This window comes from Gluconobacter roseus NBRC 3990, from assembly GCF_006538885.1.
GTDB classification, from domain to species: domain Bacteria; phylum Pseudomonadota; class Alphaproteobacteria; order Acetobacterales; family Acetobacteraceae; genus Gluconobacter; species Gluconobacter roseus.
This window is the reverse complement of record NZ_BJLY01000003.1, coordinates 285,379-342,098: the sequence shown is the minus strand read 5'-3', so window position 1 is coordinate 342,098 and position 56,720 is coordinate 285,379. Positions and strand designations below refer to the sequence as shown.

The following is a 56,720-nucleotide window of genomic DNA, read 5'->3' as shown; positions in this document are numbered from 1 at the left end:
GACTGACCCACAGAAAAATCATCCGGATGCATTTTCCTCTTGAAGATATATCTTAAGATATTATATCGTTCGATATATCGAATAGGAGAACACAATGTTCAAACACAAGACTGACCGCTTCAATACAGACCGTCCGGATGCCGGACAGCGCCCCCATCGCGGCCATCGCCGTGCCCGCATGGGACGTCCTGTCGCAGAAGGCGAAAAGCGCGGTGGCCGTCATCGCGGCATGGATCGCGGCGAAGGCGAGTTCGGCCGTCGGCACGGCGGACGTGGTGGTCCGGGAGGCAGAATGGGGGGCGGGCGCTCCGGTGGCCGGTTCGGCAAGGGCTTTGGCGGCGATCTGGGGGGCGAAGGCTTCACACGCGGCCGCAAGCTGACTGCCGATGAACTTCAGCTCGTCATCCTTGCCCTGCTCGCAGAGGCCCCTGCCCATGGCTATGAGCTGATCCGGCGCCTCGAAGAGCATTCCGGCGGCTTCTACAAGCCCAGCCCCGGCGTGATCTACCCGTCCCTCACCTATCTGGAAGAAACCGGCCTCGCCGCCGTCACCCAGGAAGGCAACCGCAAGCTCTACAGCCTGACGGACGAGGGCAAGGCGCACCACGAGGCCAATAAAGAGGAGGCAGCCCGCATCCTCGACATCATGAGCCGGATCGGCGCCCGTATGGCCGATGTCCGCGACGCCTTCACCGGCATCAACGACCTCGACCCGACGCTGGGACAGGAATTCCATGACGCACGCTTTGCACTGAAGACCGCCCTGAAATCCCACCGCGGGGCGGATGCAGACGAACTGCGGCGGATCGTGGCCATCTTGCGCCGTGCCGCTGCGGAAATCAGTGGCACGGCTGCTGACGAGGCGTCTTCAAAAAATGCTCAGGCCGAATAAGGTCTGAGACACCGGAGCACCTCTCCCAACGGCAGGCACAATGCCGTAAAGGATGGTTCATGATCGTTCAGGACCATCCCCATTTCTGTAACATGCCCGAGGACATGCGGTATTACCGGCCGGAGCATTTCGGAGAAGGATTCATTGAGAAATCGATGGTCTTTCTTCTGCCTGAACGGTTGAAGAAGTTCCGGCGCAACCTGTGGCATGTGCGGCGCAACCCCGGGGACGATGCGGTCTACATGCCGCTGTTCCGGGTCAACTGCATCCTGCCGTCCGAACCCGCGCCTGCTGCACTTCAGGGCCCGTTCGACGTCTATCCCTTCTATACCCGCACCACGAAAACCCGCAGCCGCGAACTGGACTACTACGTCCTGTTCATTTTCCGCGACCGCATGTCCTGGATGCGCTGCAAGGCCCTGCTGGAAAAATCCTAGCCTTCACGCAGCTGTGCCGTTGCAGATCGGGCCCAGTGGCTCAATGATGACAGACCTTCATCAATACGAGGTTCCGCGTCATGGCCAAATCCCTTTACGCCACGCTCAAAGCCCTGCCCGGCAAGCGTGAGACGTTGCGCGATCTGCTGACAAAACTGGCTGGGGATGTTCGCGTCGAACCCGGCTGTGAACGTTTCATGGTCTATACGCTCGCCTCGGACCCCGACCTGTTTCATGTCGAAGAAACCTACCGGAACGATGCGGCCTTCAAGGCCCACATGGCGACCGAGCATGGCAAGGTGTTTAACCAGACGATTACGCCGCTGGTCGAAGGGGGCGGATCGGAAGTCGTCTTTCTTGACGCCGTGATCTGACGCTATTTCAGGTACAGATAAAACGGGATGATCCCGAACAGCGCCCAGGCGATCATGAAGATGAACGGGGCCTGATGGGCAAACAGGGCGCCACGCTGGGCGCGGCGCATCATGTCACGGGTCTCGTTCTCATTCGGGGCCAGAGTAAAATCGGTCAGGTCCGGACTGCTCTGATGCAGAACCCGCTGCTTGTCTTCCCATTTCCTGATTGCAGCATAAGCCGCCCGGATCCCCGGCAGCGCCATGACAGCGAGCACAAACCCCAACAGTGAGAACAGGGGCGGCAGCAGGAGCACCATGCTGTCGCCCCATCGTTTTGTGGAACCGGTCATTGCGGTCGCATAAGCGATAACCAGAAAGGCCTGCGACCCCAGAAGGGCCTGCAGGCGGCCATTTACGACTTCGGTCTCGAACCGGATTTCCGAACGATAAAAAGCAAGCAGCTCATTATCGGTCGGATGACCCCGGGTAATGATTTCGCTGGTATCGGGAGACGGCGACGCGGTTTCGACCATCAGGACCTTCTGCAAATCTGGAGACAGGCTAGCGCTCCAGATATCCTTCAGGTTCCGCAATAAAAGCCAAAAATCCGCTCAGATCAGGCCTTTTGCCCGGATCAGCGCAAAGGCGGCCAGCGACACCATGCATTTCAGTTCGCCGTTGCGGATCATGGTCTCGAAAGCGTCCAGCGTCATATCGTGGCAGGTGATGTCCTCTTCCGTCGCCTCAAGCGCCGTCTCACCGCGCGTGAGATTGCGGGCCAGAAAGACATGCCCTTTCTGGTTCGAATAGCCTGCCCCCTGATACATGCTGCCGACATGGATCATCTCGCCGGCGCGCAGCCCGGTCTCCTCCCGCAGTTCGCCCAGCGCGAGCTCGACCGGATCGACGTTCTCTTTCGTCTCCCACATTCCCATTGGCAGCTCCCACAGCCGCTCGCCCACGGGATAACGGAACTGCTGGATCAGCGTGACTTTCCCATCTGCGTGCAGTGGCAGAATCACAACGAACTCGCCACGTTCCACGATGCCATAAAGACCCTGCTTTCCGTTGGGATGGACGATGATATCCTCGCGCAGGGCGGTCCAGGGATTGCTATAGGCCAGCCGGGTCGAAAGCGTCTGGAAACCGGCGTCTTTGCGGGCGTCTTCGAGACTTTTCCCAGGGCTTTTATCGGAGCTCATGGACAGATCCTGATCTTGTTTCGTTCTTCCGAATCGGCGAAACTTGCATCATGGAGCAACGCCGGATCGTGCATATCGACATGGACGCATTTTACGCGTCTGTCGAACAGCGGGACGACCCCTCCCTGCGCGGCCGCCCGCTCGCGGTGGGACGGGGCGAGGCACGGGGCGTTGTGGCCGCCGCAAGCTATGAGGCCCGGCGCTTTGGTGTCCGCTCAGCCATGCCATCGGTCACAGCCAAGCGCCTCTGTCCGGAGCTTGTGTTCGTGCCGGCGCGGTTTGACGTCTATCGCAGCGTCTCGGCCCAGATCCATGACATCTTCTCGCGCTACACGCCCCTGATCCAGCCATTGTCGCTGGACGAAGCCTATCTGGACCTGACGGATCATCTCGGCGCTTACGGTTCGGCCACGCTGGTCGCAGACCGTATCCGCGCGGATATTCACGCTGAGACCGGACTAACCGCCTCGGCCGGCGTGTCCTACAACCGCTTCCTCGCCAAGCTGGCCTCCGATTACCGCAAGCCTGACGGGCTTTTCGTCATTACGCCGGCGATGGGACCGGATTTCGTATCCAGCCTGCCCGTCGATGCATTTCACGGCATCGGCCCGGCAACCGCCCGGAAAATGCGTGCGCTGGGCATCGAAACGGGCGCGGATCTGCGGGAGCGCGACATCGAGACGCTGACCCGGCATTTCGGCAAGGCAGCAGCGTTCTATCATGGGATCTCGCGCGGGATTGATCACCGGCCTGTCGTGGTGAACCGGGAGCGCAAATCCCTTGGAACCGAACAGACCTATCTTCAGGACCTGAAATCCGAAGCTGACGCGCATAAGGCCCTGGCGCAGATCGCGGCCAAGCTCTGGGCGGGTGCGGAGCGCCGGCAGCTTCAGGCGCGGACCGTGACCCTGAAGGTCAAATACGCCGATTTCCGCCAGATCACCCGGGCCCGGACCCTGTCTGCCCCGGTCCCGTCCGAAGAGGTTCTGCTGGAAACGGGTCAAAGCCTCATGGCGCCCCTGTTTCCATTCGTCCCCGGCGTGCGCCTGCTGGGTCTTACGCTTTCCGGCTTTCATGCAGCCGAAATCGTGTCCTGTGACCAGATGGAACTGCTCTTCTAGGATGCGTCCGGAAATGCCGGGCATAAATCATGGCATTCTTTCAGCCTTCTGATGCGTTGGGGATCAGCCTGTCCCGGAACGGGCTTTTTCTTCACCGCACGGACCACTGCTGTTCATGGCCGCATGCCTGCACCGACTGACGCTTTCTGCCCTGTTGATGGCGCCCCTCCTTCTATGTGGAGGCTGCGCGTCCAGAGCGCCCATGTCGCCCGGTTTTGAAAAAAACCTCTCACACAACCAGCAGGGGCGCCCGTTTTCCACGGCCCGCAATCCGGTGTCTTTTCTGGGCGAACCCGACCTGTCTTCGGCCAAACCCGCCAATCTCGCCGGGACGCTGCATTACTGTCTGCAGAACACCACCCTGACCGGCAGCGAAACCGCCCGTCCGTTGAGTCCCGATCAGAGAGACAGCGCCTATAATGCCGGAAGACAGGGGATTCTTCAGGCTCTCAGCCTCCGGACAGGGCAACCTGAGCAGTATGCCCTGCCCTCCATGCCCTCCCCCCTGCGCCAGACCGTCTGCACATCCATTTCAACCCTGCTGCGGCAACCGGTCTGAAGGCTTCATTCAGGACAATTCCACGCGGGATCGTGAAGTAAAGAAGAACGCGCCCCCGTGACGATATCCTTCATCTGGCTTATGCCATGGAGGATCGTTCAATATTCAAACTCTTGGGAGAACAGATTCCATGACCGCGCAAGACACGCCGGCGGGCTCACCGACGAAACGCGTTCTTGCTGTCGTCCTGTTCAATCTTCTCGTCTATATCGTGATCGGCCTGCCCAATGCCGTCCTGACGATTTTCGTCCATCAGGGACTGGGCTACAGCACGACCGTCGCAGGCATCACATTCTCCCTGCAGTATTTTGCGACCTTCGCGGCCCGTCCCTCCGCGGGGCGACTTGTGGACCGGATCGGCCCCAAACCGGTCGTCATAGGCGGGCTCGTCACCTGCCTGCTATCCGGTCTGCTGATTGCCGGGTCAGGGCTGCTGGCTGCCACACCACTCCTGTCTCTGGGTGTGCTGCTGCTTAGTCGCCTGCTGCTCGGCTGGGCGGAAAGCTGGGCCGCGACAGGGGTAATCGTCTGGAACATCCGGCGCGCTGGTGCGGAAAACACGGCCATCGCCATTTCCTGGAACGGCATCTGCTCCTATGGCGGGATTGCGCTCGGCGCGCCGATCGGGGCCAAGCTGTCCATGCTGGCCGCGCCTTATGGCGGGCTGGTTTCGGTCGGGATTCTCTCCGTGGCCCTGCCACTGTTCGGTCTTGCGATCATCGGTTTTTATCCGGCCGTCAAACCCATCCCCTCAACCAGCCAGCCCATTCCTTTCTCCCGTGCGCTCAGACTTGTCCTGCCGCATGGTTCGGCACTGGCTGCGGGGTCCATCGGCTTTGGGGCGATCTCATCGTTCCTTGCGCTGTATTATTCGGTCCTGCATTGGCAGGGTGCCGCCACGGCCCTGGCGGTCTTCGGCTTCACCTTTGTCGTCATCCGCTTTTTCTTCGCGTCACAGATCGCAAAGCGGGGTGGCGTGTTCGTGGCGATCGTCTCGCTGCTGGTGGAAGCCCTCGGACTCGCCACGCTCTGCGTGTTCCAGACCCCCTCCGCGGCCCTTCTGGGCGCTGCGCTGACGGGAGCCGGCTTCTCCCTGCTCTTCCCGGCACTGGGGGTTCTGGCCGTCAACAGTGCGGGACCGGAGAACCGCGGTGCTGCTCTGGGCGCCTATTCCATCTTCATTGACCTTGCCATCGCGTGCTCGGGGCTGTTTCTTGGACAGGTCATCGAGTTCGCCGGTTACAGGACAATGTTCGCCACCACCGCCATCTGCTGTCTGGTGGGTGTGCTGATCAGCCGTTCCCTGGGCCGCCGGACCGCATGATAGATCCTCTTCTCAACTAACACGGACCCGACATGACCATTCGTTCCTGCGCCGTCTTCTGTGGCTCCCGCTTTGGCAATTCCTCCGTCTATGCCGAAGGTGCAAAAGAGATCGGAACGGCCCTGGCGCGACACGGAATCACACTGGTTTATGGCGGTGGCCATGTCGGGCTGATGGGCACGGTAGCGGATGCGGCGCTTCAGGCGGGTGGCAAAGTCATCGGCGTCATTCCCGAATTCCTTCATGCCCGCGAAGTCATGCACAAGGGCGTCACGCAGCTTGAAGTCACGCCGGACATGCACACCCGCAAGGCCCGCATGTTCGAGCTGTCCGACGCCTATGCGATCATTCCCGGCGGCCTCGGCACGTTCGACGAGCTCATGGAAATCATGACCTGGAAGCAGCTCGGCCTGCATCAGGAGCCGATCTATATCGTCAATATCGGCGGCTGGGCCACGTCACTGGTCAGTACACTCAATGATGCGGTCGATCAGGGCTTTGCGGACCCGTCAGCCCGCAAGCTGTTCACGGTCGTCGAGGATGTCCCGGAACTGATGCAGCATCTCTCCGTCAACGTTCCGGCCTGACGCCGAAAAGAGCGGGGCAGTCCCCGCTCAGTTTTCCAGTGTTGCCACCAGCAGGCTGACCACCTCTTCCAGACGCGCGCGATCCAACTCGGAAAAGCGGTCCTTTATGGGGCTGTCGATGTCCAGCACGCCCACAAGCGCACCTTCAGCCACGACCGGCAGTACGATCTCCGATGCCGAAGCCGCATCGCAGGCAATATGTCCAGGAAAGGCATGCACGTCCGGGACCACCAGCGTCTCCCGGTTCTGCGCGACCGTGCCGCAGACGCCGCGCCCAAGCGGAATCCGCGTGCAGGCCAGACGGCCCTGGAACGGCCCGAGCACGAGCTGCCCGTCCGCCTCTTTCCACAGATAGAACCCGGCCCAGTTGATCTCGGGCAGGGCCTCGAACAGCAGGGCCGCGATATTGGCCATGTTGGCGATCATGTCCGTCTCGGTCTGAAGAACGGACCGGACCATCGGAACCAGCTCGTCTACGCTCAGACGATGGATGGGAGCACTCATGCAAAGACAGTCCTGCAAAAACGGGAATGGAGCCGTCGATCATACGGCAGTTCGGAAAAAACGGAAAAGGCCGCCATATTTTATGGAAAGTGTTCGTTTCCAGTAATGCTCGCGGTTCCGGGAGGATTATTAGAAATAATTCACAAAATACAAAAACGGTTTCCTCGAAGAGGGAGGCTTCTAAAAGAAGTCGGTCCCTTCGTCTGAAAGATCCATTCCATGATCCTGACTTCCCAGACTTTGTCCGACCTCCCTGAGTCCATCCTGACATCGCCCTATGACCGGGATGGCGTGACGGCTGGCATCGTCCATCTCAGCGTCGGCAATTTCCATCGCGCCCATCAGGCCGTCTATACGGACCGGGCCCTTGCGCTGCCGGGTCAGTCCGGCTGGGGTATTGTCGGGATGGGCCTGATGGACCATCCGGCGGAAGTGGCAAAGGCCGAGGCCCTGCACGCACAGGACGGGCTCTACACGCTGCGCGAATGTCCGCCGAACCGCCCCGATACGGTGCGGGTGGTGAAGTCGCTGGTCGAATACATGCATGCCCCGGCCGATCGTGACGCCGCGCTGAAGCGTCTGACGGATCCGGCCATCCGCATCGTGAGCATGACGGTCACCGAAGGTGGCTATTACATGGATGAAGCGGGCCGCTTCATGACCGAACATCCCGCCATTGCCGAAGACCTGCACCGCCCGGTGCCGCACACGGCGTTCGGCATGATGACCGAAGCGCTGCGTCAGCGCCGGGAAGCCGGGATCACGCCTTTCACCATCCTGTCCTGTGACAACGTCCCGTCCAACGGCGATGTCGCGCGCAATGCCGTGCTGTCCTTCGCACGCCTTCGGGACCCGGAACTGGCCACATGGATCGAGGCCAACGTCGCCTTCCCGTCCTGCATGGTTGACCGCATCACCCCGGCCGTCCATCCGGCCGATGTCGCGCGTCTGGATGCGCAGAGCGGCGTTGAGGATCGTGTGCCTGTGTTCTGCGAGGACTTCATCCAGTGGGTCGTGGAAGACAGCTTTCCTGCCGGACGTCCGGCCTGGGATCAGGCCGGTGTGCTGTTCACGAACGACGTCGAGCCTTACGAGCAGGTCAAGCTGCGGATGCTGAACGCGTCCCATTCCACGCTCGCCCTGCCGGGTGTGCTGATGGGATACCGGCTGGTCGATGAAGCCATGGGCGACGAACATCTGGCCGCCCTGCTGGAGCAGTTCCTGCGTCATGATGTCGAGCCGCAGCTCACCGCCCCGCCGGGCATCAGCCTGCCGGATTATGCCACGCAGCTTCTAGAGCGGTTCCGCAACCATGCCGTCAGCGACCAGCTTCTGCGTATCACATCTGACAGCACGTCCAAGCTGCCGGTCTTCCTGCGCGCCACGGCCGAAGACGTTCTGCAAAAGGCTCAGGACCCGCGCCGGATCGCCTTCGTGCTCGCCTGCTACTGTGCCTATCTGACCGGCCGCGATGACGTGGAAGCCACATTCGCCGTCACCGAACCACGCCTCAGCGCCGAAGACCGTGCTCTGGCGCTGGACCCCAACCCTGCAAAGGCTCTGGATATGAGCGTGTTTGCCGGATGGGGCCTTGAGAACTCCGCCGAGTTCCTCACGCGCTTCATCCAGACCCGCGAAGACCTGAAAACACGCGGCACAGCGGCCATCCTGAAGGATCTGGTCGCAAACGTATAAAAGTTTTTGGGTTCCGCCTTTTTTCAAAAAGGCGGAGAGACCTGAAGCTTTTTGGAAAAAGCTTCACCAAAAACTTTTATAAATTATTCAGGGCAGCCCGATCGCCGGGCGCCCTGTTCTGCCTGTTAGTCTGAAACGCGGGCGATGTCGGCACCGCAGGCGGCGAGCTTGCGGTCCACGCCTTCATAGCCGCGGTCCAGATGATAGATGCGGCTGAGCTGCGTCTCGCCTTCTGCTGCCAGCCCGGCGAGGATCAGCGAGAACGAGGCGCGTAGATCAGTCGCCATGACCGGCGCGCCCGACAGCTTCGGCACACCGCGGATGATGGCGGAACGGCCATGCACGTTGACGCGCGCACCCATGCGGTTGAGCTCCGGCACGTGCATGAAACGGTTCTCGAAGATCGTCTCGGTGATCATGGATGCACCTTCCGCCACCGACAGCATTGCCATGAACTGCGCCTGCATGTCCGTCGGGAAGCCGGGATACGGCTCGGTCATGATATCCACCCCCTGAAGCGTGCCGCTGCGGCGGACACGCAGGCCGCGCGTTTCTTCCACGACCTCGACGCCAGTTTCCTCAAGCGTGCGGATCACGGAGCCCAGATCATCGGCACGTCCCCCTACGAGCAGCAGATCGCCGCCCGTGATGCCGGCTGCGCAGGCATAGGTGCCGCACTCGATACGGTCCGGCATGACGGCGTAATGCGCGCCGTGCAGCTTCTCCACACCGTCGATGACCAGCGTGCCTGAGCCTTCGCCCGTAATCTGCGCGCCCATGGCGTTGAGGCAATGCACCAGATCACTGATTTCCGGCTCACGCGCGGCATTGACGATATGGGTGCGTCCCTTCGCCAGCGTCGCGGCCATCAGCAGGTTCTCGGTCGCGCCCACACTGGCAAACGGCAGGATGATCCGGTCGCCCTTCAGTCCGTCCGGAGCGGTCGCATTGATGTAACCGTTTTCGAGACGGATCACGGCGCCCAGCGTCTCAAGCCCCTTGAGATGCATGTCCACGGGGCGCGTTCCGATGGCGCAGCCGCCCGGTAGAGAGACTTTCGCCTCACGGGCGCGGGCCAGAAGCGGACCGAGAACCAGAATGGACGCGCGCATCTTGGAGACGATGTCATACGGCGCCTCGACGGAGCCGATCTCGCCCCCGATGGACAACGTGCGCGGCCCGGCGTCCTCAACCGTGATGCCCAGCCCCACCAGCAGGTCACGCATCGTCTTGATGTCAGCGATGGCCGGCACATTGGACAGCACAAGCCGCTCGGACGTCAGAAGGCCTGCGACCATGAGCTTGAGGCCGGAGTTCTTGGCCCCCCCGATCTCGATTTCGCCTGTCAGGCGGCGGCCACCGCGAATGATGAAACGGTCCATGGTGCGATCCTTGAGAAACAGGCCTTGAGAGCTGGGCTTTAGAGGCGGGGCGTGGTGACGCCGGACTGGCGCATGTATTTTCCAGCACGGTCGGCGTAGCTGACCTCACAGGGGCTGGCACCCTGGAAAAACAGGAACTGGCAGATGCCCTCGTTCGCATAGATTCGCGCGGGTAGCGGCGTGGTGTTGCTGATCTCGATCGTGACCTGGCCTTCCCATTCCGGCTCCAGCGGCGTGACGTTCACGATGATGCCGCAACGCGCATAAGTGGACTTGCCGAGGCACACCACCAGCGTGTCACGCGGGATACGGAAATATTCGACCGTATGCGCCAGCGCAAAGCTGTTTGGCGGGATGGTGATGTCGCCCGTACGGGTCACGAAGCTATTGGACGCGAAGTTCTTAGGATCGACGACGGCGCTGTCCACATCTGTAAAGATCTTGAATTCTTCAGCCACGCGCGCGTCATAGCCATAGGACGACAGGCCGTAGGAAATGACGCCTTCGCGCTTCTGGGCCTCCACGAACGGCTCGATCATGCCTTTTTCCCGGGCCATCTGGCGGATCCATGTGTCGGGCATGATGGGCATGAAGGCACTCCTGAACGAGGGCGACAAAAATTGCCCTGTGCGTCTAACCCACCTGCTCTAGCGAGCGATGCGCGATCACGCAATGTGTCGGATCAGTCATTTTTCGTGAGGGTCTGTGGTTCACGTCCCAGCAGGGCTTCCAGCCATTGCGGACGCAGTTCGCTGGTCAGCACGCCTCCTACGATCAGCGCAGCACCGAGAAGGGTCGCAGGAGGCAGATGATCACCCGCCAGCCACCCGACAAGGCCGCCCCAGACCGGCTCTCCGGCATAGATTACCGCCGCCTTGGTCGGCGAGACGGATTTCTGCGCCCAGTTCATCACGACCTGCACGAGGGCGCTCAGGCCACCCAGCGCCAGTGCGCAACTGAACCAGACCCATGAAAAAGCGGGAATGGCCTCCCCCGAAACCGGCATCATAAGCCCGGCGAAAAGGCTTCCGGCAAAGAGCTGCATGACCGTAACGCGCAGACTGTCCACGCCCCGAGCATAGAGACTGATGAGCACGATCTCGGCTGCGATGGCAATAGCGGCACACAGCGTCAGCAGATCCCCGCGCCCGAACGACAGCGACAGTGCCGCTGGTCCGGCCAGACAGACCAGTCCGGCAAACGCCAGCGCAATTCCGAGCCAACTCATCAGATGCGGCGCTTTGCGCAGGAACGCCCACTGGAAGATCGGCACAAGCGGCACATAGAGCGCGGTGATGAAAGCGGAGCGGCTGCTGGTGATGTCCCGCAGGCCCGCGCTCTGCAACACGTAGCCGGTCGCCAGCGCAACGCCGATCAGCGCACCCGCCCGCACTTCGCGCCAGTTGAAGTCCAGCAGTTTCCGTCCGGCCAGCAGCCCGACGAACACCGCCGCCATCATGAAGCGGACGAAAACGAAAAAGCGCGGCCCGCAATGCTGCATGGCGATATGCAGCACGAGAAATGTTCCGCCCCACAGCACCGTCACGCCTGTGAGCGCCAGTTCCTGCGGCGTGGGAAGCGGAAAATGCCGTTTCACAGGCACTCAGCGATCATCGGTGGATGATGGGCCGGTTTCATCCTGCGGGCGGGCACGCTGCTGCTGTTTGCGGCGCATCAGATTGGCCCGGAGCGCCTTGGCCTCACGGTTCTCCCGCTCTTCCTTCGCGGCCGCGGCGCGGTCACGGATGATCTGTTCTGTCGGTTTTGCATCCTTACTGGTCATGGCTGTATTCCTCGAATGTTTCCCGCAGACGGGTGCCCAGAAGTTCGTCATACACACCCAGCGTTCGGGCCTGCATCAGCGTCGTCGTATAATTGGCGATGGCATGGGCCCGGGCCTTTTCCGCCAGCCAGTCCAGCGCATCATCATCCGTTTCCAGAACGCTTTTCAGGGCGTCGGCCAGGGCTTCCGGATCATCGGGAGGCACAACCAGACCCGTCTCGCCGGGCAGGATCGTCTCCATCATGGCTCCCTGCGCCGTGCCGATCACGGGGCGGCCCATCATCTGCGCTTCCACCAGCGTGCGTCCGAACGGCTCGGGCCGGAGCGAGGGGGCCACGACGACGCTCGCCAGTTCGCAGGCCGCTGGCATGTCGGTGCAGGTTCCGGCGAAACGGACATGCTCTTCCAGGCCCAGTTCCCGCACGCGCTGTTGCAACCGGCGCGAGAATTTCCGGTCGTTCTCCGGGCCAGCCAGAACACAGATCCAGCCTGTTCCCATCCGCGAGCGCAGCAGACCCAGCGCCTCGACCAAAACCCCCTGCCCTTTCCATGCCGTCAGCCGCGCAGGCATAAGGATGATCCTCGCCTCGACAGGCACACGCCAGGCCTCGGCCAGTTTCTGCACGCGCTCGCCGGAGACCGTGCCGGGCGTGAACTCCCGAAGGTCTGCCCCGCGCGGAATGACCCGCAGGCGGCTCTCCGGCACGGCGTATTCGCTGCGCAGGCGGTGGGCGATGAACTCCGAAATCGCAATGACCCGGGTGCCGCGCGCCAGCACGGAATTATAGAGTTTCTTGGCCCGCCATTTCGCCTCATGCACGCCATGCCATGTCGTCACGAGCGGAATGTTTTCGCGGCGGCAGGCGATCCACGCCGCCCAGGCCGGAATCCGTGAGCGGGCATGGACCAGATCTACGCCCTCGCTGCGAATGATGGCCTGAAGATCCCGCGCCCGGCGCAGCACTGCGACAGGGGATTTTTTCTTCAGATCAAGTTCGATATGCCGCGCGCCGGCGTGACGGAGCTGCACCAGTAGCCGGCCGGGACGCGAGGCGACCAGTGCCGTGCCGCCCCCTTGGGTGATCGCCGCGGCAATCTCGACAGCCCCGCGCTCCAGCCCGCCGGTGCCCAGCGCCGGAAGAACCTGAAGGATGACGGGAGAGCGGTCAGTCATGACAGTCGGAGGTGGCCTGTTCCGGGAAGAACTCTGTGAACGAAAACAGCCTGTAGCCGGGTCTGGAAGCGCTTCCCACCCGAAAAATGGAAAAAACGGCTCCGGAAACGACAAAGGGGCGGTCTCCGTGCCATTTCCGGCACGAAAACCACCCCTTCCATCATCCGGAGGCCTCAGCCCCCGCTTTATCAGCCCTTGTGATCAGGCAGTGCGTAAACCACCAGCTGATCGCTGACCGGCGTCATCATGAAGTGATGACCACCTGCCATGATAGCAACGTACTGATGACCATTGGCTTCATAGGTCATCGGGTTGGCCTGACCACCGCCCGGCAGGACCGCGCTCCAGACCACCTTGCCGGTGTGTTCGTCGATGGCACGGATCTGATTATCCGTAGCCGCTGCGATGAACACCAGACCACCGGCCGTCACGACCGAACCACCATTGTTTGGTGTGCCGATTTCCCAGGGAAGACCGGTCGGCAGACCCCACGGACCGTTGGCACGGGCCGTTCCCAGCGGATGCTGCCACAGCACCTTCTGACCGTGCTTCATGTCGATGGCCGTGATCATGCCATAGGGCGGGCGGTTGCACATCATGCCGGTGTACTGATCCCAGAACGGGGTCACGACGATACCGTAAGGCGTGCCGTCCATGGCGCCGTTACCTTCGGCTCCGCCACCACCCGGCTTGTAGTTCGGATCGTCGACCGGCATCAGGCCAAGCTGGTCAGCCTTCTTGCGGGTCACGAGCTGGTCGTACATCGGAGTGATGTTCCAGTTCGCAATCAGAATGCCGCTCTGCGGGTCATAGGACATGGAGCCCCAGTCGCTACCGCCGTTATAGCCCGGATATTCGATCCAGGGCTTGTCGACGCTCGGCGGCGTGAACTCACCCACATAGTTCGCACGGCGGAACTTGATGCGGCAGAAGAGCTGGTCGATGGGGGACATGCCCCACATGTCCTTTTCCTTCAGGTCCGGCACGCGCAGGGCCGGGAAACCCGTGGACCAGGGCTGTGTCGGCGAACGCGGATCACCCGGGATCACCCCCGGTGACGGAGCAGGACGCTCCTCGACCGGCAAGATGGGCTTGCCGTCACGACGGTCGAGCACGAAGGTCTGGCCACGCTTGGTTGGCATGATGAGTGCAGGAACAGGCTGACCATCCGGGCCGGGCATGTCCATGAGCGTTGCCTGCGAGCCGATGTCATAGTCCCAGACGTCCTTATGGACGGTCTGGAAGACCCAGCGCGGAGAACCCGTCTTCACGTCAAGCGCGACGACTGCGGAGGAAACCTTGTTTTCCGCATCACTGCGCAGGGCGCTGTAATAGTCGGAAGCAGAGTTGCCGGTCGGGACGTAAACGAGACCCAGAGCATTGTCACCGGTCATGGCGGCCCAGGAGTTCGGCGTACCACGGCTGTAATGGTTGTTGCCGGTTGGCTGGCTGTGATCGTCGGGGCGGTTCACGTCCCAGGCCCACAGGAACTTGCCGCTTTCGGCGTCATAACCACGGATGACACCCGACGGAGCCCAGCGGCGCTGACCGTCCAGAACCTCATGGTTGACCACGACCACACCGTTTACGATCGGCGGCGGCGTCGTCATGGAAACGAAGCCTGGGACGGACTCGCCCATACCCTGCATCAGGTTGACCTGACCGCCATTACCGAAGTTCGGGCACAGATTGCCGGTCGCCGCATCAACGGCGATCAGACGCATATCGAGCGTGCCTTCGAGGATCCGGTTATGGCAGGGCTGGCCTTCCGGCACCTGCGACGACGTGAAGTACGTCACGCCCTTACACGCTGCGGTGTAGGGAATGGCTTCGTATTTCTCGTTGATGTTGTGGCGCCAGATCTCTTTGCCCGTGGTCGGGTCGAGCTTCATGATGTCGTTCTGCGCCGAACACATGTAGAGGCCGTCACCCACCTTGATCGGCGTGGTTTCAGCGGCCCATTTGTTCGTCTGGCCCGGACGGGGATGGCTGCCCGTGTGATAGACGAAAGCGACCTTGAGCTGATCGGCGTTCTGCGGCGTAATTTCAGACAGGGGCGAATAGCGCATCTGGCTATCGTCATGGCCGTAGGCCGCCCAGTCACCTGCTGCGGGGTTGGCACTCTGCTGCGGAACCATCTGCGGGACGTCGTTCGGATCCATGGATCCGATGTCAGGCAGGTTGGCGGCATTCACGCCCGGCGCCTGGGGCGCATAAGGCGAAGGGCCGGAAAAGCGGCTTTTCGCAGCCGGTGTGTTTTCGGTCGGCTCGAAGGAACTGCTGCTGCCATTGCCGGGGCCCGGCACGGTGGATGTCGGTGCACCACCACTCCCGGCGGGAGCAAACTGGGCATTGGCGACCAGCGGTGCCCAGGCCAGTGTGGCACAGGCAGCAGTGGCAAGAAGATGGGATCTGCGCATCAGACTGCTCCCCTCAGGGTACGGCGGGTTTCCATCCGGCGAAGAACCGGGATGGTGAGGGCGACAAGGATGCCAAGCAGCGTCGGGCCAAAATCACGCGGGAGAAGATCAACCGGGCTGAAGCCCACTTCCCACAGTGACCAGATCCATGTGTAGGCAAGCGCACCCAGATAAAGGAATGCGCCAAGAGTACGTCCCATAACCATGAAGACACCGCTGGCAACCAGCAGGATGCCACAGAGAACATAATAGACGGACCCGCCCAGCATCGCGAGGTCAGCCCCGCCGATTACGAAGAACAGCCCCACCAGAACGATAACAACCCCAAGGACCAGCGTAAGCCACTCCGTCAGGGTCCTGTTGCCATAAGTATTCGGCATTGGTGAAAGCTCCTGCACTGAAAGCCCGGACGGTAATTCCAGACTTTCAGGAAAGCTACGCTTCTTTTCCAATATTGCTGAATATTATTCTAACAAAACCGTGTGATAATACAGTTCCACTTGGATAAATTCAAATGTGCGTTATCTTTATTACCCAGCTGGAATTGTCACGACTGCACCACCCGTGTGATTTGTGGCCGCAAGAGCCGCAAGCACCTGCACCATGGTGAAGGCCAGTTTGCTCTGGAAATCCCGGTCGCTGATCCAGAACCAGGTGTTGTTGTAGCTGACCGCAGCATAACGCGCGTCGGGCTCTTCCTTGCCTGAATGGATCACGACTTCCGGGCGGTTCTCAATCCCGACCTGCCCGATTGTAGGCGGCGTACGGCCGGTCTTGATGTCGTCTTCCGGGACTTCGACCTCATAGGCCAGCTGCGTCAGCATCGCGAGCATGGAACGGGTGAGAATAGCGATCTGCTTGCCGGGATGCTTGGGATAGGGTCCGTAAACGATCTCGGCCTCTTCTGCGCCCGGATCGAGATGCAGCAGCCGGCGTACTTCCGCCTGAATCGCCAGCAGATTGCTGTCCGACGTGGAAGTCAGCACAAGATAGGAGCGTTCTGCGCCGCCGCCATTACCAGCATTGTTATTATCGGATTTGCCGCCGTTCTTTTTGGCGTCAGGGGCCGGAGTCCCTTCGTTGGTGATACGGATCGTCATGGCCCCGGCAATCTGGAGCTGTCGCAGATCGTGCAGCAGCAGATAGAACCTGACAGAACCGCCCCCGAACGGCCCCGCGCCAAGACCGCGCACATTGGACAGGCCATCAATGGACTGCGCCGTCAGACGCAGCAATGTGTCGATCGGCAGACCGCCAAGGCTGAGTGGCATGATAACGGTTGGCGAAATCGGCCGGACTACGTTCTCGGCATATTGCTGGCCGGTCACCGGCTGATAGGTGAAGGTCGGGTTTTCCCCGAGGGACATCGTTCCCGTGCCAAACAGGTAATTCCCGACCGCCGTTGCCGGATAGGCATAGAAACCGCCACTGACGCTCTTGGAAACGCTGTAGCCCGCAATCACCTGCGTTGTATCGAGAAATGTCGGGGGATCGGCATAGCGCAGCCGCACGATATTGAGCAGCATCTCGTGCTTCTGGGTATCGCCCAGGGCGCGGGAATATTCGAGCTGGTCATTCCGCAGCTTGCCCGGCCCCATCGGGCCACAGGCAGAGAGGCCGGTTGCGGAGAAGCAGGCCAGGGCAGCCAGCAGCGTGGCACGAAAGTAAGAATGATTCGGCATGGCTGTGTCGAGACTGTCCCATTGGCAGGCAAAGCGGAAGGCACAACCTTACTAGAGGGCGCAGGCCATATCTGAAACACTCATCTTCCCCTTCGGCATGCGGGAAGAGAACATTCTCGACGAAATGTGTCGTGCAAGTGCTTGAAACGCCTTGCGGCCTTGCCTAGATCAGTAGTCGGAACACAGCCCGTGAGGGTCTGGATACGTCAATAGGGTCCGATCCGGTGCCTCACAGGGCCGGGACGGACCGCTGAGAGGACAAGAACATATGAGCAAAGTCATTGGCATTGACCTTGGTACCACCAACTCCTGCGTTGCAGTGCGCGAGGGTGACGAAACCAAGGTCATCGAAAACAGCGAAGGCGCCCGCACGACGCCGTCCATGGTCGCTTTCACCGATAACGGTGAGCGTCTCGTCGGACAGGCCGCAAAACGTCAGGCTGTCACCAACCCGTCCAACACCCTGTATGCCGTCAAGCGTCTGATCGGCCGTCGTTACGACGACCCGACCGTCCAAAAGGACAAGGAGATGGTGCCGTACGCCATCGTCCGTGGCGACAACGGCGACGCATGGGTTGAAGCCCGCGGCGAGAAGTATGCCCCGTCGCAGATCGCAGCCTATGTTCTGGGCAAGATGAAGGAAACCGCCGAGAGTTATCTTGGCGAGACCGTCTCCCAGGCCGTCATCACGGTTCCGGCCTACTTCAACGATGCCCAGCGTCAGGCAACCCGTGATGCCGGCAAGATCGCCGGCCTCGAAGTCCTGCGTATCATCAACGAGCCGACCGCAGCAGCCCTCGCCTATGGCCTTGGCAAGCGCGATTCCGGTACGGTGGCCGTGTATGACCTTGGTGGTGGTACGTTCGACGTCTCCATCCTCGAGATCTCCGACGGCGTGATCGAAGTGAAGTCCACGAACGGTGACACGTTCCTGGGTGGTGAAGACTTCGACAACCGCATCATCGGCTTCCTGGCTGACGAGTTCAAAAAGGACCAGGGCATCGACCTGCGTGGTGACAAGCTCGCCCTGCAGCGCCTAAAGGAAGCCGCCGAGAAGGCCAAGATCGAGCTGTCCTCCTCCAAGGAAACCGAGATCAACCTGCCGTTCATCACGGCTGACGCTTCCGGTCCGAAGCACCTTGTCGTCAAGCTGTCCCGCGCCAAGCTGGAAAGCCTGGTTGAAGACCTGATCCAGCGCACGCTCGGCCCGTGCCGTGCAGCCATCAAGGATGCGTCCGTCTCCCCGAACGAGATCGATGAAGTCATCCTGGTCGGCGGCATGACCCGTATGCCGAAGGTCATCGAGACGGTTAAGGAATTCTTCGGCAAGGATCCGGCACGCAACGTCAACCCTGACGAAGTGGTTGCCATCGGTGCAGCCGTTCAGGGCGCTGTCCTGAAGGGTGACGTCAAGGACGTCCTGCTTCTCGACGTGACGCCGCTGTCGCTGGGTATCGAGACGCTGGGTGGCGTGTTCACCCGTCTGATCGACCGCAACACGACGATCCCGACCAAGAAAAGCCAGACCTTCTCCACGGCTGAAGACAACCAGAATGCCGTGACCATCAAGGTCTATCAGGGCGAGCGTGAGATGGCAGCTGACAACAAGCTGCTGGGCAACTTCGACCTGCAGGGCATTGCACCGGCGCCGCGTGGCGTGCCGCAGATCGAAGTCACCTTCGACATCGACGCCAACGGCATCGTGAATGTGTCCGCCAAGGACAAGGCCACGAACAAGGAACAGCAGATCAAGATCCAGGCTTCTGGCGGTCTGTCTGACTCCGACATCGACCGCATGGTCAAGGACGCGGAAGCCAATGCAACCGCTGACAAGGCCAAGCGTGAACTGGTCGAACTGCGCAACAGCACGGAAAGCCTCATCCACCAGACCGAGAAGTCCATCACCGAAGGTGGCGACAAGGTTCCGGCGGCTGACAAGTCCGAAGCTGAAGCTGCAATCGCCGAAGCCCGCGAAGCTCTGGGTGGCGAAAACCTCGACACCCTGAAAGCTGCCAGCGAGAAGCTGACGCAGGCTGCCATGAAGGTTGGTCAGGCTGTGTATCAGGCTGGCCAGGGCGCTGAAGGTGGCGCTGCACCGGAAGGCGAGAAGAAAGACGAAAACGTCGTTGATGCCGACTTCGAAGACCTCGAAGACGACAGCAAGAAGCACTGATCGGGTGACTTCCGCAGACGGGGCTGAACGCTCCGTCTGACCCTGTTTTCCGAGGGCGCCCGTTCCCGCAAGGGGGTGGGCGCCATTCTTGTTTTCCGGCCCTCGACAGGGACCGCCCTTCAGGACCGCCCCAAGGACCGAACATGGCCACCAGAATCGACTATTACGAATCCCTTGAAGTCTCCCGCACGGCCTCGCAGGACGAGCTGAAGAAAGCCTTCCGCAAACAGGCCATGCGCTACCATCCCGACCGTAATCCGGGTGACGATGCCGCCGAGCAGAAGTTCAAGGAAATCAATGAAGCCTATGACGTCCTGAAGGACGAGCAGAAGCGCGCGGCCTATGACCGCTACGGCCATGACGCCTTTGAAGGTGGCATGGGCGGAATGGGCGGCGGCTTCGGTGGTGGCTTTGCCGGTGCAGGCGGTCTGGGTGACATCTTCGACCAGATGTTCGGCGACATGATGGGGGGACGCCGCGGTGGTGGCCGCCGGACCGGGGCGGATGTCCAGGTTCAGGTCGAGATCACGCTGATGGAAGCCTTTAAGGGCGTGACGAAGGACGTCGAAGTCCGGACGCGCGTGACCTGTGAAGCCTGTCACGGCTCGGGTTCGGCCGATCCGAAGGCTGGCAGCAGCACCTGCCCGACCTGTCATGGTGCGGGCAAGGTCCGCGCACAGCAAGGCTTCTTCCTCGTCGAGCGTCCCTGCCCGACCTGTCATGGTTCGGGGCGCACGGTCGCCAATCCGTGCAAGGTCTGTCATGGCACGGGCACGGAAGCGAAGACGGAAACCATCAGCATCGACATCCCGGCCGGAGTCGAGGATGGCACCCGCATCCGCATGGCCGGCAAGGGCGAGGCCGGTAGCGAAGGCGTGCAGCCGGGCGACCTGTACGTTCACATCTCCGTCCTGTCGCACGACATCTTCCAGCGCGACGGATCGAACATCTACTGCCGCGTTCCGCTGCGCATGACGCAGGCGGCTCTGGGTACGGAAGTCGAGGTTCCGGTCGTGGATGGTGGCCGCAGCAAGGTCCGTATTCCTGCTGGGACGCAGACCGGCGAGACGTTCCGTCTGCGCGGCAGGGGTTTCTCGGTCCTGCGCTCCTCGGCCCGTGGGGACATGTACATCCAGGTCTCGGTCGAAACGCCGAGCCATCTGACGAAGCGGCAGCGCGAACTTCTTGAAGAGTTCGAGAAGGAAGCCGGGGACGACCACGCCAAGGGCAGCCCCGAAAACAGCGGCTTTTTCGCCAAGGTCCGTGACTTCTTCGAAGGCCGCTGATCTTCCAGATCTGCAAAAAACCCGGTGCTCTCTTCGGAGACGCCGGATTTTTTCATGTCAGGCCGCGCCGAAAATATCCTTCAGGGTCTGCTCCATAACGCCGGCATCCAGCGTTTTGCCCAGCCAATGCTCCACGCCAATCACGCCCTGATTGACCAGCATTCCGAGCCCGTCGAGCACGGTGCAGCCCCTACCTTCTGCTTCGTGCAGCAGGCGCGTTCTGGGCGGGTTCGGGATGACATCGGCGACAATCAGTCCTTTGCGCAGGGTTTCGACCTTCAGCGGCGGCATAGCGTCCGCATCGCCCAGACCAATGGAAGTCGCGTTGATCAGGATGTCCACGTCTTCCGGCGCACTGGCCTCGCCGTCCCATGCCTGAACGTCGGCTTTGGCGGATGTGTTGTCCCGCACCAGTGCGGCAATGGTTTCGGCTTTTTTGGGATCGCGGTTCATGACCGTGATATGGGCGGCGGACGCGAGCCCCAGTTCCACGGCAATAGCGCGCGCAGCCCCGCCCGCGCCCAGAAGCAGGACCTTTTTCCCTGACGGGTCCGCGACCTGTTTCAGAGACGCCAGAAAGCCCTTCCCGTCCGTATTGTCGCCGATCAGGCGCCCGTCCCGGATGGAGACGCAGTTCACCGCACCTATGATCCGGGCGGACTCCGCCAGTTCGTCCAGATGCTCGATCACCGCGACCTTGTGCGGCAGGGAACAGTTGAACCCGACCCATTCCATGGCCCGCGCACCCGCGACCGCGTCCTTCAGGTTCTCCGCTTTGACGTCGCAGTTAATGTAACGGGCATCGATGTCGTGGTGCCGGTACGCGGCCTCGATCATGGCGACGGTTGGGTTGTCATCGCAGGGCGTGGAGAACGATCCGGTCAGGATGCTGCGGAAGTTCTGCTGGCTCATGAGAGGCTCCTCGGATTTGTGGCGGTCTTTCGACATGACGCACTGGAGCGCGGAAGGTCCATTCACATTCCGGAAATCTCAGTTTTCGTGAGGCAGGCCCAGACCAAAAAGTGCAGCCTCGCGACCTGTCAGCAGATCGGCGAGCGTATAGCGGTCCAGCACCGCCAGAAACGCGCCCAGCGCATCGCCCAGCACGCCGCGCAGCACGCAGGCCGGAGACAGGACGCAGGGTCGGCCGTCCGTGCTGTTGCGGCCCTCGCAATCCACCAGCGTCATGTCGTCTTCGGTAAAGCGGACGACCGCGCCCACGTTGATTTCTGAAGCCGGACGCGCGAGCTCAAGTCCACCACCGCGCCCGCGGACGGTCGTGACGAAACCGCCCTGCCCCAGACGGTGCACGACCTTCACCAGATGGTTCTCGGAAATGCGATAGGCCTGCGCGATCTCGCGGATGGAGACGCGGCGTGACGTGTGAGACCCAAGGTGGATCAGCACGCGCAGGGCGTAATCGGTGTGCAATGTCAGGCGCATGACGACTCCTCTGCCAGATTGACAGGCTCAGGTCACGTTTCTAAAGGTGTATATCAGATATATCTTTAAGGGGACCGCTCATGTCCACTTCCGCCGACCGCAGCCTCACGCCCGAGACCATCGCCATCATCAAGGCGACCATCCCGGCGCTCGAAGCCCATGGCGTCACGATCACGTCCGAAATGTACCGCCGCCTGCTGGCCGATCCCGCGATTGCGGAAATGTTCGACCCGACGCACCAGTCCAACGGCACGCAGCCCCGGGCGCTGGCCATGGCCGTTCTGGCTTATGCAAAGAACATCGACAATCTGGGTGTGATGGGCGGTGCGGTCGAACGGATCGCGCAGAAACATACGAGCCTCGAAATCCAGCCGGAACATTATCCGCATGTCGCCACGGCTCTGCTCGGCGCGATTTCGGCCGTTCTGGGGGATGCCGCAACGCCGGAAATCCTCGACGCCTGGGGCAAGGCCTACTGGGCGCTGGCGGATATCCTGATCGGCCGCGAGCATCAGCTTTACGACAGCAGCGCCCATGCCGAAGGCGGCTGGACCGGCTGGCGTCCGTTCCGCATTGCCCGCACTGTTCCGGAATGCGCGAATGTCACGTCGCTCGCACTGGAGCCTGTGGATGGCAAGCCGGTCATCAGTGCCGTTCCGGGACAATATCTGGGCGTTGATCTGGATATTCCGGACCATGGACGCACGCGCCGCAATTACAGCATCACGTCCAGCCCGAACCGGAAGGACTATCGCATCAGCGTGCGTCATGTTTCGAATGGCGTGGTTTCGGGCTGGCTGAACAGCGGAAAATGTGAGGGAACGCAGATCCTGCTGTCGCCGCCCGCCGGCAATTTCATGCTGCCGGAAAAGGTCGAGGGACCGCTGGCGTTTGTCTGTGCCGGGATCGGTATCACGCCAATGATCGGAATGCTGGAAGCGCTGGCCCGGCCCGGTGGCACGACGCCCGTTCATGTCGTGCAGATCGCCCATTCCGCCGAAACCGCGCCGTTTGCGGAGCGTCTGGCGGAACTCTCTCACAACTCTGCGGGACGCATCCGGGTGGTCACGCGCCTGACGGAGAAAGACGGTCGCCCGACTGCCGCCTGGGTGGCCGAGCAGCTGCCCGGCGGAGTCTCGACCTATCTGTGTGGTCCGACAGGCTTCATGCGTGACATGGTGCACGGCCTGCCGTCAGCCGGCGTTCCGGCCGAGCGCCTGCGTTACGAGACGTTCGGACCGGATACCGGTGTGACGGACTGATTAAAGCGCGCTGGCCTTCTGTTCCGCGTCCGACAGGATGCGGGCACGGTCGGCGCCACCGTTCGTGGCAAGGCCCTCGGCCTCGATCACGGTAAGGTCCGTGATGCCGATCATGGCGAATACGGATTTCAGATAGCTGAGCTGATGCTCAAAGGATGCGGCCGGAGAGCCTTCGCCATAGAGGCCGCCACGGGCCACGGCGAGCACGACCTTCTTGCCATTGGCCAGACCTTTGATCCCGCCGCCGGACGTGTAACGGAACGTCTGGCCCGCCACCATGATACGGTCGATCCAGGCCTTGAGCTGGCTGGGAATCGACAGGTTGTACATCGGCACGCCAATGACAACGATGTCCGCGGCCTTGAAGTCCTTCAGGGCATTTGCGCCAGCGATCAGTTCGGGACGGCCCGAAACATCCGGCGTCAGGTCCTTGCCGAGCCAGGACAGCGCTTCGACATCCAGATGCGGCAGCGGATCGCTGGCGAGGTCGAGGGAAATGACCTCGACGGACGGATCTTTCTTGCGGAACTGCGCGACAGCGGCGGCACTGACGTGACGGCTGGCGGAGCTGTCACCAAGGATGCTGGAATCGATGTGGAGAAGTTTCATTTTGATCTTTCCGGTTCCTGATCGTAACCAGCACCAGATAAGGAACCTTTGAACCCCGCCGCAAGAAGGCACATTCCGGAGCCATAGGCACATGGATGTTCGCATCAGCGAGACTACCCAATCCCCCACTGCGTCTCCATCCCCGCCAGACTGCACGCAGAACAGCGATGCCTGTGCCGTCATCCGCTCCATTCTGGCGCGCACGACGGACAAGTGGAGCATCCTGATCGTCAAGTCGCTCGGGCGCGGGCCGCACCGTTTCAGCGAACTGCGCCGTGCGATCGACGGGATTTCACAGCGGATGCTGACCCTGACCCTGCGCAATCTGGAACGCGACGGCCTCGTCCTGCGGACCGTCACACCGACGACTCCGCCGCGCGTGGATTATGAGCTGACGACGCTCGGGGAATCGCTGTGGACGCTGACCGAAGCCTTCGGTCAGTGGGCGCTGTCGAACCGTCCCGAAATCGAGGCGGCCCGTGCCCGTTTCGATGCCCGGCTTGACGCCAACACCTGATTTTTTCGTTCTGATGGACCGACCATGACCCTGATTTCCGCTCCCCGCATTGGTATCGCCGGCATTACGGGCCGGCTTGGAACGCTCTGTGCCGAAGAGGCCGGGGACGCCCTCGTCGGCGGCCTTTCGCGCACCGCAGACGCCCAGCGCAACATCACGACTGATCCCGCCGCGCTCGCGAAAAGCTGCGATGTCGTGATCGATGTCAGCCATGCTTCGACCGTGCCGGCTCATGCGACAGCCTTCGCACAGGCCGGATGCGCCTGGGTTCTGGGGACGACGGGGCTCGATCAGGGCGCGCAGGATGCCGTGAACGCGGCGGCGCAGCATATTCCCGTTCTTCAGGCCGCCAATTTCTCACCGGCGCTGACGCTGTTTCTGGAACTGGCGCGGCAGCTTGGGGCGGGGCTGCCAGATTATGATGCGGAAATCCTGGAGGTTCATCACCGCCAGAAACTGGACGCGCCATCCGGCACGGCACTGGCGATTGGCCGGGCTGTAGCGGAAGGGCGTGGAGTCAATTTCGAGGACGTGGCCCGGACCGACCAGAACGGCCGACGTCCGGATGGCGCGATCGGATTCGCCTCCCTGCGCGGCGGGCAGATCGTGGGCGAACATGATCTCGTTCTGATGGCGGCGGATGAGCAGATCACCCTGTCCCACCGCGCCCTGGACCGCAGGGTCTTCGCAAGAGGCGCCCTGCTGGCCGCAAGATGGTTGGCCGGACGCCCCGCCGGCCTCTACACAATGGCCGACGCCTTAAAACGCTAACTTAAAACAGGGTGCAGGGATCAAGATCCCTGCCGGGCCCGGGCAGAGCCCGGACACCCCCCAATCAACCACCAGCAATCGGCAGGTTCACCCCCGTCATGAAGCTGGAATCATCCCCCAGCAGGAACGCCACCACACCGGGAATCTCGTTGATGTCGCCATAGCGGCGCATCGGGACGCTGCCGATCATCTGCTGGGCTACGACCTTGGGATCGGTGGAGAAATACTGGCTTCCGACCTTGGCCTGAAGCTCGACCTGACGCTCCCACATGAAGCCGGGCCCCATGTAGCCGGGACTGATGGCGTTCACGCGGATGTTGTAGGGGGCGAGATCCAGCGCGGCTGTTTCGGTCAGGGCAATGATGGCACCCTTGGACGCGCCATAGGCAGCCATGTTCGGCGGTCCCTTCACACCAGCCATGCTGGCGGTGTTGACCACACGACCGTAGTTCTGCGTGATCATCTGGCGCGAGACAGCTTTCAGAACATGAAAGGCGCCCGTGACGTTGATCGTCAGCACGCGCGCGAAATCGTCTGACGGGTAGTCCTGCACGGGGGCAAAGGCGCCCTGATAGCCGGCATTGTTGAACAGGAAGTCGATCTTCCCGAAGTCCCGGACCACGGTATCCACCGTCCCGATCACGGCCTCTTCGGACGTGACGTCACAGACATAGGAGCGGGCCTCGACACCCTTTTCACGGACGGAGGCTTCCGCCTTTTCCAGGGCCTCGCGGTTCATGTCCAGAAGGGCGATGGCCGTGCCCTCTTCTGCCAGACGAAGGGCGGTCGCAAGACCGATATTGCCACCCGCGCCGGCGACCAGACAGACTTTACCGTTAAACTTCTTCGACATTCCGAATGCCTCAAACTCTGTTTTTCCCGGGACCGCACCCGTGACGGGCAACAAGGGTCGCGGGAACACGAACGCAGCATGGACGGTGTCGTTGAAAAATGAAACGGGTGCCTACGATCTCTTTTTTGTGATTTGTAGCCGGTTTCCGGGACTTTCCCGCAGAAAACCGCGTTCAGCCTTCACGCAGCCCCTTGACCCTTGCGCCCAATTCCGCCAAGCCGTCCCCTCCCTGAATGCCACAGCCTGTCTGCCAAGACACCCTGTGGCCCTTCTCACCACTCATTCCCTGCGAGGTCCCTGAGTGCGCAATCACGGCGATTTCCTTTTCACGTCCGAGTCCGTTTCCGAGGGCCATCCCGACAAGGTGGCGGACCGCATTTCCGATACCGTTCTGGACGCCTATCTGCAGGCCGATCCGGAAGCGCGTGTTGCCTGTGAGACGCTGGTCACCACCAACCGCGTCATCCTGGCCGGTGAAGTCCGCGGCCCCAAAGAGGTCGAGGACACGCTGATCGACCGTGCCCGTGAAGCCATCAAGGACATCGGCTACGACCAGGAAGGTTTCTCCTGGAAGAAGGCCGACATCACCTCCTACCTGCACGCACAGTCCGCAGACATCGCCCAGGGCGTTGACAGCGGCAGCGACAAGGACGAGGGCGCCGGTGACCAGGGCATCATGTTCGGTTACGCCACGCGCGAAACCGAACACCTGATGCCTGCGCCGCTGTATTACGCACAGACGATCCTCGAGCGCATCCGCGACTACCGCAAGAACGGTGACGCCCGCGGCGTCGGCCTTCTGCCGGATGCCAAGAGCCAGGTCACGCTGCGTTATGTCGATGGCAAGCCCGTTGGTGTTACGTCCGTCGTGATTTCCACGCAGCATGTCGAGGGCATGAGCCAGAACACGATCCGCGAGACGCTGCGCGACGTGGTCAACGGCATCCTGCCGGAAGGCTGGACCTGCCCGGAAGACGAGTTCTACGTGAACCCGACCGGCAACTTCGTCATCGGCGGACCGGACGGCGACGCCGGCCTGACGGGTCGCAAGATCATCGTCGACACCTATGGTGGCGCAGCCCCGCATGGTGGTGGCGCATTCTCCGGCAAGGACCCCACGAAGGTGGACCGTTCGGCAGCCTATGCCGCACGTTACCTCGCCAAGAACGTTGTGGCTGCCGGCCTTGCCGACCGCTGCACGATCCAGCTCAGCTACGCCATCGGCGTGTCCAAGCCGCTCTCGGTCTATGTTGACCTCGACGGCACGGGCAAGGATGTGGACGAAGCCCGTCTGGGTGCGATCCTCAACGAAGTTGTGGACCTCTCCCCGCGCGGCATCCGCAAGCATCTGCGCCTGAACCGTCCGATCTATGTTCCGACCTCCGCTTACGGCCATTTCGGTCGTGCGCCGGATCCTGTTCTGGACAACTTCACCTGGGAGCAGACCGATCTGGTCACCACGCTGCGTGGCGCCCTGAACCGGTAATCTGGCAGAAAACCCCTGGTCGAGTCTCTCAAACCCCAGCCGGAGCGGCTTTACGGCCGCCAGCGCGGCCATCCGCTCCGGGCCCGGCAGCAGCACCTTCTTGAGAAGGCGCTGCCCCGGCTTTCCTTTACCTCACCGGAGAATCCCGCTGCGGGATTCTCCGATGCGGTTTCGCGCGTCTTTCTCGAAATCGGTTTTGGCGGCGGCGAACATGCCATCGGCCAGTCCGAACTGAACCCGGATGTCGGCTATATCGCCTCCGAGGTTTTCGAGAACGGTCTGTGCTCCCTGCTTTCGCGCCTCGTGCCCGAAGGCGAGGAAGACACGGCCACGCCGCCGCCCCATTTCCGCATCTGGGCCGAAGATGCCCGCCTGCTGCTCAAGGACATGCCCGATGCGTGTCTGGACCGGGCGTATCTGATGTTCCCGGACCCGTGGCCCAAGGCCCGGCACGCCAAGCGCCGCTTCGTGCATCCGGAAAACATTCGACAGATGCACCGCGTCCTGAAACCCGGCGCCATCTGGCGCGTCGCCAGTGACCATCCTGTCTATCAGGAATGGGTCACGGAAGTGATGGGCCAGCAGGACCTGTTCGATGCGCCCCCCCCGGCCAAGGAACGTCCCGAAGGCTGGTCGCCCACGCGTTATGAGGCCAAGGCCTTCCGCGAAGGGCGCGTACCGTTCTACTGGACTTTCACACGCCGTCCCTGAACTCTCCAACCCTGTTATTCAGCGAGTTTCCTGACATCATGACCCAGATCGAACGCGAAGAAATGGAATTCGATGTCGTGGTGGTCGGTGGCGGTCCCGCCGGTCTGTCCGCCGCGATCCGCCTGAAACAGCTGATGCCGGATGCGGGCATCTGCCTGATCGAAAAAGGCAGCGAGATCGGCGCCCATATTGTCTCGGGCGCCGTGATCGAGCCGCGCACCCTCGACGAACTTCTGCCGAACTGGCGCGATCTGGACGCCCCGCTGCGCACGCAGGTGACGGAAGAGCGGATGCTGTTCCTGACCGAAACGCGCTCGTTCGAGGTGCCGTATCTGGATCGCGTGATGCCGCAGATGGCCAATCACGGGAACTATGTCGTCTCGCTCGGCGAAGTCTGCCGCTGGCTCGGCGAGCAGGCCGAGACCCTTGGCGTGGAAATCTATCCGGGCTTCTCGGGCGCAGAACTGTTCATTGAAGACAACCGTGTGGCCGGCGTCATCACAGGTGACATGGGCATTGAGCGCAATGGCGAGCACGGGCCGAACTTCACGCCCGGCATGATCCTGCGCGCCAAGCAGACCATCCTGACCGAGGGCGCACGCGGCTCCCTGACCGGCCATGCCATGAAGCGTTTTGGCCTGCGCAAGGGCGTCGATCCGCAGACCTATGGCCTCGGCGTCAAGGAAGTCTGGGAAATTCCAGCGGAAAAGCACCGTCCCGGCCTCGTGCAGCACAGCTTCGGCTGGCCGCTCGACGACCACACCTATGGTGGTGCCTGGCTCTATCATTTCGGGGAAAATCTGGTCAGCTTCGGCTTCGTGACCGGCCTCGATTACGCCAACACCTATCTGTCCCCGTTCGAGGAAATGCAGCGCACCAAGCTGCACCCGGCCTTCCGGGAACATTTCGAGGGCGGCAAGCGTCTGATCTACGGCGCACGCGCCCTGTCCGAAGGCGGTTTCCAGTCCATTCCGCGCCTGACCTTCCCGGGTGGTGTGCTGGCTGGTGATTCGGCGGGCTTCCTGAATGTGCCCAAGATCAAGGGCACGCACACGGCCATGAAGTCCGGCATGATCGCAGCCGAAGCCGTGGCCGAGGCTCTAGAAAAGGACAAGAAGGAAGCCGCCAGCATGACGGCGCGTGTCCGTCAGTCCTGGCTGTGGTCCGAACTGCGCGATGTCCGAAACATTCGCCCGGCCTTCGCGAAGTGGGGCATGAAGCTCGGCGCGATCTATGCCGGCATCGACAGCATGATCCTGCGCGGCCGTGCCCCCTGGACGCTGCATCATCCGCATGCCGACAACGAAACGCTGCGCCCGGCCTCACTGTGCAAGAAGATCGAATATCCCAAGCCTGACGGGAAGATTACCTTCGACCGTGTCAGTTCGGTCTTTCTGAGCGGTACGAACCACGAGGAAAACCAGCCGGTTCACCTCAAGCTGCGCAACGAAGCCATCTGGCGCACCGTCAATCATGACGTATTCGATTCGCCGGAAAGCCGTTACTGCCCGGCCGGGGTGTATGAACAGGAACAGACGGGCGAAAACGCCTGGCAGCTCCGGATCAACGCCCAGAACTGCGTGCACTGCAAAACCTGTGACATCAAGGACCCGACGCAGAACATCGAATGGTGCACGCCCGAAGGCGGCGGTGGTCCGAACTATCCCGTCGGGATGTGAATTTCTTCCCGCAGACGGGCGCATCCGGAGCGGAATGTGACTTTTTCAGTCAGTCCCGCTACGGTAGCGCCCGTTTTTGTGGCGGCGACAGCAGCGAAAGATGACGATGAAAGTTCTGGTCCCAGTCAAACGGGTGGTCGATTACAACGTCAAGGTACGTGTAGCGGCCGATGGCAGCGGTGTCGAAACGCAGGGCGTGAAAATGTCCATGAATCCGTTCGACGAAATCGCGGTCGAAGAAGCGGTACGCCTGCGTGAAAAGGGCGCCGCAAAAGAAGTCGTGGCCGTGACCATTGGCGCACAGGCCGCGCAGGACGTTCTGCGTACGGCCATGGCCATGGGTGCGGACCGCGCCATTCTCGTCCGCACGGACGAGACGCTTGAGCCGCGCGCCGTGGCCAACGTGCTCAAGGCCATCGCCACGCGCGAGGAAGCCGGCCTGATCTGCATGGGCAAGCAGGCAATCGACGACGACATGAACGCCACGGGCCAGATCCTGGCCGCCAAGCTTGGCTGGCCGCAGGGCACGTTCGCAAGTGCCGTGACGGTTGCCGATGGTCGCGTCGAAGTCGCCCGCGAAATCGACGGTGGTACGGAAGTCGTGTCTCTCACGCTCCCGGCCGTGATCACGGCGGATCTGCGCCTCAACGAGCCGCGCTATGCGTCCCTGCCGAACATCATGAAGGCCCGCAAGAAGCCGCTTGAGACGATCGAAATCGACAGCCTCGGCGTCGATACGGCCTCGCGCCTGACGGTGGTCTCCGTGGCCGAGCCGTCCGAGCGCAAGGAAGGCGTGAAGGTGAACAGCGCGGCCGAACTGGTCGAGAAGCTCAAGACAGAAGCGAAGGTGATCTGATGACCGCTCTTGTTCTGGTTGAAGTCGAGAACGGCTCGGTCCGTCAGGCTTCCCGCTCGGCCGTTGCCGCAGCCGCCCGCTTCGGTACCGTCGATGCCATCGTTTTCGGAGACGGTGCTGAAGCAGCTGCCGCCCTGCCGGGTGTGACGCGCGTCCTCAGCGTGCCGGGTCTGGTCAACGATCTGGCCGAGCCCGCTGCCGACCTGCTGGCGGCCCGCGCGAAGGACTACAGCCACATCGTGGCCGCAGCCTCCGCCACCGGCAAAAACATCCTGCCGCGTCTGGCGGGCCTGCTGGACGTGCAGCCGATCCCGGATGTGGTCGAGATCAAGGACGCCGACACGTTCGTGCGCCCGATCTATGCTGGCAATGCCCTGGCAACGGTCCGCTCTTCCGACAGCATCAAGGTGCTGACGATCCGCGGCTCCAATTTCGATCCGGTTGCGGCCGAGGGTGGCTCCGCTGCCATCGAGACGGTCGAGGCTCCGGCCAGCGAGAAATCCGTCTTCGTGAAGGTCGAGCTTTCCGCATCCGACCGTCCGGAACTGGAATCCGCCCGCGTGGTGATTTCCGGCGGCAAGGGCATGAAGGACGCTGCGAACTTCAAACTGCTTGAACCCATCGCTGACAAGCTGAACGCCGCCATTGGCGCATCGCGTGCGGCTGTGGATTCCGGCTTTGCCCCGAACGAGATGCAGGTCGGACAGACCGGCAAGATTGTGGCGCCGGAACTCTACATCGCCGTGGGCCTGTCGGGGGCGATCCAGCATCTGGCCGGCATGAAGGACAGCCGCGTCATCGTGGCGATCAATGCCGATCCGGAAGCGCCGATCTTCAAGGTCGCCGATTACGGTATCGTGGGCGATCTGTTTGAAGTCCTGCCGGAACTTGAAAAGGCGCTGTAAGGCGTCCTGTTCCTGAAACGGCAAAAAAGGGGCGCCCCATGACGGGACGCCCCTTTTTTCATGACAGGACCTGACAGAGGTTTAACTGGCTCTCCGGCGCCCATGAGGCACTCTCCAAGGCACGGAGACACCCATCATGACCCTGCGTAAGTTCGCCCGAGACATCCTGTCCTGCCTGCCTGTCCTTCTGGGCCTCCTGACCATTCACAGCGCCCTTGCCGCCGCCTACATCGTGCCCTCGGCCTCCATGGAGCCCACGCTGATGATCGGGGACCAGATCGGCGTTGTTGTGCCTTCCTATGGTCTCAGCACGGCCAATCTGCCCTTTGGTAATGCCCTGAAACCGCATGACAGCAGCGGAGGACGCCTCTTCGGCCACCGCCCCCGCCGCGGAGACGTCGTCGTGTTCCGGGCACCGGCCAACCTGCATCAGACGTGGATCAAGCGCGTCATCGGCCTTCCCGGTGACAGGATCGCGCTCGTCCACGGACATGTCGTCCTGAATGGGACCGAACTGGCATGGAAGGATATGGGCCCTGCCCGCGAGGAGAGCCGCATAGGGGTCTGGCTTCCGGCAGAACGCTATGACGAGACCCTGCCGGGGAATGTGCATCACGACATCCTCAAACTCTCGCAGGATGGCGAACTGGATAACATCGCACCTTTCACGGTCCCTGCGGGTCATCTGTTCGTCATGGGCGACAACCGGGACAATTCCTCCGACTCACGGGTCAGCGTTTCAGACGGTGGCGTAGGGCTTCTGCCAGTCTGGAATCTTCAGGGACAGGCAAAAGCCGTCCTCTGGTCATGGAGACATATGACCCGAACGGCACTCATTCTCTGATTTTTCGCTCTGGCCTCTTGCAGGAAAGCGTTAACCCCTGTAGGAGAAGCGCCGTCGGCCGGAGTGTAGCTCAGCCTGGTAGAGCACTGTGTTCGGGACGCAGGGGCCGGAGGTTCGAATCCTCTCACTCCGACCAGCCGATAATTTTCCAGAAATCGCTGAAACAGCTTCTTGGCCTCAGGCCAGCGCATTTCTGTGCCTGAAACGCAGAAAAATGCCCTCCCCCTTTCGGGAGAGGGCAAATCGGCTTCAGGAACGCTTGTCCCAGGCCGACGATGTCGGCCACACGCCTTGGGCGTAGACCTGACCATAAGCGTGGACTTCCGTCAGGAAGGTCCGTTCACCGTCGAGAACAATCTTCACCGTCGGCGCCAGCGTGCCGCCGATGCGATAGGTCGCCGGATCCTGCGGATCAGCCGAACCGGGCTGCGGCAGCGTGTCGATGAAGGACTGCACGTAACCGGCGGGATCGACGAAGTGCGAGTAGGTCTCGTACGGCGCTGCGGACGGATTACCGAGCACGAGGCCGGAGCCGTTCAGCGGGGTGTAAGGACCAAAAATCCCGTTCCGCGACACGAAGCCATACACGCCATCCGGACCCGTGCTGTTGCCGGTGAAGGTGGAGTGATGGGAGATCGTGAACAGATAGGTCAGACCATCCTGGAACACGACATGGGGACGCTCCGTCTGGTCATTGACGCCGAGCGCGGTGACAAGCGCTGGCAGCATTTCCCACTGCGAGAAATCACCCTTGGTGGAATCGGATTTCAGACGCGCAATACCGATGGCGGCGGCGCCATACTGCGCGCCGGCCGGAACGGTTGTAGCCGGCGGCACAAGGCCCATCTCGTCGGAGCCGATGGTGAAGTCACCACGCATGCCCGGAACATTGCCTTCGAACAGGGCATAGATCTGGTTATCATCCGGGTTACGGAAGATGTGCGGATCGCGGAAGTCCCAGTACTGGTCCTCGACGATGTTGGCGTAGTTTACGCCGTCCGCCTGGAACATGTCCGTGCAGACATCGAAGCCCTCGAACCACACGCCGTTGGCGTCTGCGAGGATACGGCCCGTCGTGTAGGACGGAACGGACTCGGACGGAGTGTCATTGACGGAGGTGTAGAACAGATCGACCGTGCTGCCGCTGTTCTCGCGCATGACCGCGCAGCCGGACCATTCCCAGCTGCGGGAGTTGGCGCCTTCCTTGATGACACGACCGCCGAACTTCCAGTCCGCGCCATTGCCGGTGCGGCTGTAGTAGTAGCCGATATAGGAATAGTTATTGCGGCTGTGCCAGCCCTCAACCGTATCGCCCGTTGCGGAGCGGTCGGCCACAAGGGCGAACATGACGTACCAGCCCTTGAAGGTCACGGTCTTGCCGTGGATGTCGCGCAGCAGCCAGGTATCCCACTGCCACACATCGGAATCGATGACCGGGAAAGCATAGTCGATGACCGGCATGGTCGTGGTCGGATCATCGGTATGGATCTTCATCGCGTCAGCGATCGTCCAGCGCGAACTCGTATGGGTTGCGCTCTGCGTGCTGGAAACAGCGTTCATGATTTTTCCCGTAAATAAAAATTGGAGAAAGTCAGACGATCTCCAGGAACCGGGACATCACATTGATGTCAGGTCTTGGAAACTTCACAGAAGAAATTTGCATCAGGCCTGTATGGAGCCGTAATTTCTCCACAGGACACCATGGCTTTCTTCTGAAGTAGGCAATAAAAAAGACCTCTCCTTTCGGAGAGATCTTTTTACAAAAACTTTATCTCAAATTATTTTTTTGAGCCTGTTATCGGTACTCACTAATGGCTCAATGCCACAGTTATAGGAAAAAGCTGCGCGCAATGCAAGCCAAAAATGCTGGGCCTTTTCGGCACATCCCAGCGGTCAGTTCGAAGACATAAAAAAAACCCACCCGATCACGGGTGGGTTCTTCAGAAACGCTGAAGCGTTATGGCGCTCAGTTACGCTGGAACCCAGCCATTGCAGAGCGCGAAAGCTCTTCCAGAAGATCAATCGCACCCTTTGAGTCGTTCAGGCAGGGAATAAGAGCAAATTCCTCCCCTCCTGCTTCCATGAATTCTTCCCGAAGCTCGTTTCCGATTTCGTCGAGAGTCTCAAGGCAGTCCACCATGAACCCTGGCATGATAACGGCAATTTTCGTGATGCCCTGCTTCGGGAGAGCCGTGACGAAGGGCGCCGTATAGGGCCGAACCCATTCAAGCGGTCCGAAACGGGACTGGAAGGTCAGCGGCATCTGCGCTTCATCGAGGTCCAGGGTCTTGCGAAGGGCAGCAATGGTCCGCTCGCATTCATCGCGATACGTGTCGCCCTTTTCAATACAGACCTTGGGAAGCCCATGGAACGAGGCCACGATCTGCTGAGGTTTGAAGCTCAGACCGGCCAGCGTTTCCCGCACGGATGTCTCAAGGGCACGGATAAATGCGGGATGATCCGGAAATGATGGGACGGTCAGCACGGCCGGCTGGCGACGCAGGCGCATGAGTGCCCGAAAAAGCTGATCGTTGGCTGTTGCGGTCGTCGTGGCGGAATATTGCGGATAAAGCGCGATGCTGACGATTCGGTCGCAGCCCTGATCCATCAGGCTTTCAACAGCCTTCGCAACAGAAGGACGACCATAACGCATGCCCCATTCAACGGGGACGCCATCGGCACGAAGCCGTTCCGTCAGACCTTCGGCCTGCTTGCGCGTATAAACACGCAGCGGAGAGGCGTTTTCTTCCTTGTGCCAGATCCGAGCATAATTTGCGCCGCTGGCAAAGGGACGTTTTGTCAGGATGATGCCCTGCAGAATGGGCTGCCAGATCAGGGGAGGACTCTCGATGACACGTCGGTCAGAGAGAAATTCGCTCAGGTACCGCCTTACCGAGAAATAGCCTGTGTCGTCAGGCGTCCCGAGATTGATAAGGAGAATACCGGTCCGGCCTTCTGGCGGAGGAGCGATACGGGGGGTTTTGTGAAGAAATGCCATAGTGCCCTCTACTCTGGAACCGGGAAGGCACTTAGGAAAGAGGTAAAGCGTCTGAAGATACGCGCCCCTTGCGGGACGCTATCGTCGATGCCTTACTTTCGCATAGGAAACATCCGGCTTCCGTGTCCCTTGCAACATAGTATAGGCAAACACCGCAACAGCGACTGTCATCGGACCAACATACGGCAAAAGAGTATTCGTCAAAGCCATACTTGCCTCCTTTGAGCCTTTGGAAAAGATTTTCTGGTAGGCTCGATTCAGAGATTGAGCACATCGCGTCTGCGTTTCAACAAAAAAATTCCGAATTCTTCAAAAAACATTCAAGGAAACGAAATATTCCCCTGTTTTCAGCACATTAAGAGAATACGACTCTGCGTCACCTTGCCTGCTGATGGCAACCATCCCATCTCAAAACTGTTACAGACGCACAGTCCGATTTTGAAACAAGGATTTCCAGACATGGCTACACAGGATCCCGTCATTTACGTTGTTGCCGACGGCGAAAAAGCTCGCTTCCTGCGCCTTGAAGGCCCGCAGCTCCGCACCATTGCAAGCTTCGACCTGCACAAGGGTTCCAATGCGGAGACGGATGTCGGCTCCATCAAGGCACCGCGCGAAAATCCGCATGAGCAGCTCAAGGAACATTTCACCCGCGATCTGGCTGGCCACATCAACAAGGCCGCACAGAACAGCGACGTGGAAGGAATCCTGCTTGTTGCGCCGGCGCAGGCCCTGCATGAAATCCGCGAGCATCTCGACAAGCCGACGAGCAAGAAACTCTTCAAGACGGTGGTCAAGGATCTCGTCAACACGCCTGACCACGACCTGCTGAAGCATCTCGACCGCCCGGAAACCGGCTGGCCCGAACTCGCTTCCGTCTGATCCCGGTCAGATCTGCGGGAGGGCTTTCAGACAGCCTTCCCGCAACACAGGGTTGCCTCGCTTCGATCGTTTCTGGTCAGGCTACCGGTGGCTCCGAAGACTTCGGATCTTTCTGGCAAGCGCCAGATGCAGATTTCCCTGCGTCTGTTCCAGAAGCGGCTCGATCTCCGGCAGAGCAACCCCGTGCCTGAGCAGAACAGCCCGTTTTGTATTTCCTTGGACCAGTTTGAGGGCTTCGCGCGCCTCCTCGGCCGTTCCACCAGCCAGCTCCATGACCATCCGCTCCGCACGAGCCTGAAGCTTGTCGTTGCTGATGCGCATATCCACCATGCGACCGCGATAGACATGCCCCAGACGCGTCATCAGCGCCGTGGAAAACAGGTTCAACGTGACTTTCTGCGCCGTCCCGGCGGCCATGCGCGTTGACCCGGCCAGAACTTCGGCACCCGTCGGGATGCAGATTCCGAGCTCCGCTTCCCGCAGCAGGCGCGATTCCGGATTGCCACTGATACCGATCGTCAGCGCCCCCACTTCCCGCCCGAACTGAACGATGGCGCAGGTGTAAGGCGTATTACCGCTCGCTGCGACGCCGATCACCACGTCATATTCATTCGGATGATGTTCCATGAGATCAAGCCGCGCCTGATCTTCCCGGTCCTCCGCGCCCTCAGCGGCCTGGGTTGTCGCTCCGGCCCCACCGGCCAGCAGCAGAACGAGCTTCTCCGGCGCGAGACCAAAGGTCGGCGTCAGTTCAACACCATCCTGTAACCCGATGCGCCCGGACGTCCCCGCCCCCGCATAGACCAGCCGGCCACCAGCCTGAAGCCGGGGCACAGCGGCCTCGACGGCACGCTCGATGGACGGCAATGCTTCGCCGACCCGATCCAGAGCCGCCTTCTGGGACGTCAGAAGCCGGTCCAGAAGAACATCGAGCGACAGGCGCTCGATATCCTCATTGGCTGCAAGAACCGTTTCGGTACGGGATGACGTCATCGCTCAGTCTTCGTCTTCATCCGGCACTTCGTTGCGACGGAACAGCTGCCCGTCTTTCAGAAGTCCCTGTTCCACGATGCTTTCCGCAATCTGGACCGCATTGAGAGCCGCGCCCTTGCGCAGATTGTCGGACACGCACCACAGCGCCAGACCGTTCTCGACCGATGGATCAATCCGCAGGCGGGAAACATACGTCGCATCCTCACCCACACATTCGATCGGCGTGACATAGCCGCCGTCTTCGCGCTCATCGCGCAGGATCACGCCCGGCGCCTTGCGCAGTGCCTCACGTGCCTTCTTTAGATCAACCGGCTTCTCGCATTCGATGCTGATGGCCTCGGAATGTCCGATGAAGACCGGAACGCGCACGCAGGTCGCCAGGACCTTGATGTCCGGGTCCATGATCTTGCGGGTCTCAACCGCCATCTTCCATTCTTCCTTGGTCGCGCCGTCGTCCATGAAACGATCGATATGGGGAATGACGTTGAAGGCGATCTGCTTGGTGAACTGCGCAACCGTTGGCGGATCGTTGACGAACGTACCCTTGGTCTGGGCAAACAGCTCATCCATTCCGTCCTTGCCGGCACCCGAAACGGCCTGATAGGTCGAGACCACGATGCGCTTGATCCGGAACAGGTCATGCAGCGGCTTGAGCGCCACCAGCATCTGTGCGGTCGAGCAGTTCGGATTGGCGATGATGCCACGGCTTGCTTTGCCGATCGCCGCCGCATTCACTTCCGGCACGATCAAGGGCACGCCCGGCTCCATACGGAAATGCGACGTGTTGTCGATCACCACACAGCCCGCAGCCGCAGCTTTCGGCGCATAAACGGCCGAAATCGCGCCACCCGGCGAAAACAGCGCAATGTCCCAGCCCTTGAAGTCGAACGTCTCGAGGTTCTGGACCTTCAGGACTTTCTTGTCCCCGAAAGAAATCTCACGCCCGGCCGACCGCGGAGAGGCCAGCGCCACAACTTCATCGACCGGGAAATCCCGCTCCGCCAGAATTCGCAGCAGTTCACGCCCCACCGCACCCGTGGCGCCAACAACCGCAACCCGATAACCCATGATCTTTTCCCGTTCCCTGAAAATCAGCCCGAAAAGGGCAGACGCTTTAAAAGCGCCGACAGACGGTGCCGCCGCAGTTCGTAGCGGGCCTTGCGCCCCGTCGCCATATAGTTGAGCTGGATCGCATACCGTGTTCCTACGAACTGCCGGTGCCCGTGCCAGGTCGCCGGACCGTTCGGAAACACCAGAAGCGTCCCTTCCGCCGGCGTCACTTCGACATCGAAATCCTCGACATCATCCGGCCCGTTCAGCAGCCGCAGACAGCCATCACGCGACGCCCAGTCCTCACCACGCGGATTGAGATACAGCAGGATCGTGACCAGTTTGGCCTCCGAATCCCGATGGATCCGCCCGTCCTTTTCCCGCGTGCGCCCACGCACCGTCAGCATGGTCGGCGCATCCGCCAGATCCAGCCCGAATTTTTCGGCCACCAGCGCCTTGAGCTTCGGCCCCTGCAGTTCCGCAATCATGGCCGAGACACGCGGCGTCAGCTTCAGCGCTTCCGGCGGAAAGGAGCCGCCGGATTTCATCTCCGGCAGGTCCGAGACAACCGTCTTCAGATCGTCGTTGCCGATGAAATGCGGCACGACCACATGCGGAAACGGTTTTTCCGCAACAGGCGTGCTCTCGAACGCATCATAATCAAGGGAAATCCTGCTCATGGCGCAGGAGGCTAGACGCGGCCCACGTCTGCGACAAGGCCTATTTCACACATGTGAGACCTGCCTTTTGCGAAAGAATATTACCCCCGCAGCAGCCTGTGCGCCTTCACCATCCGGCTTGTTGCCAGATAGCGGACATATCCTGCCCCGAGACGGTTTGCACCGCCCGTGCATACATGCGGTCCCGGCAGGGAAGAAATGCGCCCATTCCATACCGTATGAAGAAGGCGTGGGTCCGTCCTGCATTCCAGCAGTCGATGATCCACACCCGACTGGCCGACATCATCCGTCAGAACGGTATGCGCGGAGAGATCATCGCGCCGGGGGCCATCAGCCGCGAGGGACATCCCTGTCAGGGCAAGAACATTTCCTGTCACAACCGCCAGAAACAGCAGAGCACGCATGTGCGGAACTCCCATCTCAACGAGGCCGGCTCAGGACCGGTCACCGGACTAGACGACTCTCGACCCTCAAAAGTTGCGGCAACTTTGTGGCAAAGCAGACAGATTTTTGCCTTCAAGCGGTCCGACCACTGGAATCCCACATGATTTTCCTGCCTCAATTGCTCTCCATTTTCTGACCCAAGGCGCTCTTCATGAACACACGTTCTCTGGTCCTTCCCGAACTTCTTCCACTCCTTGAGGAAATTCCGACCGTCGATCTTTCTCCTGAATCCCTGCCCGCATTCCGGAGCAGACTGGAACAGACTGCCGGCCAGTCCTTCCTTCAGGCCGAAGATTATCCTGTCACCCTTGAGCGCCTGACCATTCCTGCCACGGATGATACACCCGCCATCCGCCTCCTGACCGTCCGTCCCCGCAAGGAGGCCACAGGCCAGCGCCCGGCGCTGCTGCACCTGCATGGCGGCGGCTATTTCGCCGGCCAGCCCGAGCTTACCACAACGCAGCTCTGCCAGTTTGCACAGGAGCTGGACTGCGTGGTCATCTCGCCGGATTACCGCCTCACCCCCGAACACCCGTTCCCGGCCGCGATCGAGGACGCCTACACAACGCTCTGCTGGATCACCCGCAATGCCGACACTCTCGGGATCGACACTGCCCGCATCGGCCTGACGGGCGAAAGCGCAGGCGGCGGCCTTGCTGCGGGACTGGCTCTGCTGACCCGGGACCGCGAAGGGCCGACGCTGCTGTTCCAGAACCTCGTCTATCCGGTACTCGACGACCGCACGATTACGGGCCAGCCTGATGCTTCGCCCGTCGGAGGCGAGTTCCTGTGGACCCGCGCCAGCAACACCTTCATGTGGACGGCCCTCCTCAATCCCGTAGCGCCCGGTTCGGCAGACGTCTCGCCCTATGCCGCTCCCGCCCGCGCAACCGACCTGTCCGATCTGCCCCCCGTCTATCTGTGTGTCGGCGCGCTGGACCTGTTTCTGGATGAAGATCTCGCCTATGCGCGGCGTCTGATCCATCAGGGCATCTCCGTAGAACTGGAAATCGTGCCCGGCGCCTGCCATATCTTCGACCAGACAGACACACCGGTCGCCACCCGCTCCATCGCACGCCGGATCGACGCCATGAAACGCGGCTTCGGTCTCTGACAAAGGATGTTCGGGAAAGGCAGAGATTGGCCCTCTTCTGCCAGTCCGCTAAACTGCGCGGCCATATGACAGCCCCCGGACCCGCCTCTCCCCGGCAGGAGTGCGGCCCCCGGGGACACAGGAGATGAGTTCATGGGCGACCATCATGATGACCGGGACGCCATCAATGGCGAAAACACCGTCTATCTGGCGGAGCTGCACACACGCTGGCAGCACGACCCTGCGTCCGTGGACCCGGCCTTTGCATCCCTGTTCGAGACCCTCGGCTCAGAGCGTCTGACCGGCCCGGACACGGCTGATCAGAGCGATGCCAGTGCCGAGAGCCTGAAATTTGCCTATCGCCTGCGCGGACATTCCATCGCATCGCTGGACCCGCTCGGCCTCGCCCCCACACCCGACATTCCCGAACTGACACCCCCAGGTGCGGACCGAGATCTGATCGCCCGTCTGCGCCGCGCTTATTGCGGCACCACGGCCGCCGAGTTCATGCATCTTCAGGACCCGGCCCAGCGCCAGTGGTGGATTGACCGTCTGGAAAATCCGGCCCCCGGCCCGTCACTGGACCAGAAGCGCATTCTCCTCGCCCTCACTCGCGCCGAAGGCTTCGAGCAGTTCTGCCAGAAGCGCTTCATGGGCATGCGCCGCTTCGGCCTTGAGGGCGGCGAAAGCGTTATCGTAGCCCTGCGGACCCTGATCGATGCCGCGGCACAGGATGACGTACGTTCCGTCTCGCTCGGCATGCCCCATCGTGGCCGCCTGAACGTGATGGCCAACATCCTGCGCAAGCCGTTCGCCGCCATTTTCAGTGAATTTGCAGGCGCGTCCTTCAAGCCCGATGACATCCAAGGCTCCGGAGACGTGAAATACCATCTCGGCACCGCCACCACGCTTGAACATGCCGGACACACCGTCCGCATCTCGCTCCTGCCCAACCCCTCCCATCTGGAAGCCGTGGACCCGGTCGTGCTCGGTCGCGTCCGCGCCGATCAGGACCGCGAAAAGGACCGGGACCGCCAGCACCATCTGGGCATTCTCGTTCATGGGGACGCGGCCTTCGCGGGACAGGGCGTCGTGTACGAGACCCTCAGCCTCTCGAAGCTGGAAGGCTACCGGACGGGTGGGACGGTTCACGTCATCATCAACAACCAGATCGGCTTTACGACCGTCCAGTCCGACGCCCATTCCGGCCTGCACAACACCGATATCGCCAAATCCGTTCAGGCTCCGATCCTGCACGTTAATGGCGACGATCCCGAAGCCGTCTCCCGCTGTGCATTTCTGGCGCATGAATGGCGTCGCACGTTCCAGTCCGACATCGTGCTGGATGTTATCTGCTATCGCCGCCACGGCCATAACGAGACCGACGAGCCCGCCTTCACGCAACCCGCGATGGTCCACGCCATCCAGTCCCGCGCCACGACACGCAGCCTTTATGCCGATCACCTGGTCCGCAGCGGCGTCATGACCCAAGCCGAAGTCGAGGAGATGTGGACCCACTTCCAGCATCGTCTGGAAGAACAGTTCCAGAAATCCAAAACCTATCAGCCCGACGGCACGGACTGGCTGGACGGTCCCGAAGATCCGACCCGTCTGCAGGACGAGCAGGACCGCATCCAGCCCATGACCGGCGTACCTCTCAGACGCCTTCAGGAAGTCGGAGAGGCCATCGGCACGATCCCCGAAGGTCTGGCCGTTCATCCCCGTCTGGCCCGGCAGATCATTGCCCGTGGCAAGGCCGTCGCCGATGGCGGCCCGGTCGACTGGGCAACCGCCGAGGCCCTCGCCTTCGGCACCCTGTCGATGGACGGACATCCAGTCCGCCTGTCCGGGCAGGACAGCCGCCGTGGCACGTTCAGTCAGCGTCACGCCGTCCTGTTCGATCAGGACACAGGACGCGAAGACACGCCCCTGACCCATATCGCGCCCCATCAGGCGCCGCTGAACATCTGGAATTCGCCGCTCTCGGAATATGCCGTCCTTGGGTTTGAATACGGCTATTCCCTCGGCGATCCGGAAGCTCTGGTGCTGTGGGAAGCGCAATTCGGCGATTTCGCCAATGGCGCGCAGATCATCCTCGATCAGTTCATCGCATCGGGCGAAACCAAGTGGCTGCGGACCTCCGGCCTGACCCTGCTCCTGCCGCATGGTTATGAAGGCGGCGGTCCGGAGCATTCCTCGGCCCGCCCCGAGCGCATCCTTCAGCTCTGCGCTGAAAACAATATGCGCGTGTGCGACATCACCACGCCCGCCAACTACTTCCACGCCCTGCGCCGCCAGATCGCGCGCCGCTGCCGCAAGCCGCTGGTCGTCTTCACACCTAAATCCCTGTTGCGCAACAAGGACGCGGTCTCGATGCTTGACGCCATGGGGCCGCACACGCGCTTTCAGCCCGTCATCGCAGATCCGGCAAAGGAGGAAGGCGCACGGCGCATTATCCTCTGCACCGGCAAGGTCTATTATGATCTCGCTGCCGAACGGACGCGCCAGAACCGCGACGACGTCGCCATCATCCGCATCGAGCAACTCTACCCGTTCCCGCATCACGCCCTGATGGAGCAGCTTGCCCGCCACCCGGACGCGGAACAGGTTCTGTGGTGTCAGGAAGAGCCGCAGAACAATGGAGCCTGGATTTTCGTAGACCGTCGCATCGAACGCGCCCTGCGAGGCTGCAATCATCGTGTGCAGCGCCCGGATTATATCGGTCGCGAAGGCGCGGCCTCACCCGCGACCGGTCTGCCCGGCGCTCATGTGGCCCAGCAGGCAAAACTGGTTCAGGACGCCTTGTCCTGAACCTTTTTACATCAGGAAAACCTCAGGTCGGGCCGCCCTGATAGCCATAGCTGCTGCGTCCCGCACCAACATTCCCATAGTCGTCGCCACGGAACTGCCGAGACCCCTGACCACCATAATCCGGCCCACAGGCCGCAAGAGCCGCCAGCAGCGCAAGCGCCACCCCAATCCGAGCACGCGTCATCAGCGTTTCCCCTTAATGTCGTTCCGTTGCGCCACCCTACGCCGCAAAACGGCCATGCGCTACAGTGTGACCCTAGCAGGAGACAATGGTTTTTAGAGATTTTACAGGGGAAATGGTGAACCGGCTGGGACTCGAACCCAGGACCATTCGATTAAAAGTCGAATGCTCTACCAACTGAGCTACCGGTTCATCCGCACGCTGGCTACCCCACAACCCATAAGGGCGTCAACCTCATCTCCCTGAAAAACAGGCCGTTTAGGCGGGAGCCCTGCATGGTTTCTCATGCCGAAAGAGGCTATGGCCGCCAGACCGTCTGTTTTCCAGACGGCTGTTCCTTTTTCAGCTTCATAAGGAAGAGACAGATGTCCATTCAGATTCTTCCCGGTCTCTTTCTCGAAGAAGACGAACTGAAAGTGACCTATATCCTGGCTTCCGGCCCGGGCGGACAGAACGTCAACAAGGTTGCCACCGCCGCACAGCTCCGGTTTGACGCCGCGCATTCCCCGGCCCTTTCCGACCGTATCCGTATGCGACTAATCGAACTCGCAGGCAGCCGCGCGACCCAAAATGGCGAAATCATCATCACAGGTCGCCGCTTTCGGACCCAGCAGCGAAACCGTGAAGACACCATCGAGCGTCTGGCAGAGCTGATCCGCAAGGCGGCTCACCGCCCGACATTCCGCGTTGCCACACGTCCGGGTAAAGCGGCGCGGCAGCGTCGCCTGGATGGCAAATCCCACCGGGCCGGCATCAAACGCAACCGGAAAGTCCGTCTCGACGACTGAGCGGGCACAGGCCGGAACAGAGCCAACGCGCATTTATGCAACTTCGGCCTGCATCTGATACGTTCAAGTAACATAGAATCGCACCATTCACCCCCTGAGCACCTCAGATGCCGCACGGGCGCTTTTGAAAATATGTTTCCCTGATGATACCCCTTTGGAAACATCATGTCCGGAACAGAGACACCCGCAGGTTTTTGTTGCCCTTATGCAACAGCGAGAAATTCTGTCACACGAATCATTTTTGCTACTTTCATGTAACGAGATTTTATCATTACTCTTTCGAAACCCCCTCTGAACCCAAGAGCGGCGTCTCATGGAGGTATAGATAGTAGTAATGAAGTACCGGCATCGCATCTCCCTGCTCATGACAACGGCCGTCTCGGTCATGCCCTGCATGTCTGCCATGGCCGCCACGACCACCACTCAGCCTGCCACACGTCATCACAGCGCAAAGCCCACCAGCGCCGCTCATACCGCTGCCCGACCTGCCACAGCTTCAACAGCAAAGCCTGTCACAGCCGCCACACCTCGCCGCAAAAAGACCGATGTCAATTTCACGGGCGAAGCCGAGACGATAAACGTCACCACCGGCACCCATGCGACAAACCGCAAGGCCCGCGAAAGCACGTCCCCCGTCACCGTGGTCTCTGCCGCGACGCTCCGTCGTTCCGGCATGCTGAACCTTTCGGATGCCCTGACCCGGACCTACGCTTCCATCAACGTTGTGGCCATGGGCGCGGATTCCGCAGCCCTGACGTCCTCCATCCAGATGCGCGGTCTCGGCCCGAACGAAGTGCTGGTTCTGGTGGACGGCAAGCGCCGCCACAACACGGCGAACATCACCGCCGATGCGGGTCCGCAGTTCGGCTCCACGGGCGCCGATCTGAACACGATCCCCGCAAATGCCATCGACCATATCGAAGTGCTCGAAGACGGTGCGGCCGCGATGTACGGCTCGGACGCGATTGCAGGTGTGGTGAACATCATCACCAAAAAGCAGGCCCACAGCATCCAGACCACCGTACAGACCGGCGCAAACGCCTATAACGGCGACGGCTGGCAGTACAAGGTCGGCGCTGATGGCGGCGTGAAATGGGGCAGTGACGGCTATCTGCACCTCAGCGGCGAAGTCTATCACACGGATCACATGGTCGTCGGCGCGCGGGACCACCGCCTGATCGGAAACTGGCCCACCAACGCCAACACAACGGGATACTATAACGGTATCGTTCCGAACGCGATGAACGTGCCCGCTGATTCCAACAAGATCATGAGCACGCCTGAAGAAACCCGCGAAAGCCTCGCCATCGACTTCGGCAAGACCATTACCGAAGGCGTGAATTTCTACGGCCTCATTACCTATATGCACCGCCATGGCGAAGCGTATGAAAACTACCGCACGCCCGTCATCGCGCCCACCATGTATCCGGCGGGCTTCTCCCCGCTCGAAACATCGGAAGAAAACGATTACGCCGCCACGCTTGGCCTCAAGGGTGACAATTTCTTCGGGTTCGACTGGGATCTGAGCACCACATACGGCGCGGATGGCAACAAGATCGGCAACAAGAACACCGCCAATACAGGCATGCTCGCCAGCACCTGCTCAACCGATCCGACGTCATCCTATTATTCGACTGATGGCTGCGGCTGGTCGCCCAACACGACGCGCGCTGAAACCTATCGCATGGCGCAGTGGACCAACAATCTGGACTTCCGCCGCCACTTCAATATTGCCAACGTCGTTCCCATGACGCTGGCCTTTGGTGGCGAACACCGCCTCGAAACCTATGAAATCAAGGCTGGCACCCCGCCCTCCTATGAACTGGGCGGCACGCAGGGCTATGCCGGTCTCGGCCCCAACAGTGCCGGCAACTGGAGCCGTGACATCTGGGCCGCCTATGTTGATGGCGATTTCCATCCGCTCAAGCACTGGGATCTCGATTTCGCAGGACGCTTCGAGCACTACACGGATGTCGGCAACACGGAAAACGGCAAGGTCTCGACGCGCTATGACGTGAGCAAACGCATCGCGATCCGCGGCACGATCAGCACCGGTTTCCGCGCTCCAACACTGGCAGAACAGCATTACAGCGCCATGAACGTGGACCCGACTGGCGCCTCCGGCCTGCTGCCCGTCAACTCGACGGCCGCCCGTATTCTCGGCGCCAGCGCCCTGAAGCCGGAACGCTCCGTCAGCGCCAGCGGCGGCATTGTTCTTGAGCCAGTGAAGAACTTCCACGTCGAAGCAGACGTGTATCAGATCAACCTGCGCGACCGCATCGTGGGCGGTGGTACCGTCAATGGCCAGCCCGCAATCGATGCCATCGAAGCCATGGGATATTCCCTGCCTCTCAACAGCATCATCAAGGACAACGTCTCCGCCTATTACATGACCAACGGCGCCAGCACCCGCACGCAGGGTCTCGACATCAAGGCGGACTACATGTTCCGCTTCCACAATGCCGGCAACCTGAACCTCAGCATGGCGCTGGACCTGAACCGGACGCGTCTGCACCACAACGGAACGGACACCAGCGGCAATCCGCTGCTGAACGCGCAGAACATCGGCTACATCACGACCGCCTATCCGCGCAGCAAGATCATCCTGAACGCGTTTTATACGGTCGGGAAATGGGACTTCAACGTCCGCCAGACCCGCTACGGCCAAACCACGGACATGCTGACCTACTCTGACTGGACGGACCAGACGCTCACCTGCCCGAGCGGCGGCAAGCTGGCCTATTCCAACAGTTGCTTTGCGCAGTTCAAAAATACGCCGCGCTGGCTGACGGATATCGAAGTCGGCTACCGCTTCAACAGCCACTGGCATCTGGCGATCGGCGCGAACAACATCTTCAACGTCCGCCCCCGTCGCGTTCCGCAGATCAACAACTCCCGCGGCGCCCAGATCTACGACCAGTTCTCGCTGCAGGTCCCCATCACAGGCGGCTATTACTACGGACGGATCAACGCCAACTTCTGAGACCGTTTTCCAACTGCCCACAGGAAAAGGCGTCCCATACAGGGGCGCCTTTTTTTGTTGAGGCTGTGCTTCAGACCAGCGCCTGGAAAAATGGACAAAAAAAAGCCTCACCCCCGAAGGGATGAGGCCTTTTCCATTTCAGACCGGATGGTCTCAGGCGGTGTGGGCAGTTTCGGCTTCTTCCGAGGTAACCAGATACGGGCCTGCGGCCAGAACCTGGATGGCCAGCATGCCAAGGCTGTTCGGCTGACGTGCCGTCAGGGACAGCATCGCATTGCCATTGGTCCAGCGCGCTGCGATGTTTTCCTGAACATCCCAGCCAGCCAGACCAGCTTCCGTCAGGTGCTGGTCGATGCGGATCGTGTTGCCAGAGTCGAACAGTGTGATCTCACCGACGAGAACACCGAGATCACGACGGTCATCCACGAACGGTCCAACCGTCTCGCTCGGGCGGGCCGTGCGCGACATCAGGCGAACGTCCGTCACGTCGGACGGGATCATGAACATCACGCGGTCATTGGCGGTCCGGACCTGGTGAAGGGTCTGGCCTGTGCTGGTGACGAGATACAGACCGGACTCTTCGGTCAGGACCGGAGCCGGAGCGGTGTTCTCGAGGCCGGAATTAACGGCGCGGGCTTCGATCTTACGGAAGATCGGCTCAACCACCTCGCGGCTGACGACCAGCGGTGCGGCTGCGTCATCATTCCAGGTCCGTGCACGACCGCCGAACGAAACGACGGTGCCGTTCTGGCGGAAGGAATGACGGTTTCCGGTGTCGAGATAGCTTTCCGTCATCATGCCATCAGCCATGATCACCGAATGCTCTGCCGTTTCTACATGGAAGTAGTCGTAGGACGGCATGGTGCGGTCATAGACCACGGAACGACCGTTCACGAGCATACGGGCAGGGATGAAGCCCCCATTGATGAACAGGCAGTGCTCCGGCGTGACCAGCATGTCCTTGTAAGGCACGCCCTCAGCCAACGCGTCCTTCAGGATGCGGACCGGATAACCTGCCTCGGCATCGCGCAGACCCGTCTTGGCAACCATATGCGCGCGGCCGGCCCAGGTGACAGTGCGCTCGACGGCCTTACCGTTCACAAAGGCCAGAACCGTGCTGCCCAGACGCAGGGTCTCGACGGCAACGTCACCATCCGGCGTACGGATCATGCTGCCTGCAAGGAAGCAGGTCGTCGTGCCGTTGTCTTCAACAACCCAGCCATTGCTGCCATCCTGAACGATGGACGCCGTAGCGGCAGGCGTGAAGCCGTCAGCCGTGTGGATATCGCCATAGGTCAGCTGGCGGCCGTCAGCCAGCGTGACTGTCAGGGTGTAGGAGCCATCATCATTCGGCGTGTAGGTGGCAGCCGTCGGAGCGGAAGACACACCAGAGATGCCGAAATGCGTGTTGGCGGACACACCGTTGATGACGATGTTCTGGTTGTTGGCAGAGTTGTTATGCAGGAAGCCGTTGGCTTCGACATAAACCGTATTCACCGTCGAAGGATCAACATTGATGGTGTTGACGCTTTCGCTCGGATTCAGGAACAGGCTGCTGCCCTGCGACAGATTGACCGTCCCACCATTTACCCAGACCGGGTTGGTGGCTGCGCCCAGCGTCGCATTGATCAGGTTGATCGTGCCGCCATTGTTAACGGTGTTATCATCGAACACGACATTATTGTTGTTGTTCTTGATCGTGATCGTACCATCGTCACGGTTCATGGTGACGCCGCCGAGTTCGACCTTCGACGGGGTGTCGATCAGGATCGTGCCGTCGTTTTCGAAGCCGGCCGTGGCGAAGACATAGCCGTTATAGTTGGTGCCGCCCTGTGCCGTGATTTCCAGAGTGCTGTTCTGCCAGACACTGAGGCTGCGGATCTGGTTGTAGGACGGTGCGTTGGCGACAACGGTGGTCGGCGTGGTGTTACCGTAATAGCCGACATTGACGTCCGCATTCTGTTCGCTCTGCGGAATGGCATCGCCGTTATAGGAACTGCCTGTCGTGTCAACGACATGACCCTGTCCGTCATACAGCGTCCAGTTCTTCGGATCATACCAGTCACCGCCGGTAGCGGGGCCAGTCCAGCGCCAGGCGTTGTCATGCTGGTGGAAGCTGACGGCACTGCTGCTGTACTGGGACGTGTCACCACCAGTGCTGACTGCTGCGGCAGCCGTTGTAGCCATCTGCTGGTGCAGGTCGCTGGTGACATAGGATGCCGAAGCCGTTGCCGTACCAGCATCCTCGATAAGCCAGCCCTTCGTTCCATCCTGAACAATCGTCGCATGGGTGGCAGGCGTAAAGCCATCCGCGACATGAACCGTCGGATAGGTGATGGCACGACCGTTACTGAGATTGATCGTCAGGGTGTAGGACCCGTCGGTGTTCTCGGCATAGGTAGCGGAGGTCGGCGTGGAGTCACCGCCGCTCAGAACACCGAAATGGGTATTTTCAGACACACCGTTGATAACGGTGTTCTGCACGGAACCGCTGTCGTTGGTGTAGAGGTTCTGGACATAGATGGTATTGGCGCTTGCCGGGTCGACATTGAGTGTGGAGCCTTCACCATACAGGCCGGCAACGAGTGTGCTGTTCTGAAGGTTGACCGTACCACCAGCGATCGAAACAGGAGAGGTCTCGCTGCCAAGGGTCGAGTTGACCAGGTTCAGCGTACCGTTATTCAGGCGCGCATCGTCAAGCGTCACATTCCCGTTATTGTTCATGATCGTCAGGGTGCCGTTGCCTGACGTCACGCCACCGAGTTCGACCTTGGACGGGGTGTCGATGATGATCGTGCCGTAATTTTCCACACCGGCCGTCGCGAAAACATTGCCGTTTCCGCCCTGCGCAGTGATCTTCAGGGTGCTGTTCTGCCAGACGCTGAGGCTGCGGATCTGGTTGTACAGCACGGCATTCGATACGACCATAAACGGTGTGGCACTATCGGAAGTGCCAACATTGACGTCAGCGTTCTGCTCGCTCTGGGGGATGGCGTTGCCACTGAAGGAGCCGCCGGTCGTGTCCACCGGATTACCGGCATTGGTCAGGACCCAGTTGCTCGGATCAGTCCAGTCGCCGCCCGTCGCAGGACCAGTCCAGTTCCAGGCATAATCATGCTGGTGAAAGCTGGTTTCGCTGGTCTTGTACTGAACGGTTTCGCTGCCAGCGGGCAGTGTGTCGTCATTAACGTTGGTCGTATCGGCCATAGTAAGATCGTCCAATAAAGATTACCGGCGAAGACTCGCCGGACCATGTTTGGGAATTACTAACGATTTAGAATAAGGCTCGCAAGTTAATAATATGCAAACTCGACCCTCTGTAACAGAGATTTTCGTTAATTGTTCGCCTGGAAACCGGCTCTTTGCGCGCTTTGGGAACGAATGTTTTCGTTACGGAAAAGGCCCATACCAGTGGCAGGTGTGGCGTGACGGCAGCGCATGCGGTATGCTGAGACAACTGAATTCTAGCGTGGTGACCTGTCTTGACCGAGCTGACCGAGCCGACTGATCTGATCCCTTCCGGCCGTCTTCCTGTGACGATCGAGGAGGAGATGCGCTCCTCCTATCTGGCCTATGCGATGTCCGTGATCGTATCGCGTGCGCTGCCGGATGTGCGGGACGGTCTGAAGCCGGTCCATCGCCGTATTCTCTATGCGATGCGCGAAAGCGGCTTCACCGCCGACAAGCCTTACCGCAAGTCGGCGCGTGCGGTCGGTGACGTGATGGGTAAATACCATCCGCATGGTGACAGTTCGATCTATGACGCCATGGTCCGGATGGCGCAGCACTGGTCGATGCGCGTCAAACTGATCGACGGTCAGGGCAATTTTGGTTCGGTCGATGGCGACAGCCCGGCTGCCATGCGTTACACCGAGGCCCGTCTGGCCAAGGCATCGTCCTTCCTGCTGGACGATATCGACCGCGATACCGTCGATTTCCAGCCGAACTATGACGAGAGCGAGAACGAGCCAAAGGTTCTGCCGGCCGTCTTCCCGAACCTGCTCGTCAACGGCGCGGCCGGTATTGCCGTCGGCATGGCGACCAACATCCCGCCGCATAATCCGGGTGAGGTCATCGACGCCACGCTGGCCATGATCGCCAACCCGGCCATCGAACTCGACGAACTGATGCAGATCATCCCGGGACCGGATTTCCCGACGGGCGGCATCATCATGGGCCGCAGCGGCATCCGTCGCGCCTATGAGACGGGTCGCGGCTCCATTCCGGTTCGCGCCCGCGCCGAGATCGAGGAAATCCGCAAGGACCGTCAGGCCATCATCATCACCGAGATCCCGTATCAGGTGAACAAGGCCACGTTGCAGGAAAAGATCGCCGATCTGGTGCGGTCCAAGGAAATCGAAGGCATTTCCGACATCCGCGACGAGTCCGACCGCTCGGGCATGCGTGTCGTCATCGAGCTCAAGCGCGATGCGACCCCGGATGTGGTGCTGAACCAGCTCTATCGCTTTACGCAGCTCCAGACGTCCTTCAGCGCCAACATGCTGGCGCTCGACGATGGCAAGCCGCGGACGATGGGGCTGAAGGACATCCTGGAAGCCTTCCTGCGCTTCCGCGAGGAAGTCATCCTGCGCCGCGCCCGCTTCGATCTGAACAAGGCCCGCGACCGCGGACATCTGCTGGTCGGTCTGGTTCTGGCCGTCGCCAATATCGACGAAGTCATCGCGCTGATCCGTGCGGCCCCGGATGCCGCAACGGCCCGTGAATCGCTGATGGCGCGGGAGTGGGACGCTGCGGAAGTCATCCCGCTGCTGGAGCTGATCCATGACGAGGGCAATGTCATCATCGATGGCAAGGTCCGCCTCACGGAAGCCCAGGCCCGCGGTATTCTGGAACTGCGCCTGCAGCGCCTGACGGGTCTGGAACGCGAGAAGATCCAGGGCGAACTCGGTGAAGTCGCCCATAAGATCGGCGAACTGCTGGCCATTATCGAGAGCCGTCCGCGTCGTATGGAAGTCATGCGCGAGGAGCTTCTGGCCGCCCGTGCCGAAGTCGCCACGCCGCGCGTGACGGAAATTTCCGACGCACTGGGTGACCAAACCGATGAAAGCCTGATCGAACCTGGCCAGATGGTCGTCACCATCACGCGTGACGGCTTCATCAAGCGCACGCCGCTGGAGGTCTTCCGCTCCCAGAACCGTGGTGGCCGTGGCCGCACAGCCTCCGGGCGCCGTGGAGATGACGTGATCGTCCGCAGCTTCAACGCCCATACGCATCAGTGGGTGATGTTCTTCTCCTCGGGCGGCAAGACCTACCGGATGAAGGTCTGGCACCTGCCGGAAGCCGCGCCGACCGCCAAGGGTCGCGCGCTGGTCAACCTTCTGCCCGAGCTGGGCACGGATTCCATCACGGCCGTTCTGCCGCTGCCGCAGGACGAGGATCTGTGGGAAGACCTGCACCTCGCCTTCGCCACGGCCAGCGGCAATGTGCGCCGCAACCGCCTGAGCGATTTCCGCAACATCCGTGCTTCCGGTCTGATTGCCATGAAGCTGGATGAAGGCGACTCCCTGATCGGCGTGGCCACCTGCCGTGAAGGTCAGGACGTGTTCCTGGCGACGAAAAATGCGCGCTGCATCCGCTTCCAGATCACGGACGAGACGCTGCGTGTGTTCGCCGGCCGTGGCAGCACGGGCGTGCGCGGCATCCGTCTCGGCGAGGGCGACGCCGTCATTTCGCTGTGCATCCTCAATCACGTCGAAGCCAGTGTCGAGGAGCGTTCGGCCTATCTGCGCATGGCCAATGCCAAGCGCCGCGCCGAAAATGCGGCTCTGGATGACAGCACCGAAGACGAGACCGTTTCCGGTGACGAAGAAACCGTCGAGATCACGGGCGACCTGACGCAGGAGCGTTTCGAAGAGCTGGAGCAGCAGGAGGAAATCCTCCTGACCGTGACGGATGGTGGCTTTGGTCGCCGCTCTTCGGCCTATGACTACCGTGTCTCGGGCCGTGGCGGTCAGGGCATCACCAACATGACCTTCTCCGCAAACCGTCGCGGCAAGGAAGTGGTGGGCACCCTGCCGACGCTCGATGGAACGGACGTCATGCTGGTCACGGATACGGGCCGTCTGATCCGCCTGCCGGTGTCGCAGGTCCGTGTCATGGCCCGTCAGGCCAGCGGTGTGACGCTGTTCCGTCTCAATGATACCGAGACCGTCATCTGTGTCTTCCCGGTTCTGGAAGATGACACGGAAGAGGGCGATGCGGATGAAGGATCGGAAGCAGGCGCCAAGGTAATTGGTGATGCCAGTTCCTCCGAAGCGGCTCCTGAAGCACCCTCCGCAGGCGACGATGCTGCACCTGACGCCTGAAACGCCGACTGATCCACGTGTCGGGTTCTATCCCGGCACGTTCGATCCGGTCACGTTCGGGCATCTCGACATCATCCACCGGGCCTCCACCCTGTTCGACCGCCTGCTGGTCGGCGTAGCGGTCAATGAAGGCAAGCAGCCGCTTCTGGATCTGGACGCACGGCTTACGGCCCTGCGCCATGAGGTGAACAAGCTGCCGCATGGCGACCGGATCGAGGTCGTCGGCTTTGATACGCTGCTGGTCGATGCCGTCCGTCAGGCAGGCGCGGGCACGGTCGTGCGCGGGCTGCGATCTGGCGGGGATTTCGACTATGAAAGCCAGCTTTCCGGCGCGCTGCGTCGTCTGGCTCCGGAAATCGAGACGGTCTTTCTGCTGTCTTCTGAAGAACATCGCAGCACGGCCAGCAGGATCGTGAAGGAAATCGCGCGGCTGGGGGGCGATATTTCTCCCTTCGTCAGCGAAGATGTTGCACGTATCGTCTTGTCGAAACTGGGCCGAGGGCCGACATAAGAGCCTTCAATGATTTCTGGAAGGTTCCAAGATGTCCGATACTGCAGTGCCCGACGGCAACAAGCTGGTTTTCGAGCTCAAGACTGGCAAGGTCGTCATCGAGCTGCGCCCCGACCTGGCTCCGCTGGCATGCGAGCGCCTCAAGCATCTGGCCAGCGAAGGCTTCTATGACGGCGTGGCGTTCCATCGCGTGATCGAAGGCTTCATGGCCCAGGGTGGCGATCCGACGGGAACCGGCACGAGCGGCAGCTCCTATCCGGACCTCAAGGCCGAATTCACGGACAAGGCCAAGTTCGAGCGCGGCACGGTGGGCATGGCCCGCACGATGGCACCGCACTCCGCCAACAGCCAGTTCTTCATCATGTTCGCCGACAGCCCGCATCTGAACGGTCAGTACACGATCGTCGGCAAGGTGATCGAAGGCATGGAATATGTGGACCAGCTCAAGCGCGGTTCGGGCGCCGGTGGCGTGGTCAAGGACCCCGATACCATCGTCAAGGCTTATGTCGAAGCCTGAGTCCCACTGAAAAGCAGGACTACGGGAAGGCCGGTGCAGAGACGCACCGGCCTTTTTTTTGCCTTTTTCCCGACGCGCGCATCATGCACCAGTTCATAAGTCGCACTTATGAACAGATAGAAACATAAGATTTCACTCTCCTTTTCCAGAATCGTATGGTCGTCACGATCAGAAAAGGAAGAATAACAATGATGATCAGGAAGAAAGCTCTGGTATTCGACGCAGTATTACTGTCCTGCGCTCTTGCCCTGTCCGCCTGCTCAGGCGGTGTTGCCAATGGAACCGATGGTCGAAGCCATTTCTCCAACACGGTTGCAGTCATGACGCCGGACCCGTCCAGTATTCCGGACCGCGCGGTCTTTTAAGACCCGGCCCGCGGGCTGACGGAAAACGCCCTGCCATGGCGGATGTCGGCTGACATCCGCCATTTTTTATCTGTTACCCAGTTTTTCCTGACAGGATCAGAACGGGATTTCGTCGTCCAGATCGTTGTCCGGCGGGGCATCCCAACCGCCATTGCTGCCACCTGAACGGTTGCCGCCACCAGCGTTCCCGCGGGATCCTCCCCCGAAACCGCCCGAACCGCCAGCTGAGCCGCCCCGGCTTCCGCCGCCGAAGCCGCCACCGCCGCCATAGCCCCCGCCATTGTCAAAACCGCCATCATCGCCGCCACCGCTGCGATTGCTGTCGATCAGCACCAGATCGCCACGGAACCGGTCGATCACAACTTCGGTCGTGTATTTTTCCTGGCCGGACTGGTCGGTCCACTTCCGGGTACGGAGTTCACCCTCGATATAGACCTTGCGGCCCTTGCGCAGATAACGTTCGGCCACATCAGCCGTGCGCTCGTTGAAGATCACCACACGATGCCACTCGGTGCGCTCCTTGCGCTCACCCGACTGCTTGTCGTTCCAGGTGTCGGACGTCGCAACGGTCAGGTTGACGATCTTCGCCCCCGACTGCGTGTTGCGGACTTCCGGATCCTTGCCCAGATTTCCAACCAGAATCACCTTATTGACGCTGCCTGCCATTCCCGTCCCAACCAATTTTCTCGAATTGTTCTTTTCTTATCCTTCTAAACGCCCATCTATGATTGATCCAGCGCCCTTCAAGAGCGTTCTGCTTTCACAATCGCTTTTTCTCCACATTCCGGGGTTTCCGTGAGCTTTCCAGACAACCATTCGATCCGTGTCCGTGGGGCCCGCGCCCATAATCTCAAGAATATCGATGCCACGATCCCCCGTGATTCCCTGACGATCATCACGGGTCTTTCGGGCTCCGGAAAATCCTCCCTGGCTTTCGACACAATCTATGCCGAGGGCCAGAGGCGCTATGTGGAAAGTCTCTCCGCCTATGCCCGCCAGTTCCTCGAGCTGATGGGCAAGCCGGATGTGGACTCCATCGAGGGCCTTTCTCCGGCCATCTCGATCGAGCAGAAAACCACATCCAAGAACCCCCGCTCGACCGTGGGCACAATCACGGAAATCCATGACTACATGCGTCTGCTCTGGGCGCGTGTCGGTATCCCCTATTCCCCCGCGACCGGCCTGCCGATCGAGGCGCAGACCGTCAGCCAGATGGTGGACCGCGTCATGGCCATGCCGGACGGCATGCGCCTGATGCTGCTTGCCCCCGTCGTGAGGGACCGCAAGGGTGACTGCAAGCGCGAACTGGCTGAACTCACACGCAAGGGCTTCACCCGCGTAAAGATCGACGGCGAGCTGTACGAAATCGCAGAAGCCCCTGAACTGAACCGCAAAACGCGTCATACGGTCGAAGTCGTGGTGGACCGGATTGTCGTCAAGGAAGGAATTGAGTCCCGTCTGGCCGACAGCTTCGAGACCGCGCTCGAACTCTCCGATGGCTTGGCCTATGCCGAGGAAGTCAAACGTGCGGGCGAAAAGGAAGCCCCGGCGCATGTCGTGTTCTCGTCCCGCTTCGCCTGCCCCG

Annotated in this window: 53 protein-coding genes and 2 tRNA genes (1 of these 55 running past the window's edge); 30 read left to right on the top strand and 25 right to left on the bottom strand. The window is 60.9% G+C overall.

From position 1 onward, the window contains the following. Positions 1–94 precede the first annotated feature (94 nt). The 3 genes from GRO01_RS09010 (at position 95) to GRO01_RS09000 (ending at position 1,703) form a co-directional block, all read left to right on the top strand. Positions 95–892 carry a PadR family transcriptional regulator gene (locus GRO01_RS09010; RefSeq protein WP_062511080.1) on the top strand — a complete coding sequence of 266 codons (798 nt, stop codon included), beginning with the start codon at positions 95–97 and terminating at the stop codon, positions 890–892. Between the two features lie 59 nt (positions 893–951). Then, positions 952–1,329 (top strand): hypothetical protein, encoded by a 378-nt coding sequence (locus GRO01_RS09005; protein WP_062511078.1) that lies wholly within the window; start codon positions 952–954, stop codon positions 1,327–1,329. Between the two features lie 80 nt (positions 1,330–1,409). After that, on the top strand, positions 1,410–1,703 hold the full coding sequence (locus GRO01_RS09000) for a putative quinol monooxygenase (RefSeq protein ID WP_062511076.1): 294 nt from the start codon (positions 1,410–1,412) through the stop codon (positions 1,701–1,703). 2 nt (positions 1,704–1,705) lie between these two features. Here the strand turns inward: GRO01_RS09000 and GRO01_RS08995 are convergent, their stop codons facing one another. Further along, positions 1,706–2,218 carry a hypothetical protein gene (locus GRO01_RS08995; RefSeq protein WP_062511074.1) on the bottom strand — a complete coding sequence of 171 codons (513 nt, stop codon included), beginning with the start codon at positions 2,216–2,218 and terminating at the stop codon, positions 1,706–1,708. Between the two features lie 78 nt (positions 2,219–2,296). Further along, positions 2,297–2,887, bottom strand: a complete 591-nt coding sequence (locus GRO01_RS08990) for an NUDIX domain-containing protein (RefSeq protein ID WP_062511072.1) — start codon at positions 2,885–2,887, stop codon at positions 2,297–2,299. 50 nt (positions 2,888–2,937) lie between these two features. Between GRO01_RS08990 and dinB the strand changes: the two genes are divergently transcribed. The 4 genes from dinB (at position 2,938) to GRO01_RS08970 (ending at position 6,478) form a co-directional block, all read left to right on the top strand. After that, a complete protein-coding gene (dinB, locus tag GRO01_RS08985; protein WP_062511071.1) occupies positions 2,938–4,008 on the top strand; it encodes a DNA polymerase IV in 1,071 nt (356 codons plus the stop codon). A 202-nt stretch (positions 4,009–4,210) separates the two neighbouring features. Next, entirely contained in the window at positions 4,211–4,567 is a 357-nt protein-coding gene (locus GRO01_RS08980) for a hypothetical protein (protein WP_062511069.1), read from the top strand. 130 nt (positions 4,568–4,697) lie between these two features. Continuing rightward, positions 4,698–5,891: an MFS transporter gene (locus tag GRO01_RS08975; RefSeq protein ID WP_062511068.1), complete on the top strand. Its 1,194-nt coding sequence runs from the start codon at positions 4,698–4,700 to the stop codon at positions 5,889–5,891. Between the two features lie 32 nt (positions 5,892–5,923). Continuing rightward, positions 5,924–6,478: an LOG family protein gene (locus tag GRO01_RS08970; RefSeq protein ID WP_062511067.1), complete on the top strand. Its 555-nt coding sequence runs from the start codon at positions 5,924–5,926 to the stop codon at positions 6,476–6,478. Between the two features lie 27 nt (positions 6,479–6,505). Here GRO01_RS08970 and GRO01_RS08965 read toward each other — a convergent pair whose 3' ends face one another. Continuing rightward, positions 6,506–6,982: a GAF domain-containing protein gene (locus tag GRO01_RS08965; RefSeq protein ID WP_062511065.1), complete on the bottom strand. Its 477-nt coding sequence runs from the start codon at positions 6,980–6,982 to the stop codon at positions 6,506–6,508. Between the two features lie 219 nt (positions 6,983–7,201). Between GRO01_RS08965 and GRO01_RS08960 the strand changes: the two genes are divergently transcribed. Next, positions 7,202–8,677: a mannitol dehydrogenase family protein gene (locus tag GRO01_RS08960; protein ID WP_062511063.1), complete on the top strand. Its 1,476-nt coding sequence runs from the start codon at positions 7,202–7,204 to the stop codon at positions 8,675–8,677. A gap of 125 nt (positions 8,678–8,802) precedes the next feature. Here the strand turns inward: GRO01_RS08960 and murA are convergent, their stop codons facing one another. The 8 genes from murA to GRO01_RS08920 form a co-directional block, all read right to left on the bottom strand. Then, positions 8,803–10,059 carry a UDP-N-acetylglucosamine 1-carboxyvinyltransferase gene (gene murA, locus GRO01_RS08955; RefSeq protein WP_062511062.1) on the bottom strand — a complete coding sequence of 419 codons (1,257 nt, stop codon included), beginning with the start codon at positions 10,057–10,059 and terminating at the stop codon, positions 8,803–8,805. A gap of 38 nt (positions 10,060–10,097) precedes the next feature. Then, complete coding sequence (dcd, locus tag GRO01_RS08950) at positions 10,098–10,649, bottom strand: dCTP deaminase (RefSeq protein WP_062511060.1); 552 nt, start codon at positions 10,647–10,649, stop codon at positions 10,098–10,100. 92 nt (positions 10,650–10,741) lie between these two features. Then, entirely contained in the window at positions 10,742–11,656 is a 915-nt protein-coding gene (locus GRO01_RS08945; protein WP_062511475.1) for a DMT family transporter, read from the bottom strand. Positions 11,657–11,662: 6 nt separating this feature from the next. Then, a complete protein-coding gene (locus GRO01_RS08940) occupies positions 11,663–11,842 on the bottom strand; it encodes a hypothetical protein (RefSeq protein ID WP_062511058.1) in 180 nt (59 codons plus the stop codon). Next, positions 11,832–13,016: a glycosyltransferase family 4 protein gene (locus tag GRO01_RS08935; protein ID WP_062511056.1), complete on the bottom strand. Its 1,185-nt coding sequence runs from the start codon at positions 13,014–13,016 to the stop codon at positions 11,832–11,834. Before GRO01_RS08935 ends, GRO01_RS08940 begins: the two co-directional genes overlap by 11 nt. A gap of 188 nt (positions 13,017–13,204) precedes the next feature. Beyond that, positions 13,205–15,436: a pyrroloquinoline quinone-dependent dehydrogenase gene (locus GRO01_RS08930; protein ID WP_062511054.1), complete on the bottom strand. Its 2,232-nt coding sequence runs from the start codon at positions 15,434–15,436 to the stop codon at positions 13,205–13,207. Beyond that, positions 15,436–15,816 carry a hypothetical protein gene (locus tag GRO01_RS08925; protein WP_062511052.1) on the bottom strand — a complete coding sequence of 127 codons (381 nt, stop codon included), beginning with the start codon at positions 15,814–15,816 and terminating at the stop codon, positions 15,436–15,438. Before GRO01_RS08925 ends, GRO01_RS08930 begins: the two co-directional genes overlap by 1 nt. A 150-nt stretch (positions 15,817–15,966) precedes the next feature. Next, positions 15,967–17,118: a hypothetical protein gene (locus GRO01_RS08920; protein WP_174787425.1), complete on the bottom strand. Its 1,152-nt coding sequence runs from the start codon at positions 17,116–17,118 to the stop codon at positions 15,967–15,969. A gap of 268 nt (positions 17,119–17,386) precedes the next feature. Here GRO01_RS08920 and dnaK point away from each other — a divergent pair, with 268 nt between their 5' ends. After that, a complete protein-coding gene (gene dnaK, locus GRO01_RS08915) occupies positions 17,387–19,291 on the top strand; it encodes a molecular chaperone DnaK (protein ID WP_062511049.1) in 1,905 nt (634 codons plus the stop codon). 143 nt (positions 19,292–19,434) lie between these two features. Then, complete coding sequence (gene dnaJ / locus GRO01_RS08910) at positions 19,435–20,577, top strand: molecular chaperone DnaJ (RefSeq protein ID WP_062511047.1); 1,143 nt, start codon at positions 19,435–19,437, stop codon at positions 20,575–20,577. Between the two features lie 57 nt (positions 20,578–20,634). On the opposite strand, the gene aroE is transcribed toward dnaJ, so the two are convergent. Together aroE and GRO01_RS08900 are read right to left on the bottom strand one after the other, a co-directional pair. Continuing rightward, positions 20,635–21,489: a shikimate dehydrogenase gene (aroE, locus tag GRO01_RS08905; RefSeq protein ID WP_062511469.1), complete on the bottom strand. Its 855-nt coding sequence runs from the start codon at positions 21,487–21,489 to the stop codon at positions 20,635–20,637. Positions 21,490–21,567: 78 nt separating this feature from the next. Further along, the gene (locus tag GRO01_RS08900; protein ID WP_062511045.1) at positions 21,568–22,020 is read right to left on the bottom strand and encodes an RrF2 family transcriptional regulator; all 453 of its coding nucleotides are present in this window, start codon (positions 22,018–22,020) and stop codon (positions 21,568–21,570) included. An 80-nt stretch (positions 22,021–22,100) separates the two neighbouring features. Between GRO01_RS08900 and hmpA the strand changes: the two genes are divergently transcribed. Next, entirely contained in the window at positions 22,101–23,282 is a 1,182-nt protein-coding gene (gene hmpA, locus GRO01_RS08895) for an NO-inducible flavohemoprotein (RefSeq protein ID WP_062511043.1), read from the top strand. On the opposite strand, the gene GRO01_RS08890 is transcribed toward hmpA, so the two are convergent. Next, a complete protein-coding gene (locus tag GRO01_RS08890; RefSeq protein ID WP_062511041.1) occupies positions 23,283–23,891 on the bottom strand; it encodes an FMN-dependent NADH-azoreductase in 609 nt (202 codons plus the stop codon). Between the two features lie 91 nt (positions 23,892–23,982). Here GRO01_RS08890 and GRO01_RS08885 point away from each other — a divergent pair, with 91 nt between their 5' ends. Both GRO01_RS08885 and dapB read left to right on the top strand, forming a co-directional pair. Then, the gene (locus GRO01_RS08885; protein ID WP_062511039.1) at positions 23,983–24,408 is read left to right on the top strand and encodes a winged helix-turn-helix transcriptional regulator; all 426 of its coding nucleotides are present in this window, start codon (positions 23,983–23,985) and stop codon (positions 24,406–24,408) included. A gap of 24 nt (positions 24,409–24,432) precedes the next feature. Further along, positions 24,433–25,179 (top strand): 4-hydroxy-tetrahydrodipicolinate reductase, encoded by a 747-nt coding sequence (gene dapB / locus GRO01_RS08880; RefSeq protein WP_062511038.1) that lies wholly within the window; start codon positions 24,433–24,435, stop codon positions 25,177–25,179. Between the two features lie 64 nt (positions 25,180–25,243). On the opposite strand, the gene GRO01_RS08875 is transcribed toward dapB, so the two are convergent. Further along, on the bottom strand, positions 25,244–26,032 hold the full coding sequence (locus tag GRO01_RS08875) for an SDR family NAD(P)-dependent oxidoreductase (RefSeq protein WP_141306955.1): 789 nt from the start codon (positions 26,030–26,032) through the stop codon (positions 25,244–25,246). A gap of 301 nt (positions 26,033–26,333) precedes the next feature. Here GRO01_RS08875 and metK point away from each other — a divergent pair, with 301 nt between their 5' ends. The 7 genes from metK (at position 26,334) to GRO01_RS08840 (ending at position 32,649) form a co-directional block, all read left to right on the top strand. Next, a complete protein-coding gene (metK, locus tag GRO01_RS08870) occupies positions 26,334–27,518 on the top strand; it encodes a methionine adenosyltransferase (protein ID WP_011252436.1) in 1,185 nt (394 codons plus the stop codon). Between the two features lie 15 nt (positions 27,519–27,533). Continuing rightward, complete coding sequence (gene trmB, locus GRO01_RS08865) at positions 27,534–28,229, top strand: tRNA (guanine(46)-N(7))-methyltransferase TrmB (RefSeq protein WP_080504733.1); 696 nt, start codon at positions 27,534–27,536, stop codon at positions 28,227–28,229. A 38-nt stretch (positions 28,230–28,267) separates the two neighbouring features. After that, a complete protein-coding gene (locus GRO01_RS08860; protein ID WP_062511037.1) occupies positions 28,268–29,908 on the top strand; it encodes an electron transfer flavoprotein-ubiquinone oxidoreductase in 1,641 nt (546 codons plus the stop codon). 106 nt (positions 29,909–30,014) lie between these two features. Further along, entirely contained in the window at positions 30,015–30,764 is a 750-nt protein-coding gene (locus GRO01_RS08855) for an electron transfer flavoprotein subunit beta/FixA family protein (RefSeq protein WP_062511035.1), read from the top strand. Next, positions 30,764–31,669 carry an FAD-binding protein gene (locus GRO01_RS08850; protein WP_062511034.1) on the top strand — a complete coding sequence of 302 codons (906 nt, stop codon included), beginning with the start codon at positions 30,764–30,766 and terminating at the stop codon, positions 31,667–31,669. Before GRO01_RS08855 ends, GRO01_RS08850 begins: the two co-directional genes overlap by 1 nt. A 136-nt stretch (positions 31,670–31,805) precedes the next feature. Continuing rightward, positions 31,806–32,513 (top strand): signal peptidase I, encoded by a 708-nt coding sequence (gene lepB / locus GRO01_RS08845; RefSeq protein WP_062511031.1) that lies wholly within the window; start codon positions 31,806–31,808, stop codon positions 32,511–32,513. Between the two features lie 59 nt (positions 32,514–32,572). Continuing rightward, positions 32,573–32,649 (top strand) — tRNA-Pro (locus tag GRO01_RS08840). Between the two features lie 113 nt (positions 32,650–32,762). Here the strand turns inward: GRO01_RS08840 and GRO01_RS08835 are convergent. Together GRO01_RS08835 and hemH are read right to left on the bottom strand one after the other, a co-directional pair. Further along, positions 32,763–34,073: a glycoside hydrolase family 68 protein gene (locus GRO01_RS08835; protein ID WP_062511028.1), complete on the bottom strand. Its 1,311-nt coding sequence runs from the start codon at positions 34,071–34,073 to the stop codon at positions 32,763–32,765. A gap of 406 nt (positions 34,074–34,479) precedes the next feature. Further along, a complete protein-coding gene (gene hemH / locus GRO01_RS08830; protein WP_062511026.1) occupies positions 34,480–35,511 on the bottom strand; it encodes a ferrochelatase in 1,032 nt (343 codons plus the stop codon). A gap of 459 nt (positions 35,512–35,970) precedes the next feature. Between hemH and GRO01_RS08825 the strand changes: the two genes are divergently transcribed. Further along, positions 35,971–36,393, top strand: coding sequence for a host attachment protein (locus GRO01_RS08825; RefSeq protein WP_062511023.1), 423 nt, complete (start codon positions 35,971–35,973; stop codon positions 36,391–36,393). Between the two features lie 81 nt (positions 36,394–36,474). On the opposite strand, the gene GRO01_RS08820 is transcribed toward GRO01_RS08825, so the two are convergent. From GRO01_RS08820 to GRO01_RS08805, 4 genes are all read right to left on the bottom strand, one after another. After that, the gene (locus GRO01_RS08820; RefSeq protein WP_062511022.1) at positions 36,475–37,386 is read right to left on the bottom strand and encodes an N-acetylmuramic acid 6-phosphate etherase; all 912 of its coding nucleotides are present in this window, start codon (positions 37,384–37,386) and stop codon (positions 36,475–36,477) included. Between the two features lie 3 nt (positions 37,387–37,389). Further along, positions 37,390–38,454, bottom strand: a complete 1,065-nt coding sequence (locus tag GRO01_RS08815; RefSeq protein WP_011252447.1) for an aspartate-semialdehyde dehydrogenase — start codon at positions 38,452–38,454, stop codon at positions 37,390–37,392. A 23-nt stretch (positions 38,455–38,477) separates the two neighbouring features. Next, positions 38,478–39,116, bottom strand: a complete 639-nt coding sequence (locus GRO01_RS08810) for a 2OG-Fe(II) oxygenase family protein (RefSeq protein WP_062511020.1) — start codon at positions 39,114–39,116, stop codon at positions 38,478–38,480. 80 nt (positions 39,117–39,196) lie between these two features. Next, a complete protein-coding gene (locus GRO01_RS08805; RefSeq protein WP_062511018.1) occupies positions 39,197–39,520 on the bottom strand; it encodes a hypothetical protein in 324 nt (107 codons plus the stop codon). 191 nt (positions 39,521–39,711) lie between these two features. Between GRO01_RS08805 and GRO01_RS08800 the strand changes: the two genes are divergently transcribed. Both GRO01_RS08800 and GRO01_RS08795 read left to right on the top strand, forming a co-directional pair. After that, a complete protein-coding gene (locus GRO01_RS08800; protein ID WP_062511017.1) occupies positions 39,712–40,674 on the top strand; it encodes an alpha/beta hydrolase in 963 nt (320 codons plus the stop codon). 132 nt (positions 40,675–40,806) lie between these two features. Beyond that, a complete protein-coding gene (locus GRO01_RS08795; protein WP_062511015.1) occupies positions 40,807–43,464 on the top strand; it encodes a 2-oxoglutarate dehydrogenase E1 component in 2,658 nt (885 codons plus the stop codon). A 22-nt stretch (positions 43,465–43,486) separates the two neighbouring features. Here the strand turns inward: GRO01_RS08795 and GRO01_RS13335 are convergent, their stop codons facing one another. Both GRO01_RS13335 and GRO01_RS08790 read right to left on the bottom strand, forming a co-directional pair. Further along, positions 43,487–43,648 carry a hypothetical protein gene (locus tag GRO01_RS13335; RefSeq protein WP_167494581.1) on the bottom strand — a complete coding sequence of 54 codons (162 nt, stop codon included), beginning with the start codon at positions 43,646–43,648 and terminating at the stop codon, positions 43,487–43,489. A gap of 113 nt (positions 43,649–43,761) precedes the next feature. Further along, positions 43,762–43,837, bottom strand: a tRNA-Lys gene (locus GRO01_RS08790). Between the two features lie 173 nt (positions 43,838–44,010). Here GRO01_RS08790 and arfB point away from each other — a divergent pair. Both arfB and GRO01_RS08780 read left to right on the top strand, forming a co-directional pair. Continuing rightward, positions 44,011–44,433, top strand: coding sequence for an alternative ribosome rescue aminoacyl-tRNA hydrolase ArfB (arfB, locus tag GRO01_RS08785; protein WP_062511013.1), 423 nt, complete (start codon positions 44,011–44,013; stop codon positions 44,431–44,433). A gap of 334 nt (positions 44,434–44,767) precedes the next feature. Continuing rightward, positions 44,768–47,416, top strand: a complete 2,649-nt coding sequence (locus GRO01_RS08780) for a TonB-dependent receptor plug domain-containing protein (protein WP_062511011.1) — start codon at positions 44,768–44,770, stop codon at positions 47,414–47,416. 153 nt (positions 47,417–47,569) lie between these two features. On the opposite strand, the gene GRO01_RS08775 is transcribed toward GRO01_RS08780, so the two are convergent. After that, on the bottom strand, positions 47,570–50,623 hold the full coding sequence (locus tag GRO01_RS08775; protein WP_062511009.1) for a Hint domain-containing protein: 3,054 nt from the start codon (positions 50,621–50,623) through the stop codon (positions 47,570–47,572). A gap of 275 nt (positions 50,624–50,898) precedes the next feature. On the opposite strand from GRO01_RS08775, the gene gyrA reads away from it, so the two are divergent. The 4 genes from gyrA to GRO01_RS13330 all read left to right on the top strand — a co-directional run bounded on the left by gyrA (position 50,899) and on the right by GRO01_RS13330 (position 55,135). After that, on the top strand, positions 50,899–53,742 hold the full coding sequence (gyrA, locus tag GRO01_RS08770; protein WP_083541420.1) for a DNA gyrase subunit A: 2,844 nt from the start codon (positions 50,899–50,901) through the stop codon (positions 53,740–53,742). Beyond that, complete coding sequence (coaD, locus tag GRO01_RS08765) at positions 53,723–54,253, top strand: pantetheine-phosphate adenylyltransferase (protein ID WP_062511007.1); 531 nt, start codon at positions 53,723–53,725, stop codon at positions 54,251–54,253. The genes gyrA and coaD overlap by 20 nt, the downstream gene beginning before the upstream one ends. A 31-nt stretch (positions 54,254–54,284) precedes the next feature. Further along, a complete protein-coding gene (locus GRO01_RS08760; RefSeq protein WP_062511005.1) occupies positions 54,285–54,770 on the top strand; it encodes a peptidylprolyl isomerase in 486 nt (161 codons plus the stop codon). A 188-nt stretch (positions 54,771–54,958) separates the two neighbouring features. After that, positions 54,959–55,135, top strand: a complete 177-nt coding sequence (locus tag GRO01_RS13330) for a hypothetical protein (protein WP_156053226.1) — start codon at positions 54,959–54,961, stop codon at positions 55,133–55,135. A gap of 96 nt (positions 55,136–55,231) precedes the next feature. On the opposite strand, the gene ssb is transcribed toward GRO01_RS13330, so the two are convergent. Then, positions 55,232–55,801, bottom strand: a complete 570-nt coding sequence (gene ssb, locus GRO01_RS08755; RefSeq protein WP_062499917.1) for a single-stranded DNA-binding protein — start codon at positions 55,799–55,801, stop codon at positions 55,232–55,234. A gap of 129 nt (positions 55,802–55,930) precedes the next feature. Between ssb and uvrA the strand changes: the two genes are divergently transcribed. After that, positions 55,931–56,720: the start of an excinuclease ABC subunit UvrA gene (gene uvrA, locus GRO01_RS08750; protein ID WP_062511003.1), read on the top strand. Its footprint extends 2,255 nt past the window's final position; only the first 790 of its 3,045 coding nucleotides appear in the window; the start codon lies at positions 55,931–55,933; the stop codon falls past the right edge of the window.

Excerpts from the sequence above, each read along its gene's own strand:
- GRO01_RS09010 (WP_062511080.1), top strand. The coding sequence starts at position 95 with ATGTTCAAACACAAGACTGACCGCTTCAATACAGACCGTCCGGATGCC.
- GRO01_RS09005 (WP_062511078.1), top strand. The coding sequence starts at position 952 with ATGATCGTTCAGGACCATCCCCATTTCTGTAACATGCCCGAGGACATG.
- GRO01_RS09000 (WP_062511076.1), top strand. The coding sequence starts at position 1,410 with ATGGCCAAATCCCTTTACGCCACGCTCAAAGCCCTGCCCGGCAAGCGT.
- GRO01_RS08995 (WP_062511074.1), bottom strand. The coding sequence starts at position 2,218 with ATGGTCGAAACCGCGTCGCCGTCTCCCGATACCAGCGAAATCATTACC.
- GRO01_RS08990 (WP_062511072.1), bottom strand. The coding sequence starts at position 2,887 with ATGAGCTCCGATAAAAGCCCTGGGAAAAGTCTCGAAGACGCCCGCAAA.
- dinB (WP_062511071.1), top strand. The coding sequence starts at position 2,938 with ATGGAGCAACGCCGGATCGTGCATATCGACATGGACGCATTTTACGCG.
- GRO01_RS08980 (WP_062511069.1), top strand. The coding sequence starts at position 4,211 with ATGTCGCCCGGTTTTGAAAAAAACCTCTCACACAACCAGCAGGGGCGC.
- GRO01_RS08975 (WP_062511068.1), top strand. The coding sequence starts at position 4,698 with ATGACCGCGCAAGACACGCCGGCGGGCTCACCGACGAAACGCGTTCTT.
- GRO01_RS08970 (WP_062511067.1), top strand. The coding sequence starts at position 5,924 with ATGACCATTCGTTCCTGCGCCGTCTTCTGTGGCTCCCGCTTTGGCAAT.
- GRO01_RS08965 (WP_062511065.1), bottom strand. The coding sequence starts at position 6,982 with ATGAGTGCTCCCATCCATCGTCTGAGCGTAGACGAGCTGGTTCCGATG.
- GRO01_RS08960 (WP_062511063.1), top strand. The coding sequence starts at position 7,202 with ATGATCCTGACTTCCCAGACTTTGTCCGACCTCCCTGAGTCCATCCTG.
- murA (WP_062511062.1), bottom strand. The coding sequence starts at position 10,059 with ATGGACCGTTTCATCATTCGCGGTGGCCGCCGCCTGACAGGCGAAATC.
- dcd (WP_062511060.1), bottom strand. The coding sequence starts at position 10,649 with ATGCCCATCATGCCCGACACATGGATCCGCCAGATGGCCCGGGAAAAA.
- GRO01_RS08940 (WP_062511058.1), bottom strand. The coding sequence starts at position 11,842 with ATGACCAGTAAGGATGCAAAACCGACAGAACAGATCATCCGTGACCGC.
- GRO01_RS08935 (WP_062511056.1), bottom strand. The coding sequence starts at position 13,016 with ATGACTGACCGCTCTCCCGTCATCCTTCAGGTTCTTCCGGCGCTGGGC.
- GRO01_RS08930 (WP_062511054.1), bottom strand. The coding sequence starts at position 15,436 with ATGCGCAGATCCCATCTTCTTGCCACTGCTGCCTGTGCCACACTGGCC.
- GRO01_RS08925 (WP_062511052.1), bottom strand. The coding sequence starts at position 15,816 with ATGCCGAATACTTATGGCAACAGGACCCTGACGGAGTGGCTTACGCTG.
- GRO01_RS08920 (WP_174787425.1), bottom strand. The coding sequence starts at position 17,118 with ATGCCGAATCATTCTTACTTTCGTGCCACGCTGCTGGCTGCCCTGGCC.
- dnaK (WP_062511049.1), top strand. The coding sequence starts at position 17,387 with ATGAGCAAAGTCATTGGCATTGACCTTGGTACCACCAACTCCTGCGTT.
- dnaJ (WP_062511047.1), top strand. The coding sequence starts at position 19,435 with ATGGCCACCAGAATCGACTATTACGAATCCCTTGAAGTCTCCCGCACG.
- aroE (WP_062511469.1), bottom strand. The coding sequence starts at position 21,489 with ATGAGCCAGCAGAACTTCCGCAGCATCCTGACCGGATCGTTCTCCACG.
- GRO01_RS08900 (WP_062511045.1), bottom strand. The coding sequence starts at position 22,020 with ATGCGCCTGACATTGCACACCGATTACGCCCTGCGCGTGCTGATCCAC.
- hmpA (WP_062511043.1), top strand. The coding sequence starts at position 22,101 with ATGTCCACTTCCGCCGACCGCAGCCTCACGCCCGAGACCATCGCCATC.
- GRO01_RS08890 (WP_062511041.1), bottom strand. The coding sequence starts at position 23,891 with ATGAAACTTCTCCACATCGATTCCAGCATCCTTGGTGACAGCTCCGCC.
- GRO01_RS08885 (WP_062511039.1), top strand. The coding sequence starts at position 23,983 with ATGGATGTTCGCATCAGCGAGACTACCCAATCCCCCACTGCGTCTCCA.
- dapB (WP_062511038.1), top strand. The coding sequence starts at position 24,433 with ATGACCCTGATTTCCGCTCCCCGCATTGGTATCGCCGGCATTACGGGC.
- GRO01_RS08875 (WP_141306955.1), bottom strand. The coding sequence starts at position 26,032 with ATGTCGAAGAAGTTTAACGGTAAAGTCTGTCTGGTCGCCGGCGCGGGT.
- GRO01_RS08860 (WP_062511037.1), top strand. The coding sequence starts at position 28,268 with ATGACCCAGATCGAACGCGAAGAAATGGAATTCGATGTCGTGGTGGTC.
- GRO01_RS08855 (WP_062511035.1), top strand. The coding sequence starts at position 30,015 with ATGAAAGTTCTGGTCCCAGTCAAACGGGTGGTCGATTACAACGTCAAG.
- GRO01_RS08850 (WP_062511034.1), top strand. The coding sequence starts at position 30,764 with ATGACCGCTCTTGTTCTGGTTGAAGTCGAGAACGGCTCGGTCCGTCAG.
- lepB (WP_062511031.1), top strand. The coding sequence starts at position 31,806 with ATGACCCTGCGTAAGTTCGCCCGAGACATCCTGTCCTGCCTGCCTGTC.
- GRO01_RS08835 (WP_062511028.1), bottom strand. The coding sequence starts at position 34,073 with ATGAACGCTGTTTCCAGCACGCAGAGCGCAACCCATACGAGTTCGCGC.
- hemH (WP_062511026.1), bottom strand. The coding sequence starts at position 35,511 with ATGGCATTTCTTCACAAAACCCCCCGTATCGCTCCTCCGCCAGAAGGC.
- GRO01_RS08825 (WP_062511023.1), top strand. The coding sequence starts at position 35,971 with ATGGCTACACAGGATCCCGTCATTTACGTTGTTGCCGACGGCGAAAAA.
- GRO01_RS08820 (WP_062511022.1), bottom strand. The coding sequence starts at position 37,386 with ATGACGTCATCCCGTACCGAAACGGTTCTTGCAGCCAATGAGGATATC.
- GRO01_RS08815 (WP_011252447.1), bottom strand. The coding sequence starts at position 38,454 with ATGGGTTATCGGGTTGCGGTTGTTGGCGCCACGGGTGCGGTGGGGCGT.
- GRO01_RS08810 (WP_062511020.1), bottom strand. The coding sequence starts at position 39,116 with ATGAGCAGGATTTCCCTTGATTATGATGCGTTCGAGAGCACGCCTGTT.
- GRO01_RS08805 (WP_062511018.1), bottom strand. The coding sequence starts at position 39,520 with ATGCGTGCTCTGCTGTTTCTGGCGGTTGTGACAGGAAATGTTCTTGCC.
- GRO01_RS08800 (WP_062511017.1), top strand. The coding sequence starts at position 39,712 with ATGAACACACGTTCTCTGGTCCTTCCCGAACTTCTTCCACTCCTTGAG.
- GRO01_RS08795 (WP_062511015.1), top strand. The coding sequence starts at position 40,807 with ATGGGCGACCATCATGATGACCGGGACGCCATCAATGGCGAAAACACC.
- GRO01_RS13335 (WP_167494581.1), bottom strand. The coding sequence starts at position 43,648 with ATGACGCGTGCTCGGATTGGGGTGGCGCTTGCGCTGCTGGCGGCTCTT.
- arfB (WP_062511013.1), top strand. The coding sequence starts at position 44,011 with ATGTCCATTCAGATTCTTCCCGGTCTCTTTCTCGAAGAAGACGAACTG.
- GRO01_RS08780 (WP_062511011.1), top strand. The coding sequence starts at position 44,768 with ATGAAGTACCGGCATCGCATCTCCCTGCTCATGACAACGGCCGTCTCG.
- GRO01_RS08775 (WP_062511009.1), bottom strand. The coding sequence starts at position 50,623 with ATGGCCGATACGACCAACGTTAATGACGACACACTGCCCGCTGGCAGC.
- coaD (WP_062511007.1), top strand. The coding sequence starts at position 53,723 with ATGCTGCACCTGACGCCTGAAACGCCGACTGATCCACGTGTCGGGTTC.
- GRO01_RS08760 (WP_062511005.1), top strand. The coding sequence starts at position 54,285 with ATGTCCGATACTGCAGTGCCCGACGGCAACAAGCTGGTTTTCGAGCTC.
- GRO01_RS13330 (WP_156053226.1), top strand. The coding sequence starts at position 54,959 with ATGATGATCAGGAAGAAAGCTCTGGTATTCGACGCAGTATTACTGTCC.
- ssb (WP_062499917.1), bottom strand. The coding sequence starts at position 55,801 with ATGGCAGGCAGCGTCAATAAGGTGATTCTGGTTGGAAATCTGGGCAAG.